At 70.9% G+C, this 55833-nt stretch carries 53 protein-coding genes and 1 pseudogene (2 of these 54 only partly in view); 21 read left to right on the top strand and 33 right to left on the bottom strand.

The window, feature by feature from the left end; genetic code table 11:
• Window positions 1–140: the 5' portion of a geranylgeranyl reductase family protein gene (locus ACZOOI_RS20605; protein ID WP_465277218.1), read on the bottom strand. The gene continues 1093 nt to the left of window position 1, outside the view; the window shows 140 of its 1233 coding nt (coding positions 1–140); it begins with the start codon at window positions 138–140; the stop codon falls past the left edge of the window.
• A gap of 104 nt (window positions 141–244) precedes the next feature.
• On the opposite strand from ACZOOI_RS20605, the gene ACZOOI_RS20600 reads away from it, so the two are divergent.
• Window positions 245–1444, top strand: a complete 1200-nt coding sequence (locus ACZOOI_RS20600; protein WP_465277217.1) for a cation:proton antiporter — start codon at window positions 245–247, stop codon at window positions 1442–1444.
• A gap of 78 nt (window positions 1445–1522) precedes the next feature.
• Here ACZOOI_RS20600 and ACZOOI_RS20595 read toward each other — a convergent pair whose 3' ends face one another.
• A complete protein-coding gene (locus ACZOOI_RS20595) occupies window positions 1523–2740 on the bottom strand; it encodes a polyamine ABC transporter substrate-binding protein (RefSeq protein ID WP_465277216.1) in 1218 nt (405 codons plus the stop codon).
• A gap of 194 nt (window positions 2741–2934) precedes the next feature.
• A complete protein-coding gene (locus ACZOOI_RS20590; protein WP_465277215.1) occupies window positions 2935–4365 on the bottom strand; it encodes a gamma-aminobutyraldehyde dehydrogenase in 1431 nt (476 codons plus the stop codon).
• Window positions 4366–4548: 183 nt separating this feature from the next.
• Here ACZOOI_RS20590 and ACZOOI_RS20585 point away from each other — a divergent pair, with 183 nt between their 5' ends.
• From ACZOOI_RS20585 to ACZOOI_RS20570, 4 genes are all read left to right on the top strand, one after another.
• Entirely contained in the window at window positions 4549–5040 is a 492-nt protein-coding gene (locus ACZOOI_RS20585; RefSeq protein ID WP_379989642.1) for an Lrp/AsnC family transcriptional regulator, read from the top strand.
• Window positions 5037–6422: an aspartate aminotransferase family protein gene (locus ACZOOI_RS20580; protein ID WP_355531524.1), complete on the top strand. Its 1386-nt coding sequence runs from the start codon at window positions 5037–5039 to the stop codon at window positions 6420–6422. The genes ACZOOI_RS20585 and ACZOOI_RS20580 overlap by 4 nt, the downstream gene beginning before the upstream one ends.
• A 208-nt stretch (window positions 6423–6630) precedes the next feature.
• Complete coding sequence (locus ACZOOI_RS20575) at window positions 6631–7287, top strand: pyridoxamine 5'-phosphate oxidase family protein (protein ID WP_465277214.1); 657 nt, start codon at window positions 6631–6633, stop codon at window positions 7285–7287.
• Window positions 7284–8663, top strand: coding sequence for an NAD(P)/FAD-dependent oxidoreductase (locus ACZOOI_RS20570; protein ID WP_465277213.1), 1380 nt, complete (start codon window positions 7284–7286; stop codon window positions 8661–8663). The genes ACZOOI_RS20575 and ACZOOI_RS20570 overlap by 4 nt, the downstream gene beginning before the upstream one ends.
• 120 nt (window positions 8664–8783) lie before the next feature.
• Here ACZOOI_RS20570 and ACZOOI_RS20565 read toward each other — a convergent pair whose 3' ends face one another.
• On the bottom strand, window positions 8784–9584 hold the full coding sequence (locus ACZOOI_RS20565) for a tyrosine-protein phosphatase (protein ID WP_465277212.1): 801 nt from the start codon (window positions 9582–9584) through the stop codon (window positions 8784–8786).
• Window positions 9585–9764: 180 nt separating this feature from the next.
• Between ACZOOI_RS20565 and ACZOOI_RS20560 the strand changes: the two genes are divergently transcribed.
• Window positions 9765–10517 carry an ABC transporter ATP-binding protein gene (locus ACZOOI_RS20560; protein WP_465277211.1) on the top strand — a complete coding sequence of 251 codons (753 nt, stop codon included), beginning with the start codon at window positions 9765–9767 and terminating at the stop codon, window positions 10515–10517.
• A 4-nt stretch (window positions 10518–10521) separates the two neighbouring features.
• Window positions 10522–11784, top strand: coding sequence for a hypothetical protein (locus ACZOOI_RS20555; protein WP_465277210.1), 1263 nt, complete (start codon window positions 10522–10524; stop codon window positions 11782–11784).
• Window positions 11785–12187: 403 nt separating this feature from the next.
• Here the strand turns inward: ACZOOI_RS20555 and rlmN are convergent, their stop codons facing one another.
• From rlmN to rpsB, 6 genes are all read right to left on the bottom strand, one after another.
• Window positions 12188–13294, bottom strand: coding sequence for a dual-specificity RNA methyltransferase RlmN (gene rlmN, locus ACZOOI_RS20550; RefSeq protein ID WP_465277209.1), 1107 nt, complete (start codon window positions 13292–13294; stop codon window positions 12188–12190).
• Between the two features lie 97 nt (window positions 13295–13391).
• The gene (locus ACZOOI_RS20545) at window positions 13392–14657 is read right to left on the bottom strand and encodes a phosphatidate cytidylyltransferase (protein ID WP_465277208.1); all 1266 of its coding nucleotides are present in this window, start codon (window positions 14655–14657) and stop codon (window positions 13392–13394) included.
• Window positions 14657–15214 carry a ribosome recycling factor gene (gene frr, locus ACZOOI_RS20540; RefSeq protein WP_391582826.1) on the bottom strand — a complete coding sequence of 186 codons (558 nt, stop codon included), beginning with the start codon at window positions 15212–15214 and terminating at the stop codon, window positions 14657–14659. Before frr ends, ACZOOI_RS20545 begins: the two co-directional genes overlap by 1 nt.
• Before the next feature lie 32 nt (window positions 15215–15246).
• Window positions 15247–16056 carry a UMP kinase gene (gene pyrH, locus ACZOOI_RS20535; protein WP_078977400.1) on the bottom strand — a complete coding sequence of 270 codons (810 nt, stop codon included), beginning with the start codon at window positions 16054–16056 and terminating at the stop codon, window positions 15247–15249.
• A gap of 81 nt (window positions 16057–16137) precedes the next feature.
• Window positions 16138–16971, bottom strand: a complete 834-nt coding sequence (tsf, locus tag ACZOOI_RS20530; protein WP_391582827.1) for a translation elongation factor Ts — start codon at window positions 16969–16971, stop codon at window positions 16138–16140.
• Between the two features lie 205 nt (window positions 16972–17176).
• Window positions 17177–18124 (bottom strand): 30S ribosomal protein S2, encoded by a 948-nt coding sequence (gene rpsB / locus ACZOOI_RS20525; RefSeq protein ID WP_465277207.1) that lies wholly within the window; start codon window positions 18122–18124, stop codon window positions 17177–17179.
• Window positions 18125–18451: 327 nt separating this feature from the next.
• On the opposite strand from rpsB, the pseudogene ACZOOI_RS20520 reads away from it, so the two are divergent.
• Window positions 18452–18988, top strand: a pseudogene (locus ACZOOI_RS20520) (peptidoglycan DD-metalloendopeptidase family protein); the annotation flags it as partial.
• 86 nt (window positions 18989–19074) lie between these two features.
• On the opposite strand, the gene ACZOOI_RS20515 reads toward ACZOOI_RS20520, so the two are convergent.
• Window positions 19075–19656: a TetR/AcrR family transcriptional regulator gene (locus ACZOOI_RS20515; protein WP_465277206.1), complete on the bottom strand. Its 582-nt coding sequence runs from the start codon at window positions 19654–19656 to the stop codon at window positions 19075–19077.
• A gap of 113 nt (window positions 19657–19769) precedes the next feature.
• Entirely contained in the window at window positions 19770–20966 is a 1197-nt protein-coding gene (gene dusB / locus ACZOOI_RS20510) for a tRNA dihydrouridine synthase DusB (protein ID WP_465277205.1), read from the bottom strand.
• Between the two features lie 148 nt (window positions 20967–21114).
• Between dusB and ACZOOI_RS20505 the strand changes: the two genes are divergently transcribed.
• Window positions 21115–21816 (top strand): NADAR family protein, encoded by a 702-nt coding sequence (locus tag ACZOOI_RS20505; RefSeq protein WP_465281248.1) that lies wholly within the window; start codon window positions 21115–21117, stop codon window positions 21814–21816.
• Between the two features lie 15 nt (window positions 21817–21831).
• On the top strand, window positions 21832–22839 hold the full coding sequence (locus ACZOOI_RS20500; protein WP_465277204.1) for a hypothetical protein: 1008 nt from the start codon (window positions 21832–21834) through the stop codon (window positions 22837–22839).
• Between the two features lie 94 nt (window positions 22840–22933).
• On the opposite strand, the gene ACZOOI_RS20495 is transcribed toward ACZOOI_RS20500, so the two are convergent.
• Window positions 22934–24316, bottom strand: coding sequence for a glycine--tRNA ligase (locus ACZOOI_RS20495; protein WP_391582832.1), 1383 nt, complete (start codon window positions 24314–24316; stop codon window positions 22934–22936).
• Window positions 24317–24479: 163 nt separating this feature from the next.
• On the opposite strand from ACZOOI_RS20495, the gene ACZOOI_RS20490 reads away from it, so the two are divergent.
• The 4 genes from ACZOOI_RS20490 (at window position 24480) to ACZOOI_RS20475 (ending at window position 27609) form a co-directional block, all read left to right on the top strand.
• Window positions 24480–25442, top strand: coding sequence for a metal ABC transporter substrate-binding protein (locus tag ACZOOI_RS20490; protein WP_465277203.1), 963 nt, complete (start codon window positions 24480–24482; stop codon window positions 25440–25442).
• Window positions 25439–26215, top strand: coding sequence for a metal ABC transporter ATP-binding protein (locus tag ACZOOI_RS20485; RefSeq protein WP_391582834.1), 777 nt, complete (start codon window positions 25439–25441; stop codon window positions 26213–26215). Before ACZOOI_RS20490 ends, ACZOOI_RS20485 begins: the two co-directional genes overlap by 4 nt.
• A complete protein-coding gene (locus ACZOOI_RS20480) occupies window positions 26212–27123 on the top strand; it encodes a metal ABC transporter permease (protein ID WP_465277202.1) in 912 nt (303 codons plus the stop codon). Before ACZOOI_RS20485 ends, ACZOOI_RS20480 begins: the two co-directional genes overlap by 4 nt.
• A 69-nt stretch (window positions 27124–27192) precedes the next feature.
• Window positions 27193–27609, top strand: coding sequence for a Fur family transcriptional regulator (locus ACZOOI_RS20475; RefSeq protein ID WP_391582836.1), 417 nt, complete (start codon window positions 27193–27195; stop codon window positions 27607–27609).
• Window positions 27610–27621: 12 nt separating this feature from the next.
• Here the strand turns inward: ACZOOI_RS20475 and ACZOOI_RS20470 are convergent, their stop codons facing one another.
• The 7 genes from ACZOOI_RS20470 to leuA all read right to left on the bottom strand — a co-directional run bounded on the left by ACZOOI_RS20470 (window position 27622) and on the right by leuA (window position 34700).
• Window positions 27622–28161, bottom strand: a complete 540-nt coding sequence (locus tag ACZOOI_RS20470; protein WP_465277201.1) for a hypothetical protein — start codon at window positions 28159–28161, stop codon at window positions 27622–27624.
• A 158-nt stretch (window positions 28162–28319) separates the two neighbouring features.
• Window positions 28320–29096, bottom strand: coding sequence for a TIGR03943 family putative permease subunit (locus ACZOOI_RS20465; protein ID WP_465277200.1), 777 nt, complete (start codon window positions 29094–29096; stop codon window positions 28320–28322).
• Window positions 29093–30178 (bottom strand): permease, encoded by a 1086-nt coding sequence (locus ACZOOI_RS20460; protein ID WP_391582839.1) that lies wholly within the window; start codon window positions 30176–30178, stop codon window positions 29093–29095. Before ACZOOI_RS20460 ends, ACZOOI_RS20465 begins: the two co-directional genes overlap by 4 nt.
• A gap of 120 nt (window positions 30179–30298) precedes the next feature.
• Window positions 30299–31210, bottom strand: a complete 912-nt coding sequence (locus ACZOOI_RS20455) for an isoprenyl transferase (RefSeq protein ID WP_465277199.1) — start codon at window positions 31208–31210, stop codon at window positions 30299–30301.
• The gene (gene recO / locus ACZOOI_RS20450; RefSeq protein ID WP_465277198.1) at window positions 31207–31959 is read right to left on the bottom strand and encodes a DNA repair protein RecO; all 753 of its coding nucleotides are present in this window, start codon (window positions 31957–31959) and stop codon (window positions 31207–31209) included. The genes ACZOOI_RS20455 and recO overlap by 4 nt, the downstream gene beginning before the upstream one ends.
• Window positions 31960–32029: 70 nt before the next feature.
• Window positions 32030–32638, bottom strand: a complete 609-nt coding sequence (locus ACZOOI_RS20445; RefSeq protein WP_465277197.1) for a TerB family tellurite resistance protein — start codon at window positions 32636–32638, stop codon at window positions 32030–32032.
• A 304-nt stretch (window positions 32639–32942) separates the two neighbouring features.
• Window positions 32943–34700, bottom strand: a complete 1758-nt coding sequence (gene leuA / locus ACZOOI_RS20440; RefSeq protein WP_465277196.1) for a 2-isopropylmalate synthase — start codon at window positions 34698–34700, stop codon at window positions 32943–32945.
• A gap of 309 nt (window positions 34701–35009) precedes the next feature.
• Here leuA and ACZOOI_RS20435 point away from each other — a divergent pair, with 309 nt between their 5' ends.
• Window positions 35010–35732: a hypothetical protein gene (locus tag ACZOOI_RS20435; protein WP_465277195.1), complete on the top strand. Its 723-nt coding sequence runs from the start codon at window positions 35010–35012 to the stop codon at window positions 35730–35732.
• Between the two features lie 15 nt (window positions 35733–35747).
• Here the strand turns inward: ACZOOI_RS20435 and era are convergent, their stop codons facing one another.
• From era to hrcA, 11 genes are all read right to left on the bottom strand, one after another.
• Window positions 35748–36698, bottom strand: a complete 951-nt coding sequence (era, locus tag ACZOOI_RS20430; protein ID WP_391582845.1) for a GTPase Era — start codon at window positions 36696–36698, stop codon at window positions 35748–35750.
• Window positions 36699–36779: 81 nt separating this feature from the next.
• The gene (locus ACZOOI_RS20425; RefSeq protein ID WP_465277194.1) at window positions 36780–37139 is read right to left on the bottom strand and encodes a cytidine deaminase; all 360 of its coding nucleotides are present in this window, start codon (window positions 37137–37139) and stop codon (window positions 36780–36782) included.
• 95 nt (window positions 37140–37234) lie between these two features.
• Entirely contained in the window at window positions 37235–38563 is a 1329-nt protein-coding gene (locus ACZOOI_RS20420) for a hemolysin family protein (RefSeq protein WP_391582847.1), read from the bottom strand.
• 51 nt (window positions 38564–38614) lie between these two features.
• Window positions 38615–39088: an rRNA maturation RNase YbeY gene (gene ybeY / locus ACZOOI_RS20415; RefSeq protein WP_360304623.1), complete on the bottom strand. Its 474-nt coding sequence runs from the start codon at window positions 39086–39088 to the stop codon at window positions 38615–38617.
• Window positions 39089–39093: 5 nt separating this feature from the next.
• Complete coding sequence (locus tag ACZOOI_RS20410; RefSeq protein WP_465277193.1) at window positions 39094–40263, bottom strand: PhoH family protein; 1170 nt, start codon at window positions 40261–40263, stop codon at window positions 39094–39096.
• Between the two features lie 97 nt (window positions 40264–40360).
• Window positions 40361–41272 (bottom strand): ribonuclease Z, encoded by a 912-nt coding sequence (locus ACZOOI_RS20405; RefSeq protein ID WP_465277192.1) that lies wholly within the window; start codon window positions 41270–41272, stop codon window positions 40361–40363.
• A 6-nt stretch (window positions 41273–41278) separates the two neighbouring features.
• Window positions 41279–41641: an HIT domain-containing protein gene (locus ACZOOI_RS20400; protein ID WP_465277191.1), complete on the bottom strand. Its 363-nt coding sequence runs from the start codon at window positions 41639–41641 to the stop codon at window positions 41279–41281.
• Window positions 41642–41713: 72 nt separating this feature from the next.
• Window positions 41714–42454 carry a 16S rRNA (uracil(1498)-N(3))-methyltransferase gene (locus ACZOOI_RS20395; RefSeq protein WP_465277190.1) on the bottom strand — a complete coding sequence of 247 codons (741 nt, stop codon included), beginning with the start codon at window positions 42452–42454 and terminating at the stop codon, window positions 41714–41716.
• Window positions 42451–43518 (bottom strand): NAD(P)H-dependent flavin oxidoreductase, encoded by a 1068-nt coding sequence (locus tag ACZOOI_RS20390; protein WP_465277189.1) that lies wholly within the window; start codon window positions 43516–43518, stop codon window positions 42451–42453. The genes ACZOOI_RS20395 and ACZOOI_RS20390 overlap by 4 nt, the downstream gene beginning before the upstream one ends.
• Before the next feature lie 196 nt (window positions 43519–43714).
• The gene (gene dnaJ, locus ACZOOI_RS20385; protein WP_391582851.1) at window positions 43715–44845 is read right to left on the bottom strand and encodes a molecular chaperone DnaJ; all 1131 of its coding nucleotides are present in this window, start codon (window positions 44843–44845) and stop codon (window positions 43715–43717) included.
• A 2-nt stretch (window positions 44846–44847) separates the two neighbouring features.
• A complete protein-coding gene (hrcA, locus tag ACZOOI_RS20380) occupies window positions 44848–45864 on the bottom strand; it encodes a heat-inducible transcriptional repressor HrcA (RefSeq protein ID WP_078979500.1) in 1017 nt (338 codons plus the stop codon).
• Between the two features lie 150 nt (window positions 45865–46014).
• On the opposite strand from hrcA, the gene ACZOOI_RS20375 reads away from it, so the two are divergent.
• From ACZOOI_RS20375 to ACZOOI_RS20365, 3 genes are all read left to right on the top strand, one after another.
• Window positions 46015–46770: an MBL fold metallo-hydrolase gene (locus ACZOOI_RS20375; protein ID WP_465277188.1), complete on the top strand. Its 756-nt coding sequence runs from the start codon at window positions 46015–46017 to the stop codon at window positions 46768–46770.
• 29 nt (window positions 46771–46799) lie between these two features.
• The gene (locus ACZOOI_RS20370) at window positions 46800–47630 is read left to right on the top strand and encodes a DUF3097 domain-containing protein (RefSeq protein WP_465277187.1); all 831 of its coding nucleotides are present in this window, start codon (window positions 46800–46802) and stop codon (window positions 47628–47630) included.
• A gap of 62 nt (window positions 47631–47692) precedes the next feature.
• Entirely contained in the window at window positions 47693–48898 is a 1206-nt protein-coding gene (locus tag ACZOOI_RS20365; protein ID WP_465277186.1) for a WD40 repeat domain-containing protein, read from the top strand.
• 1 nt (window position 48899) lies between these two features.
• Here the strand turns inward: ACZOOI_RS20365 and ACZOOI_RS20360 are convergent, their stop codons facing one another.
• Both ACZOOI_RS20360 and ACZOOI_RS20355 read right to left on the bottom strand, forming a co-directional pair.
• Window positions 48900–49076, bottom strand: a complete 177-nt coding sequence (locus ACZOOI_RS20360) for a hypothetical protein (RefSeq protein ID WP_465277185.1) — start codon at window positions 49074–49076, stop codon at window positions 48900–48902.
• 107 nt (window positions 49077–49183) lie between these two features.
• The gene (locus ACZOOI_RS20355; RefSeq protein WP_465277184.1) at window positions 49184–50077 is read right to left on the bottom strand and encodes a phenylalanine 4-monooxygenase; all 894 of its coding nucleotides are present in this window, start codon (window positions 50075–50077) and stop codon (window positions 49184–49186) included.
• A 315-nt stretch (window positions 50078–50392) separates the two neighbouring features.
• Here ACZOOI_RS20355 and ACZOOI_RS20350 point away from each other — a divergent pair, with 315 nt between their 5' ends.
• The 3 genes in view from ACZOOI_RS20350 to ACZOOI_RS20340 are tightly spaced (at most 43 nt apart) and all read left to right on the top strand, a layout consistent with a single transcriptional unit that may run on beyond the window.
• The gene (locus ACZOOI_RS20350; protein ID WP_465277183.1) at window positions 50393–52420 is read left to right on the top strand and encodes a dynamin family protein; all 2028 of its coding nucleotides are present in this window, start codon (window positions 50393–50395) and stop codon (window positions 52418–52420) included.
• Window positions 52417–53532 (top strand): cysteine peptidase family C39 domain-containing protein, encoded by a 1116-nt coding sequence (locus tag ACZOOI_RS20345; RefSeq protein WP_465277182.1) that lies wholly within the window; start codon window positions 52417–52419, stop codon window positions 53530–53532. Before ACZOOI_RS20350 ends, ACZOOI_RS20345 begins: the two co-directional genes overlap by 4 nt.
• A 43-nt stretch (window positions 53533–53575) precedes the next feature.
• Window positions 53576–55833 carry the 5' portion of a dynamin family protein gene (locus ACZOOI_RS20340; RefSeq protein ID WP_465277181.1) on the top strand. It continues 427 nt past the right edge of the window, so 2258 of the gene's 2685 nt are visible here — the first part of the coding sequence; its start codon is at window positions 53576–53578; the stop codon falls past the right edge of the window.

Here is a 55833-nt window from a genome sequence, read left to right as displayed (position 1 = left end):
AGGGCCGCGGACGCCCCGGCGGGGCCCGCTCCGATCACCACGACATCCCAGGTCACAGGCTCGGCACCGGGGTCGGTACCGGGGTCGGCGGGCAGTTCGACGGCGGGCACGGCGGCGGCCTCGGGAGAGCTGCTAGTCATGGATATCGACCCTAGTGCGTCCGTCCGGGCGCTCTTCCCGGGAGGTCCGCCGCCGACCTGCGCGTCTGCCCGAATGGCTGTCGAATGCGCATTATGCTCCGCCGATGTCCCACGACAGCGCGCCATTCCTGATCGTTCTGGCCCTGGCCTTCGCCGCACCGCTGGTGGCCGATCTGCTCGGACGCCGGGTCCCGGTGCCCACGGTCGTGGTCGAACTCCTGCTCGGCGTCCTGGTGGGTCCGTCCGTCCTGGACTGGGTGCACGAGGGTGACGTGCTGACCTACGTGGCCAACTTCGGGCTCGCGTTCCTGATGTTCCTGGCCGGCTTCGAGATCGATCCGGGCCGACTCAGCGGCCGACCGCTGCGCCGGGCCACGCTGGGTTGGGCGCTGTCCCTGGTGGTCGGCCTGCTGCTCGGGTTGCTGCTGGTGTGGTCGGGCTCGACGATGTCCCGCCTGGTGGTCGGACTCGCCCTGACCACCACCGCGCTCGGCACGCTGCTGCCGATCCTGCGCGATGCGGGTGCGCTGCCGACCCGGTTCGGCGCGCAGGTGATGGCGATCGGCACGCTCGGCGAGTTCGGCCCGATCGTGGCCGTGTCGCTGCTGCTGAGCGGGCGCAACGCGGGTGCCTCGGCGGTCGCACTGGCCTGCTTCGCCGCGGTGACCGTGGTGGTGTTCGCGTTCGCCCGCCGGCCGTTGCCCGGGGCGCTGGACCGGGTGGTCCGGGCCACGCTGCACTCCAGCGGCCAACTCGCCATCCGGCTGGCGGTGCTCGTGCTCGCGCTGTTGGTCTGGGCCGCGGACGAACTCGGCCTGGACGCCCTGCTCGGCGCGTTCGCCGCGGGGCTGGTCATCCGGCTGCTGCTGTCCGACATGCCCGCCGAGTCGCGCGAGACGGTCGCGGGCAAGCTGGACGGGATCGGCTTCGGGCTGTTCGTCCCGGTCTTCTTCGTGATCAGCGGCGTGCGCTTCGACGGTCGTGCGCTGTTCTCCGACCTCGGCACGCTCGCCCTGCTGCCGCTGTTCCTGGCGCTGTTGCTCGCGGTGCGCGGGGTGCCGACGTATCTGATGGAGCGTGGTTCACCGGCGGGGGTGCGGCTGGGCCTGGCCCTGTTCGCCTCGGCCGGCCTGCCGCTGATCGTGGTGATCACCGGGATCGGCGTGGACGAGGGCGAACTGCGCGCGGGCACCGCCGCCGCGATGGTCGGCGCCGGCATGGTCTCGGTACTGGTGTTCCCGCTGCTCGGCATGCGCGCCTATCGCGGCGCCGTCACCGCCGACCCGGCCCTGGCCGAGCGCTGATTCCGCCGACCCCACCGGCCTCGACCCCGGCTTCGACACCGCCGTCGATCGCGCACCGCCGCCGGCGCGGCCCGTGGCTCACAGGCCGATGATGTTCCCCCATGCCTTCTCCCAGCGCCGTTCCTCGTCCTCGGTGGTCTCGCGCATCCCGTGCAGCTTCGCGGTCATCTCGGCGTCCGGGAAGATCAGCGGGTTGCTCGCCGAGTCGCGCATCTCCTGGTCCGAGGACTCGGCCAGCACCTGCTGCGCGGCCGGGACCGGACACACGTACGCCACGTAGTTCGCCAACTCGGCGGCGACCTCCGGGTCGTAGTAGAAGTCCATCAGCTTCTCGGCGTTGGTCTTGTGCGCGGCCTTGTTCGGCACCATCAGGTTCTCCGACCACAGCTCGGCGCCCTCCTCGGGCACGACGAACTCGATGTCGGGGTTGTCCAGCTTGAGCTGGCCAACGTCGCCGGAGTACGCCTGGCAGGCCAGGATGTCGCCACTGGCCAGGCCCGAGGTGTAGTCGTTGCCGGTGAAGCTGCGGATGTGGTCCTTGTCCACCAGCTTCTGCATCCGCTCCATCACCTTGTCCACGTCCGCGTCCGTGAAGGTCCTGATGTCCGTGCCCTCACCGAGCATCAGCAGCGCGACGGCCTCCATGAAGCCCGCGAACACGGTGACCCGGCCCTTGAGCTCGGGCCGCCACAGGTCGTTCACCGACCGGATCTCGCGACCCACCAGCTTCTTGTTGTACGCGATGCCGGTCATCCCGCTCTGCCACGGCACCGTGTACTCGCGCTTGGGGTCGTAGCCCGGGCTGCGCAGCGATTCGGCGAGATTGGCGTCCACCTGCGGCAGGTTGGCCTTGTTCAGCTTCTGGACCCAGCCCAGCCGGACGAAGCGGGTGCACATCCAGTCCGAGATGACGATCGCGTCGCGGCCGGGCTCCTTGCCCGCCTGGATGGCCGGGTGGATCTTGCCGAAGAACTCGTCGTTGTCGTTGATCTCCTCCGAGTACCGGACCTTGATGCCGGTCTTCTCGGTGAAGGCGTCGAGCGTGGGGTGCCGCTGCTCGTCGTTCTCGTCGATGTCGATGTAGAGCGCCCAGTTGGAGAAGCGCACCACCTTCTCCTGCTCCGACCGGTCCCGGCCGCCGCGCTTGCTCTCCTGGACGTACGCGGAGGGCACACCGCACGCGGCCAGGGTGCCCACGGCCGCCGCCGCACCGGTGCCGCGCAGGAACATCCGCCGATCCACCCGGTGCCCGGCGATCCGCAGCGGGGACTGGGCGCGAGTGCGGGCGCGGGTCATCGGCGACTCCTTGGCGAAATGCGGGGGTGGGGCCTGCTCCATGGGCGGGGGACCGCACGGTGGCGTACAAAATGGCCCACCGCATCGTGGCGCCCACCCGCCCCGAACGGCAACACGCACCCTGTCAACCCTCGCGGAGCGGAGTTGACAGGGTGCGTGTGGGTCGTGCCGACGCCGCGGGCAGGCGGGGTGGATCAGGCGTCGTAGTTGGTCATCACGTGCTTGATCCGGGTGTAGTCCTCGAAGCCGTAGCCGGAGAGGTCCTTGCCGTAGCCGGAGTGCTTGAAGCCGCCGTGCGGCATCTCGGCGACCAGCGGGATGTGCGTGTTGATCCACACGCAGCCGAAGTCGAGCCGCTTGGCCATCCGCATCGCCCGGCCGTGGTCCTTGGTCCACACCGAGGAGGCGAGCGCGTACTGCACGCCGTTGGCGTTGCTCAGCGCCTCCGCCTCGTCCTCGAACGACTGCACGGTGATGACCGGGCCGAACACCTCGTTCTGGATGATCTCGTCGTCCTGCTTGAGCCCGGAGACCACGGTCGGGGCGTAGAAGAAGCCCTTGTCGCCGACCTGGTGCCCGCCGGTCTCGACCTTCGCGTGCGCGGGGAGGCGCTCGATGAAGCCGCTGACCTGCTTGAGCTGGTTGACGTTGTTGACCGGGCCGAAGTACGCGTCCTCGTGCGAGCCGGTCGAGAGGTCGCCGGCGGCGGCGGCCAGCGCGGCGACGAACTCGTCGCGGATCGAGGAGTGCACGAGCACCCGGGTGGCCGCGGTGCAGTCCTGGCCGGCGTTGAAGAAGCCCGCACCGGCGATGCCCTCGGCCGCGGCGGCGATGTCCGCGTCCTCGAAGACCACGACGGGCGCCTTGCCGCCGAGTTCGAGGTGCACCCGCTTGAGGTCCTTGGACGCGCTCTCGGCGACCGACATGCCGGCGCGTACCGAACCGGTGATCGAGGCCATCGCCGGGGTCTTGTGCTCGACCATCAGCCGGCCGGTGTCGCGGTCGCCGCAGATCACGTTGAACACGCCGGCGGGCAGGATCTCCCCGATGATCTCGGCGAGCAGCACGGTGGACGCGGGGGTGGTGTCCGACGGCTTGAGCACCACGGTGTTGCCCGCGGCGATGGCCGGCGCGAACTTCCACACGGCCATCATCATCGGGTAGTTCCACGGCGCCACCTGGGCACAGACACCGACCGGCTCACGGCGCACCATGGAGGTGTGCCCCGCCATGTACTCTCCGGCAGACTTGCCTTCGAGCATGCGCGCGGCGCCCGCGAAGAAGCGGATCTGGTCCACCATCGGCGGGATTTCCTCGGACGCGGTGAGCGCGCGCGGCTTGCCGGTGTCGAGACACTCGGCGTCGATCAGCTCGTCGGCACGCTTCTCCACCGCGTCGGCGATCCGCAGCAGCGCGAGCTGCCGCTCGGCGGGGGTCGTCTCGCTCCAGGTCTCGAACGCCGTGGCCGCCGCGCGCATCGCCGCGTCGACATCCCGCTCGCGGGAGAGCGGGGACGTCGCGTAGACCTCGCCCGTGGCGGGGTCGACGATGTCGAGCGTGCCGCCGTCCGCGGCGTCGGTGAACGTGCCGTCGATGTAGTTGCGCAGAGTACGCAGGTCGCTCATGTCCCAAGTCTCCTTCGAAAACGGGGCGGCGCCGGCAGGACGGTGAGGGTCGATCCCGGGCTGGGCCGCGTTCCCAGCCTAACCGGATTGCTGTCGGTATCCGCATCCCCATCACGCACCAACAACTGAATCAGTTGTCTCATTGAGCAAAGTCAACGGATTCCCTTGCGAAAGGCCCATCTGATGAGGCAGAGTGACCACGTGGCCGGTCGAGACAGAAACCCGAACGCTCCGGCCGACGCCGTGTCGAAGGCGATCATCGAGCAGCTCCAGGAGGACGGACGCCGCTCGTACGCCGCGATCGGCAAGGCCGTCGGTCTCTCGGAGGCCGCCGTGCGTCAACGCGTACAGCGCCTGCTCGACCAGGGCGTGATGCAGATCGTCGCGGTGACCGATCCGCTGACCGTCGGCTTCCATCGCCAGGCCATGGTCGGGGTTCGTGTCGAAGGAGACATCGACCCCGTAGCGGACATACTGGCCACGATGAAGGAAGTGGACTACGTCGTCATCACGGCTGGTTCCTTCGACCTCATCGTGGAACTCGTATGCGAGAACGACGACCACTTGCTCGACATCATCAACAAGAGGATTCGAGCGATTCCGGGCGTACGGAGCACCGAGAGCTTCGTCTACCTGAAGCTTCGGAAGCAGACCTACCAGTGGGGTACTCGATGACACAGCAGTACGACAACGCGGCTCTCTCCAAGAGCGCCTACGACCACCTGTGGATGCACTTCACCCGCATGTCGTCCTACGAGAACGCTCCCGTGCCGACCATCGTGCGCGGTGAAGGCAGCTACATCTGGGACACCAACGGGCGCAAGTACATCGACGGCCTCGCCGGCCTGTTCGTCGTACAGGCCGGTCACGGCCGCACCGAGCTGGCCGAGGTGGCCCGCAAGCAGGCCGAGCAGCTCGCCTTCTTCCCGGTGTGGAGCTACGCCCACCCCAAGGCGATCGAGCTGGCCGAGCGGCTGGCGAACTACGCCCCGGGCGACCTGAACAAGGTCTTCTTCACCACCGGTGGCGGCGAGGCCGTCGAGTCCGCGTGGAAGCTGGCGAAGCACTACTTCAAGCTGACCGGCAAGCCGACCAAGCACAAGGTCATCTCCCGGGCCATCGCCTACCACGGCACCCCGCAGGGCGCGCTGTCGATCACCGGTCTGCCGGACTACAAGGCGCCGTACGAGCCGCTGGTGCCGAGCACCTTCCGGGTGCCGAACACCAACCAGTACCGCAAGCCGGAGTTCCTGGCCGACTCCTCACCCGAGGGCTTCGGCCGCTGGGCCGCCGACCAGATCGAGGTGGCGATCCTCAACGAGGGTCCGGACACCGTCGCCGCGGTCTTCCTGGAGCCGGTGCAGAACGCGGGTGGCTGCTTCCCGCCGCCGCCCGGGTACTTCCAGCGCGTGCGCGAGATCTGCGACCAGTACGACGTGCTGCTCGTCTCGGACGAGGTCATCTGCGCGTTCGGCCGGCTCGGCACGATGTTCGCGTGCGACAAGTTCGACTACGTGCCGGACATCATCACCTGCGCCAAGGGCATGACCTCGGGCTACTCGCCGATCGGCGCGATGCTCGTCTCGGACCGCATCGCCGAGCCGTTCTACAACGGCAGCGACAACGTCTTCATGCACGGCTACACGTTCGGCGGGCACCCGGTGTCCTCCGCCGTGGCACTGGCCAACCTGGACATCTTCGAGCGCGAGGGCCTGAACCAGCACGTGCTGGACAACGAGTCCAAGTTCCTGGCCACGCTGCAGAAGCTCCAGGACCTGCCGATCGTCGGCGACGTGCGCGGCAACGGGTACTTCTACGGCATCGAGATGGTCAAGGACAAGAGCACCAAGGAGACGTTCAACGAGGACGAGGCCGAGCGCCTGCTGCGCGGCTTCCTGTCCACCGCGCTCTACGACAACGGCCTGTACTGCCGCGCGGACGACCGCGGCGACCCGGTCATCCAGCTCTCCCCGCCGCTGGTCGCGGACCAGGGTGTGTTCGACGAGATCGAGCAGATCCTGCGCGGAGTGCTGACCGAGGCATGGACCAAGCTGTAGATCGAGCAGTGAACCCCGGCTATTCGACGAACCCTCAGTGAGTCTGCCGCCGTCGCGCACAAGCCAGTGCGCGACGGCGGCAGACTCATGTCCGGGGCGCCTGTCACGAAGTGCGAATCAGGGCCCCGAAGAACCGAGAATCACCGACACCGTCACATCGACTCGCCCGCGCCGACCGGCGCCGCGCTCGGATCACCGAAGAGGCCCGATGAGCCACCCCACGCCAGGCTCCACCCCCCGCACCCGGATACGCCGCCTGCCCCACCACGCCGTGCCGGACCGGACCGCACTGCACGCCGTGCTCGACGCCGGTCTGGTCGGACACCTCGCGGTCACCGGCGAGGACGGTCAGCCGTTCGTCCTCCCGGTCGCCTACGCCCGGGACGGCGAACGCGTGCTGATCCACGGCTCGACCGGCAGCCGACTCTTCCGCGGCCTGGCCGCAGGCGCGCCGACCTGCCTGACCGTGACCCTGCTCGACGGCCTGGTGGTGGCCCGCTCGGCGTTCGAATCGTCCATGCACTACCGCAGCGCGATGGTGCTCGGCTCGTGCGTCGTGCTGCCCGAGGACGAGAAGGTGGCCGCGCTGGACCTGCTCACCGACCGGCTGCTGCCCGGCCGCCGGGACGAGTTGCGCCCGCACCGGGCCAGGGAACTCGCCGCGACGCTGGTGCTCGCACTGTCCCTGGACGAGGCGTCGGTGAAGATCTCGGCCGGCCCGCCGGACGACGCGGACGAGGACCTGGACACCCCGATCTGGGCCGGCGTGGTGCCCATCACCGAGCACTTCGGCGAGCCCGTGCCCGCCCCCGACCTGCGCTTCGATCTGCCCGCGCCGGACTACCTGAGGAAGTGGCAACGATGACCACCGACTACCGCGACCTGTCGCTGTGGTTCGACACCCTCGGCGCGGACGTCACGCCACGACCGGCGCTCGCGGGCGACCTGGACGTGGACGTGGCCATCGTCGGCGCCGGCTACACCGGCCTGTGGACCGCCTACTACCTGGCCAAGGCGGACCCGTCCCTGCGCATCGTGGTCCTGGAGCGGGAGATCGCCGGATTCGGCGCCTCCGGCCGCAACGGCGGCTGGTGCTCGGCGCTGTTCCCCGCCTCGATCGCCAAGGTGGCCCGGAGCAGCACCCGCGAGCGGGCGATCGCCCAACAGCGGGCGATGAACGCGACCGTGGACGAGGTCGGCCGGGTGGTCGCCGAGGAGGGCATCGACTGCGACTTCGCCAAGGGCGGCACCGTGGTCCTGGCCCGCACCCCGGTCCAGCTGGCCCGAGCCCGGCAACTGGTCGCGGACGAACACGCCTGGGGCTTAGACGAGTCCGACGCCAGATTGCTGGACGCCGCCGAGGCCCGCGCGATGGTCGGCGCCACCGACGTGCTCGGCGGCACCTACACCCCACACTGCGCGGTCATCCACCCCGCCAAACTGGCCCGGGGTCTGGCCGACGCGGTGACCCGCCTGGGGGTGACCATCCACGAGCGCACCCCCGTCACCGCGATCAAGAACGGCGTCGCGCTCACCCCGCACGGCCGGGTCCGTGCCGACGTGGTGGTCCGGGCCACCGAGGGCTACACCCCCGAGTTGGCCGGCTTCCATCGCGAACTGGCCCCGGTGTACTCGCTGATGATCGCCACCGAGCCGCTGCCGCGGTCGTTCTGGGCCGAGGCGGGCCTGGCCCGCCGGGAGAGCTTCAGCGACATGCGGCACCTGATCATCTACGGCCAGCGCACCGCCGACGACCGGCTGGCCTTCGGCGGGCGCGGTGCGCCGTACCACTTCGGCTCCAGGGTGCGGCCCGAGTTCGACCGCGACGAGAACGTCTTCGCCGAGCTGCGTCGGGTGATCGCCGAGCTGTTCCCGGCGGTCGCCGACGCAGAGATCACCCACACCTGGGGCGGACCGCTGGGTGTGGCCCGCGACTGGTACGCGAGCTGCGGCCTGGACCGCGCCCGCGGACTCGCCTGGGCCGGCGGCTACGTCGGCGACGGCGTGGGCACCGCGAACCTGGCGGGCCGCACCCTCGCCGACCTGATCCGCGACGAGTACACCGACCTGACCCGGCTGCCCTGGGTCCGCCACCGCTCGCCCAAGTGGGAGCCGGAGCCGCTCCGCTGGATCGGCACCAACGTCGGCCTGCGGGTGATGGCGGGCGCGGACGCCGAGGAGCAGCGCACCGGCAATGAGTCCCGACTCGCACAGGCGTTCGGCCGATTCCTGGGCCACTGAGCCGGGCTCACCGCGCCCGGGCAACCGGGCGGCCCGGGCCGAGCCAACTACGCCCGCGCCCGGGCCACCGCGCCCGGGCCCGGACCGGCGAGCCGGCCGGTGCCCCGGCGACCGGCCGGGTCAGCGCCCCCGGATGGTGCGGCGCCAGGTCTCCAGGTGCTCCGGCGCCGCACCCGCCTTGAGCAGGAACTCCGCCGCCGAGCCGTGCCGCTCGGCGAGCACGCGCAGGAACGTGTCGATGGAGGCGCGGGCCGCACCGCGCATCGCCGGGGCCACCGGATGGGCCGGATCGATCCGCGGCTGCCTGGGCAACCGGTCGATCCGCTCGAACATCTCGACCAGGTGCACCTCGGTCTCGGTGTAGTCGGCGATGATCGCCTCCCGCTCCACCCCCGCGACCGACAACAGCAGCGCGACCAGGATCCCGGTCCGATCCTTGCCCGCCGTACAGTGCACCAGCGCCGGCACCCCGCCGTCGCCGGCCAGGATCTCCAGCGAACGCACGTACGACTCACCGCCGCGCTCGGCCATCCGCATGTACAACAGACCCGCGCCGTGCTCGTCCACGCTGCCCAGGTCGATGTCGTCGTCCAACCCCAGCCCCTGGGTCTGTCCCGCCGAGACGTCGCCGATCGCGGCCCGGTCGGCGGCCAGCGCCGAGCGTCGGCCCAGCAGCGGCAGCCGGTGTCGGGTCACCCCCGGCCACTGCTCCGGCGGCAGCCCCTCACCCTCCGACCGCAGGTCCAGCACGTGCCGCACACGGTAGGTGTGGATCAGTCGGTCGATTCCCTCGGGGGTCAACAGGTCCGGGGTCTCACAGCGCATGAGTACGCCCGTTCGAGTGACTCCCCCGTCGATCAGCGGTAGGTCCCCGACGTCGCGGGCATTGAGGAGATCCGGAAGATCGAGTCGGCGGTTCATGTGCACCCCGTTCGGAACGCGTTCGATACACCTGTTCGCCTCATCATGGTGCGCGCGAACTCCCGCCGCCGGCAGGGCTCCCCGAGTGAAGGGGTTTGTCGTCCCTGCCGCAACCAGGCGTCGCGATGCTCGTTGGAGGAGAACGGGTGGCAACCAACGTTTCTCTGCGGGAGGTGTGCCATGTCCCTGTCGTCCCGCGCGGCGAGACCGCATGAGCGGCGCGCCGTCGTCGCCGGAGTACCGACCGCCCCGCCCGACAACGACGTCCTGCGCGCTCGCGGGCTGACCCTGACCCGGGGTCGGGTCACCCTGCTGCGGGACGTCTCCGTGGCGGTCCGGGCCGAGGAGACGTTCGCGATCTCCGGTCCCGCCGGCGCCGGCAAGTCGGCGCTGCTCGCCTGCCTGTCCGGTATGGTCGCCCCGGATTCCGGTGAGGTGTGGTTCAACAGCGGCGCGATGCACGTGCTCGACGAGAAGGGGCGAACCGCGCTGCGGCGTCGGCACTTCGGGCTCGTCGACGGCCGTACCCGGCTGCTGCCGGAGCTGACCGTCGCGGAGAACGTCGCGCTGCCGCTGCTGCTCGACCGGATTCGCCGGGCCGATGCGTTCGCGATCGCCCGGCACTGGATGGAGCGGCTGGACGTGACCGAGCACGCCGAATCCCGGCCGACCGGCCTGGGCCCGGCCCTGCTGCGTCGGGCGGCGGTCGCCCGGGCGCTGGTCACCCGGCCGGCCGTGGTGTTCGCGGACGAACCGGCACACGACCTGGCCGGCGCCGAACTCGACCATCTGATGCGGATCCTGGTCTCCGCCGTGCGCTCGCACGGGACGACCCTGGTGCTGGCCACCGCCGACCGGCGGGTGGCCGCGCACGCGGACCACTGTCTGGTCCTGCGCGACGGTCGCCCCGACCCGCATACGGACGGGTGGTAGGGCGATGTCCCGGGCCGACCCGAGCCCGCTGCGCGACGCGTTGCGCATCGCGTCCCGGGTCGACGCCGTGCGTGTGCTGGCCGGTGCGGCGGTCGCGGGTACGGCCACGATCGTGCTGTTGTGCCTGCTGGCCTGGGCATCGCCGGTCGGACGCCCCGGACCGGCACTGATCCGGCCGGTGCTCGCGATGCTGCCGGTGCTGGGCGCCGTGGCCGTGTTGGTCACGGTCGGCATCCGCCTGACGTTCCCGGGCCGCATCGACCGACCGGGTGCCCCGTTCCGGGCCCACGGGAAGAACCGCCGGAGTCGGGAGGTGGTCGTGTCCGAGGCCGCCGTCACCGCTCTGGCCGGCACGTATGCCGGCGTTCAGGCGCACCTGGTGCTGCGCACGCTCCCGGCTTCGCCGCCCCCGGCGGTCCGGCACCTGCTGGCGATCGGCGCCTCGGCGCCCTGGCCGGCCGCGGTGGCGGTGCTCGCCACGGTGCCCAGCGTCGCCGTGCTCGCCGCCTGCTACGCCACGGCCCGACCGTCGTCGCGGCTGAAGCCCCGGGTCCCGCGCTACCTCGGACCGCTGGTGCTGCTCGCCGGACTGCTCGGGCAGTACCTGATCGCCGACCCGGGCCACCCGGACCGGTTGTCGCACGGCGCGGTGCCGGCGGCGGCGATCTGCTACGGCGCGGTGCCGGCAGGGGTGGCACTCACCGTGCCGTGGCTGTTGACCTGGCTGGGTTCCGGCTGGGCCGCCCGGGCGGGTCGGGTGTGGACGCTGTGCGCGGCACGCCGGATCGAGGCGAGCGCACGCGGCCTGGCACTGCCGCTGGGCCTGACCACGATCGCTCTCGCGATGGTCACCACCAGCGGCCTCGCGGACGACCGCACGCCGACCGGGATGGCCGACGCCCCCCTGTTCCTGACCACGACGACGGTGTCCTCGTGTGCGGCGGCGACGTTGTTCACGGTCGTCGTGGAGTACGGCTCCGCGCGCCGCGAGACCTCACACACGTTGCACTCGATCGGCGCCGGGGAGCGGATGGATCGCCGCGCGGCGCTGGCCGCTCTGGTGGTGCCGCTGCTGGTGTGCGTACCGGTCTCGGTCGCGGTCGGCGCGCTGCAGGCGTGGCCGGCGCGCGGCAACGGGGACTCGTTTCCGACCATGCCAGCACACGCGGCCCTGCTGGGCACGCTGTGGACGATCGGTCTGCTCGCCTTCGCGCTGATCGCGGCGACGGTGGTGATCCTGCGGGACGACCGGCCGGGCCGGATCTGAAGCCGCGGCCGGACCGACACCCGCGGCCGGGCCTGCGGGCGAACGCGATACCGGCGCGCAAGGCCGGCCGGACATGGGAAAGCACTTCGGGCCCGGCGCGGCGTCCCCTTCCGCAACGGGCCCGAAGTGCTTATCGTCTCGGGGGCCACGCGACCCCGAGCCGTGCGCCGGATCGTGTCCCTTCGACCGGCGGCTTGGGCGTGCCACCGCCGGAGCATTCGAACGGGGAGATCAAAGGATCCGACGGCTTGGCACTGAGATCAGTCTCCCCTGAGGCGCCTAAGGATCCGATAAGGATTCGTTACCCGTTCTATATCGCCGCGCCGCGCGCCCGTGACCTGCCCGGGATGTCCCACTTACGGACCGGCCGGCCCGGTCCGCTGCGGCGGACCGGGCCCTACGACTAGACCTCCGCGGCGGCGAGCTGACCGCACGCCCCGTCGATGTCCCGACCCCGGGTGTCCCGGACGGTGACCGGCACGCCGTGCTTGGTCAGCAGGCGGACGAACTCCTCCTGGCGTTCCGCCGTCGACGCGGTCCACTTCGACCCGGGGGTGGGGTTCAGCGGGATCAGGTTGACGTGTGCGTTGTGGTTCTTCAGCCGGCGCCCGAGCAGGTCGGCCCGCCAGCCGTGGTCGTTGATGTCCTTGATCAGCGCGTACTCGATGGACACCCGTCGGCCGGTGACGCCCTCGTAGTGCCATGCCGCGTCCAGCACCTCGCGCACGTCCCAGCGCGTGTTGACCGGCACGAGCGTGTTGCGCAGGTCGTCGTCCGGCGCGTGCAGGGACAGCGCGAGGGTGACCGGGACGCGTTCGTCGGCGAGCTTGTACATCGCCGGGACCAGACCGACCGTGGACATGGTCACCGAGCGGGCGGAGATGCCCAGCCCGTCCGGGGCCGGGTCGGTCAGCCGACGCACCGCGCCGACCACCGCCTTGTAGTTGGCGAGCGGCTCGCCCATGCCCATGAAGACGATGTTGCTGACCCGGCCGGGGCCGCCCGGCACCTCGCCGCGGGCGAGGGCCCGCGCGCCCGCGAGCACCTGCTCGACGATCTCGCCGGTGGACAGGTTGCGGGTCAGACCCGCCTGGCCGGTGGCGCAGAACGGGCAGTTCATTCCGCAGCCCGCCTGCGAGGACACACACATGGTGACCCGGTCGGGGTAGCGCATCAGCACGGCCTCGACGAGCGTGCCGTCGAAGAGCTTCCACAGCGACTTGCGGGTCGCGCCGTCGTCGCACGAGATGTCCCGCACGGACGTCATCAGCGTGGGCAGCAGCGCCTCGGCGAGCCTGGCCCGCGACGCGGCGGGCATGTCGGTCCACTGCCCGGGGTCGTCCGAGAGGTGACCGAAGTAGTGCTTGGACAGTTGGGCCGCGCGAAACGGCTTCTCGCCCAGCTCGGCCACGGCATCGCGGCGCTCGGCGAGGGTGAGGTCGGCAAGGTGGCGCGGCGGCTTCGAACGACGCGGCGGCGCGGTGAAGGTGAGTTCTCCTGGTTTGGGCATGGCTCGTCCAGTGTCGCAGGTGTACGGGCGGGGCCGAATCGGCCCCGCTCTCGTGCACACGCGGCCTGTCCGGTTTCTCTGCCGGATCAGGTCCGGGTCATACGAATGCGGCGAGCAGCAGCCACACCACGGGAGCGGCGGGCAGCAACGAGTCGAGCCGGTCCATCAGGCCACCGTGACCGGGCAGCAGACTGCCCATGTCCTTGACCTTGAGGTCGCGCTTGATCATCGATTCGGCCAGGTCCCCGAGCGCGGACACGGCGGCGGCGGCGACGCCCACCACGGCACCCTGCCACCACGCACCGTCGAGCATGGTCGTCACGCAGACCGCGCCCGCGCCGGCGGCCAGGAGCACTCCGCCGGCGAAGCCCTCCCAGCTCTTGCCGGGACTGATCTTCGGCGCCATCTTGTGCGGACCACCGGAGGTGACGCCCGCCGCATAGGCACCGGTGTCCGCACAGACCACCAGGATGATGAAGGTCAGCACCCGCCGGGCGCCGTCGTCGTCGGCGAGCATGAGCACCGCGAACCCGGCCAGGAACGGCAGGTAGAAGACGGTGAACACGCCGGCCGTCATGTCCCGCAGGAAGTCCTCGGGACCCTCGGTCATCCGCCAGATCATCACCGCGATCGCGGTCAGTGCGGTGGCGATCGCCAGCCCCTCGGCACCGCGCGCGTAGCCGGCGACGAGCATCGCCACCGAGCCGACTGCGAGCGGTACCACCGGAATCCGGATGCCGCGCCCGACCGTGGCGCCCTGTGCGGTTCGACCGGACGCGTCGGTGACCGCCTCGGCCCGACCGAACGCGCCCGCCAGCTCCCACAGTCCGACCAGGACCGCGAGCAGCACGACGCCGACGAACAGCACCGGCAGGGTCAACAGCGAGGCGACGATGACCCCGCCCAGCCCGGCCCCGACGCCGATCGCCTGCGGCAGGTTGCGACCGGCCTTGCCGACCCGTTTGGCAGGCGGCTCCTCGGTCACCACGAGCCCCTCACGCCGAGGTTCGGGCAGAGTCGCGTCCACACGAGCGGCCTCCTCGGACAACGACGCACCCGAGCGGAGCTCCGGTTCGTCGCCCGGGTCGTGACCCGCGATCGGTGACAGCACCTGCGTGTGGTCATCCTGTGTCCGTACCCCGACGCCGGCCGGAAAGTGTTGCTGCGCACGAGTGGCGCCGTCCCCATGGCCGCCGGACCGGGCCGCGTCGTAGTGGGCCTGATCCTGACCCGTCGGTGCGCCCGGGACCTGCTCCGGCCACGCGCCGTACGACCCGTACGGATCGTGGCCGGGCGGCAGATCGGGGTGCGCTCCCGCGGGCGGATCGGCCGGCGGCGTACCGCCCCAGGTCGAGTCGTTCATCAGACTTCGAGCAGCTCGGCTTCCTTGTGCTTGAGCAACTCGTCGATCTGCGCGACGTACTTGTGGGTCGTGTCGTCGAGTTCCTTCTCGGCGCGACGCACCTCGTCCTCGCCGCTCTCGCCGTCCTTGACCAGCTTGTCGAGCGTCTCCTTGGCCTTGCGGCGGATCGCCCGCAGCGAGATCTTCGCGTCCTCGCCCTTGCCCCGCGCCAGCTTGATGAACTCCTTGCGGCGTTCCTCGGTCAGCTGCGGGAAGACCACGCGGATGAGCTTGCCGTCGTCGGTCGGGTTGACCCCGAGGTCCGAGTCGCGGATCGCCTTGACGATCGCGTTCGTGGAGCCGCGGTCGAACGGGGTCACGATGACCATGCGCGGCTCGGGGGTGGTGAACGACGCGAGCTGGTTCACCGGAGTGGGCGAGCCGTAGTAGTCCACGAGGATCTTGTTGAACATGGCCGGGGTGGCCCGGCCCGTGCGGATCGCCGCGAAGTCTTCCTTGGCGACCACGACGGCCTTCTCCATCTTTTCCTCGGCCTCGAGGAGAATCTCGTCGATCATGTCGGCTCCTGTCCCGGTCCTGTCGCCGTCGATCAGCCGTCGGTACGGCTGACCAGGGTGCCGATCTTCTCACCCCGCACGGCGCGGGCGATGTTGCCCTCGACGAGCAGGTTGAAGACGACGATCGGCAGTTCGTTGTCCATGCACAGGCTGATCGCGGTGGCGTCCGCGACCTTGAGCCCGCGGGCGAGCACCTCGGCGTGATCCAGACGATCGAACATGACCGCGTCCGGGTTGGACTTCGGGTCGCAGTCGTACACGCCGTCGACACCCTTGGCCATGAGCAACGCGACCGCGTCGATCTCGAGGGCGCGCTGCGCGGCCGTGGTGTCGGTGGAGAAGTAGGGCATGCCCATGCCCGCACCGAAGATGACCACGCGACCCTTTTCCAGGTGTCGCACGGCTCGGCGCGGGATGTACGGCTCGGCGACCTGGCCCATCGTGATGGCGGTCTGCACACGGGTGTCGATGCCCTGCTTCTCCAGGAAGTCCTGAAGCGCGAGGCAGTTCATCACGGTGCCGAGCATGCCCATGTAGTCCGAGCGCGCGCGGTCCATGCCGCGGATCTGCAACTCGGCGCCGCGGAAGAAGTTGCCACCGCCGATGACGATGGCGACCTGCGTGCCGCGGCGGACCACGTCGGCGATCTGGAGCGCGATGGTCTGCACGGTGTCCGGGTCGACGCCCAGGGCACCGCCGCCCGCGAACGCCTCGCCGGAGAGCTTGAGCAGCACCCGACGTGCGTAGGGGTTCGGCTCGTCGCCCTCGGCGGACGACGAGGAGGCCGCCTTCGTTTCGGTTTCCTGCACGGTTCCCTCCACGCCTTGCGGCCTCCTCGCCATACTGCTTTTCACTGCGTTCATGCCTACTGCATGCCCCGACTGGATTGATGTCTGCATCGGGGCGGTGGTGCGAGGGGCGGATCAGACGCCGACGCGGAAGCGGGTGAAGCGCTTGACCTTGACGCCGGCCTCGTCCAGGACCTTGCCCACGGACTTCTTGCTGTCCTTGGCGAACGCCTGGTCGAGCAGCACGTTCTCCTTGAAGAAGCCGGTCACCCGGCCTTCGACGATCTTGCCGAGGGCAGCCTCGGGCTTGCCCTCCTCGCGCGCGGTGGCCTCGGCCACGCGACGCTCGTTCTCGACCGTCTCGGCCGGCACGTCCTCGCGGTTGAGCACGGTGGGCGAGAACGCGGCGATGTGCTGCGCGACGTCCTTGGCGACCTCGGCGTTGGCGCCGTCCAGCTCGATCAGCACGCCGATCTGCGCGGGCAGGTCGGGGCTGGTCTTGTGCAGGTACGCGGCGACGAAGCCGTCGGCGTACTGCGCGAAGCGGTCGAGCACGATCTTCTCGCCGAGCGTGACGTTGGCGTCGTCCACGTACTGCTGGACGGTCTTGCCGGCCTCGATCTCGCTCGCGAGCAGCGCGGCGATGTCGGCGGGCGAGGTCTTGGCGACGTGGGCGGCGATCGCCTCGGCGGCCTCGATGAACTTCGGGCTCTTGGCCACGAAGTCGGTCTCGCACTTGAGCTCGACCAGGACGCCGGACGCGTTGCCGTCGAGCAGCGCCACGACCGCGCCGTTGGAGGCCGAGCGGCCCTCGCGCTTGGTGACGCCCTTCTGGCCCTTGACGCGAAGGATCTCGACAGCCTTGTCGACGTCACCTTCGGCCTCTTCGAGGGCCTTCTTGCAGTCCATCATGCCTGCGGCGGTGAGCTCACGGAGCTTCTTCACGTCCGCGGCGGAGAAGTTCGCCATGTCCTGATTCTCTCGTCTCTCGGGTCAGCGGCCCGGTTGCGCCGAGCGACTGCGGGTGAGGCTGTCGTCCCACCCGATGAAGGTCAAGGGGCTGTGCGGTATTCCGACACATACGGGGACGTACGCAGTACGTACGCACCGTGATCGGGTCCCGGCACAGGGCGAGGGGTACGCCGGCTGGGCCGTCGTACCCCTCGATCCAGGGTCAGACCTGCGGGTCGGCCTCGGTGGCCGGCGCGTCGGTGGCCGGCGCCTCGGCGGCGACCTCGGCCGCCGGAGCGGACTCGGTGGCCTCGGCCTCGACATCGGCCTCGGTGACCGGGCCGGACTCGACGACCTCTTCGGCGGCGGGGGCGGCCTCGGCCGAAGCGGCCTCGTCCTTCTTGCCGGCCTCGAGCAGCTCGCGCTCCCAGTCGGCGAGGGGCTCGCCGACGGTGGCCTTGGTGTCGGCGGCGGCGCCACCGGCACGCGACATGAGACCGTCGGCGACCGCGTCGGCGATCACGCGGGTGAGCAGCGTGACCGAGCGGATCGCGTCGTCGTTGCCCGGGATCTTGTAGTCGACCTCGTCGGGGTCACAGTTGGTGTCGAGGATCGCGACGACCGGGATGTGCAGCTTCCGGGCCTCGCCGACGCCGATGTGCTCCTTCTTGGTGTCCACGATCCACACGGCCGAAGGCACGCGCTGCATGTCGCGGATGCCGCCGAGGGTCTTCGCCAGCTTGTCCTTCTCGCGCTTGAGGACGAGCAGTTCCTTCTTCGTCATGCCCGAGCCGGCCACGTCGTCGAAGTCGAGCTGCTCGAGCTCCTTCAGGCGCTGGAGGCGCTTGTAGACCGTCGAGAAGTTGGTCAGCATGCCGCCGAGCCAGCGCTGGTTGACGTAGGGCATGCCCACGCGCGTCGCCTGCTCGGCGATCGCTTCCTGCGCCTGCTTCTTGGTGCCGACGAAGAGGATCGTGCCACCGTGGGCGACGGTCTCCTTGACGAACTCGTAGGCGCGGTCGATGTACGACAGCGACTGGAGCAGGTCGATGATGTAGATGCCGTTGCGCTCCGTGAAGATGAAGCGCTTCATCTTCGGGTTCCAGCGGCGGGTCTGGTGACCGAAGTGGACGCCGCTTTCCAGCAGCTCCCGCATCGTGACGACGGCCATGGCCGTACGCTCCTTGGGCTCTCGTCCCGGCGATCGTGCCCGGGACTCTCGGTTGTGCCGTGGCGACGGGTCGCCGCCACGCCTGACGCCCGCGACACCACGCCGAGGTCCTTGCGGATTCCCGGACCGAGAGGTGTCCCCATCGAGTCCCGCTCTCTGGCGTCTCGCCATGCGGGACGTCGGCGGCTCGAAGGTGGGCGCGCGAAGTCGACCCGGAAAGCCGGGCCGCTCCGGGAAGTGTACGGGAACCGCGCGCGGCCGAGCGACTCGCCTTCCGGCCGGCATTTTTTGGCTCTTGGCGTGGAAAAAGTCGTCCACACGCGATAGATGGCCATTTATCCATACCGGTATCCACAACCGGGGGTCGTGTCCACAGGCGAGTTCGTGCCGGGCGGCCCGGCGCCCGCGGGTGGTCAACCTGAGTACATGAACGTATCGAAGCGGGGTCGAAGGCCGATCGTGCCGGTTCTGTTGTTGCTCACGGCCGCGTTGTCGACCGCCGGGCCGCCGGCCGCGCCCGCCGCGGTGCGCCCCGCCGCGTCGCCGCGGCGGTGGGTGTGGCCGCTGGATCCGCGCCCGATGGTGCTGCGCGGCTTCGAGCCACCACAGACGGCATGGTCACCGGGGCATCGCGGTGTGGATCTCGCGGCCCGGGTGGGACAGCCGGTGCTGGCGGCGGGCGCGGGGGTGGTGGTGTTCGCCGGTTCGGTGGCCGGACGAGGTGTGGTCAGCGTGCGGCACGGCGCCGTGCGCACGACCTACGAGCCGGTGCTCGCGTCGGTGTCGGCCGGGCGGGCGGTCGCGGCGGGTGAGCCGCTCGGGGAACTGGCCCCCGGGCCGTTCCATCTGGGCGAGCCGTGCCTGCACTGGGGGTTGCTGGTGCCCGGTTATCGGGATCCGCTCACGTTGTTGCGACGCGTGCGGGTGCGGTTGTATCCGAACGACGCCGGCTATCCGACCCGGGCTACGCCGCCGAGTACGAGGGCCAGCGTGGCCGCCTCGACCTCGGCGGGGTCGGCGCCGCACTCGATTCGGCGGACCGCCGCGTCGACCATGCCCTGGACCAGGGTCGCCACCAGCATCGGGTCCCGGTGGCCCAGCGCGGCCAGTGCGTCCACCACCAGTTCGACGATGCGCCCGTGGGCGGCCCGGATGCGTTCGCGGGCGTTCGCGTCCAGTTCGCCGGTGGAGATCGCGACCACCACACGATGACGGCGATCACCGACCAGTTCCAACTGGCGGGCCACGTAGGCCGCGATCTTCTGCGCCGGGTCCTCGGTCGCGCCCATCGCGTCCTCGACCTCGGCCACCCACGCGGGCAGGTCCACCGCACACAGTTCCTCGACCACGGCCGCGCGCGAGGCGAAGTACTCGTAGAGCGAGGAGCGGGCCAGGCCGGTGCGTTCGGCGAGCGCGGGGAAGGTCAGCGCGGCGAAACCGCCCTCGTCGAGCAGGCTCCGCGCGGCGTCGAGCAGCGCGGCGTGCTGCATCGCGCGGTGTTCGGCGACGGAGGACGCTCGAATCTTGGGCATCCACTCACTGTACGACGTCACTGTGGGTGGCATCGGGGCGCTTGTGAAATTCGCCGCCGGCCGCGCATCGCCGGCCGCCGACCGGTCCGGATCGACCGCCGGCCCGGTCGGGATCAGCCGCCCGAGTGGTCCAGTTCCGCATCGACCGGGGGCAGCGCGCACTCGGGGTCGTCGAGCCAGCCCTCGGGCAGGACGACCCGCTTGCCGCCCGCGGTGCGACCGCGCGGGCCGTCGGCGCCGATCGGCCAGGGCTGGTCCAGGTCGAGTTTCCCGAACCAGTCGTCGAGTTCGGCCAGGCTGCTCGCGGTGGCCAGGCCGCGTCGGATGGTGCCGCCGACCGCGAAGCCCTTCATGTACCACGCCACGTGCTTGCGCAGGTCGGTCACGCCGTGTGCCTCGTCGCCGATCCACTCGGCGAGCAGCACGGCGTGCCGGCGCATGATCGCGGTCGCCTCGCCCAGCGTCGGGCGGGCCCGGTCGGTGCTGCCCTCGAACGCGGACACCAGGTCGCGGAACAACCACGGGCGACCCAGGCAGCCGCGGCCGACCACGACGCCGTCGCAACCGGTCTCGCGCATCATCCGCAACGCGTCCTCGGCGTCCCAGATGTCGCCGTTGCCCAGCACCGGGATGTCGGTGACGACCTCCTTGAGCCGGGCGATCGCCGACCAGTCGGCGGTGCCCCCGTAGTGCTGCTCGGCGGTGCGGCCGTGCAGGGCGACCCATGTGATGCCCTCGTCCACGGCGATCCGGCCCGCGTCGAGGTAGGTCAGGTGGTCGTCGTCGATGCCCTTGCGCATCTTGATGGTGACCGGCACGCCGCGGGCGTTCTTGACCGCCGAACGCAGGATGTCGCGCAGCAGGTTGCGCTTGTAGGGCAGTGCCGAGCCGCCGCCCTTGCGGGTGACCTTGGGCACCGGGCAGCCGAAGTTGAGGTCGATGTGGTCGGCCAGGTCCTCGTCCACGATCATCGCCACGGCGCGGCCGACGATGTCCGGGTCCACGCCGTAGAGCTGGATGCTGCGCGGGCGCTCGGTCTCGGCGAAGCGGATCAGGCGCAACGTCTTGGCGTCCCGCTCCACCAGCGCGCGGGTGGTGATCATCTCGCTGACGTACAGCCCGGCGGGTCGTGCGGTGGTGGCCGCCTCGGCCTGTTCCTGGCACAACGTGCGGAACGGCGCGTTGGTGATACCGGCCATCGGGGCCAGCACCACCGGTGGCCAGATCTGCGCGCCGCCCGCGGCGCCCAGGCGCAGCGGCGCCCACGGGCTGCCGGTCGCGTCGGGGGTGGGTGCGTCGGCGGATGCCATGGACGGTGCTCCAGGAGGGTGCGGGGGGAGGGAACCGATCCATTGTCCCCCACCGGCGAAAGCGCCCTCGGGGAATACTCCCGGCAATATCCCGGGAATAAGCGGATGCCGGGAGTCGGCCGGTCCTGGCACCATCGCCGGCATGAGCATGGATTCCCCGGACACCTCGGATTCCCCGGATTCCCCGGATTCGCCGGATTCGCCGGATTCGCCGGGTTCGCGGACGACGACCGACGGGCCGGGTGGCCGGTTCGCCGCCGAGCCCCGCGACGTCGCGTCGCTCATCCTGCGGGCCCGGCGAGAGCCTCGGGTGAAGTACGTCTTCTTCTGGGGCCATCGGGAGCCGCGCGAGGGCGTCGATGCGAGCTGCCTGAGTCAGTGGTATCCGTCGCCGTTCACGGTGGACGGAGTGACCTATCGCACGGCCGAGCACTGGATGATGGCGGGCAAGGCGCGGATGTTCGGCGACGAGGACGCGGAGCGGCGGGTGGTGGCCGCGGCTCACCCCAAGACCGCCAAGACGATCGGTCGGCAGGTGCGCGGCTTCGACGAACGGCGTTGGGTGGACGAGCGGTTCGAGCTGATCGTGCGCGGCAACGTGGCCAAGTTCGGGCAACACCCGGCGATGGGCGCGTTCCTGCTGGGCACCGGGCAGCGGGTGCTGGTCGAGGCCAGTCCGCTGGACCGGATCTGGGGCATCGGACTGGCCGCGGACGACGAGCGGGCGGGCGACCCCGAACTCTGGCGCGGGTCGAATCTGCTGGGCTTCGCGTTGATGGAGGCCCGTGCGCGGTTGGCCGCCTCGACCGATGGGGCCGGCGGCTCGGGCCCTGCCGGATCTGCCCGATGAACTAACCTCCGCACCATGAGTGCCTTCCCGCCCCCGCAGCCCCCGAACGGGCCCGGCTACGGCCACGGGCAACAGCCGTACGGACAGCCGAACAACGGTCCGCAGCCCCATGGGCAGCAGCAGCCCTACGGGCAACCGGCCTACGGACAGCAGCAGCCGTACGGTCAGCCGTACCCGCAGCAGCAGTACGGCCAGGGGTATGGCGGGCCGCCGCCCGCGCCGCCGCGACGGCCGAAGTGGCTGGTGCCCGCGGCCGCGGTGGTCGCGCTCGCGGTGATCGGCGGCGGGGCGTTCTTCTTCGTGTCCCGCGACGACGGCGACGACAGGAAGCCGGCCGCCGACTCCTCGCAGAACCCGCCGAAGCCGGCCGACAACGGCGGCTCGCTGCCCGCACCGCAGGGCTCGAACCTCGCACCCGACGACGAGCCCAAGGGGTTCCAGTCCGCGCCGCCGCCGAACACGAGCGACATCGACGCGGTCTCCACCGACAAACTGGCCTTCACCACGGACTACTTCTTCACGGACAGCGCCGAGTTCGACGGGCGCAGCGGCGCCAAGTACCGGCAGTTGGCCGCCGACGGCAGCGCGGCCTCGGACTGCTCGAAGGCGGCCACCGCGACCGGTTCGGCGCTCGCCCAGAACGGCTGCGTGGGCGTGCTGCGCGGCTCGTACAAGGACTCCGCCGGCAAGTTCGTGGCGACGCTGTCGGTGATCTCGGTGCCGGACAAGCCCAAGGCGCAGGCGCTGCGCAAGGCGCTGGATCCGATTCCGTTCGCGACGTCGCCGACCGCGTGGCTCAAGCCGCCCGCGTCGAGCGGGATCACCTTCAAGGACGGCTCCGAGCACATCGCGGTCTCCACCACGACCGGGCACTACGTGCTGGTGATCGACATCGGCCGGGCCGACGGCGCACCGCTCAAGGGCCAGGGCGAGGAGGTGTCCAAGGCCGCGAGCACCGTCTTCGGCGACCTGAGCTACCGGATGACCGATCGCATCGTGGCGGGCATCTTCAAGACGGGCTGAAGGCCGGCCGCGAGAGGTTCGCGACGCACGTGAGGGGCGCCGTCCACGACGGCGCCCCTCACGGTTGGGTATCCGGCCTACGGCCGGCCCCGGGTCAGCAGCCCGGCAGCCGGGCCGCGAGATAGCCCACGACCTGGTCGAGCGAGACCCGCTCCTGCTGCATGGTGTCGCGCGAGCGCACGGTCACCGCGTCGTCCTCCAGCGTGTCGAAGTCGACGGTGATGCAGAACGGCGTGCCGATCTCGTCCTGGCGACGGTAGCGGCGACCGATCGCGCCGGCGTCGTCGAAGTCGCAGTTCCAGTACTGCCGCAGGTCCGCGGCCAGCCCGCGGGCCTTGGGCGACAGGTCGGTGTTGCGCGACAGCGGCAGGATGGCGGCCTTGACCGGCGCCAGGCGCGGGTCAAGGCGCAGCACGGTGCGCTTTTCCAGCTTGCCCTTGGCGTTGGGCGCCTCGTCCTCGAAGTACGCGTCGAGCAGGAACGCGAGCATCGCCCGGTTCAGGCCGGCGGCGGGCTCGATGACGTACGGGAACCAGCGCTCACCGGCGTCCTGGTCGAAGTACGACAGGTCGGTGCCGGACTTCTCCGAGTGGGTGCGCAGGTCGTAGTCCGTGCGGTTGGCGATGCCCTCCAGCTCGGAGAACTCGGTGCCGCCGAAGTTGAAGCGGTACTCGATGTCGACCGTGCGCTTGGAGTAGTGCGACAACTTCTCCTTCGGGTGCTCGAAGAAGCGCATGTTGTCGGGGCTGAGGCCGAGACCGACGTACCAGTCCCAGCGCTGCTGCATCCAGTATTCCTGCCAGGTCTCGTCCTCACCCGGCTTGACGAAGAACTCCATCTCCATCTGCTCGAACTCGCGCGTGCGGAAGATGAAGTTTCCGGGGGTGATCTCGTTGCGGAAGCTCTTGCCGGTCTGGGCGATGCCGAACGGCGGCTTCTTGCGCGAGGTCTGCTCGACGGCCTTGTAGTTGACGAAGATGCCCTGGGCGGTCTCCGGGCGCAGGTACGCGCGGCCGGACTCGTCCTGGGTGGGGCCCAGGAAGGTCTGGAGCAGCCCGTTGAACATCTTGGGCTCGGTGAAGGTGCCCTTGTTCCCGCAGTTGGGACACGTGATGTCGGCGAGGCCGTTCTCCGGCAGCCGGCCGCGCTTGGCCTCGTAGGCCTCTTCGAGGTGGTCGGCGCGGTAGCGCTTGTGGCACGAGGTGCACTCGGTCAGCGGGTCGACGAACGCCTCGACGTGACCGGACGCCTCCCACACCTCGCGGGCGAGGATGACCGAGGAGTCCAGACCGACGATGTCGTCACGCGAGGTGACCATCGTGCGCCACCACTGGCGCTTGATGTTCTCCTTGAGCTCCACGCCGAGGGGACCGTAGTCCCAGGCGGCCTTCTGGCCGCCGTAGATCTCACTACAGGGGTAAACGAAGCCTCGGCGCTTGCTCAGGCTGACGATGGTGTCGATCTTGTCGGCGGCCACAATGCTCTCTTCGGTGCGACGATGCGGGCAGTGACAGTGTCGGCACAGGCTACCGGCGCGCCGGTCGCCCCGGTAAATCCTTATGCCCGCACCCGACTGTGCCACGGTTGGCCCAACCCGCTATTATTGACAACGATTGTCATTCTAGTTGAGAATCATTGTCATGAAGATACGCCGCACCGCTCCGGCTGCCCTGCTCGCGGCCGCCGCCGCATCCGCCCTGCTGCTCTCCGGATGCGCGGGCACCGACGACGCGAAGGCGGATACCGGGGCGGGTGCGAAGCTGCGGGTGATCGCGGCCTTCTACCCGATGAAATTCGTTGCCCAGCAGGTCGGCGGGCCGCACGTGAAGGTGACGAACCTGACCAAGGCCGGCGCCGAGCCGCACGATCTGGAGTTGACCCCCAGGCAGGTCGGCGCGGTCTCGCAGGCCGATCTGGTCGTCTACCTCAAGGGCCTGCAGCCCGCGGTGGACAAGGCGATCTCGCAGAACAGGCCCAAGCACACGGTGGAGGCGAGCACGCTCGCGCCGCTGGAGGAGCACGGCACCGAGGTACACGGCACCGAGGAAGGCGGGCACGAGGGCCACGACCACGCGGACGCCGAGCACGGCGACCCGCACGTGTGGCTGGACCCGACCCGGCTCGCCGCGATCGCCGGCGGCGTGGGCGAATCGCTCGCCGCCGCGGACCCGGCCAACGCGCAGGACTACCGCGCCCGCGCCGCCGACCTGACCGCACGCCTGAACACGCTCGACGGCGAATTCACCGCCGGCCTGACCACGTGCGCCCGCCGGGACTTCGTGACCGCCCACGCGGCCTTCGGCTATCTCGCGGAGCGTTACCACCTGAACCAGATCGCGGTGAACGGCGTCAACCCGGAATCCGAGCCCTCCCCCGCCCGCCGGGCGGACATCCAGAAGCTGGCCCACGAGCGCGGGGTGACCACGATCTTCTTCGAGACGCTGGCCGAACCCAAGACCGCCAGGACGCTCGCCCAGGACCTGAACGTGCAGACCGCCGTGCTGGATCCGCTGGAGGGCATAAAGAACGAGGCCGAGAACGATTACCTCTCGGTGATGCGCGCCAACCTGGACGCGCTGCGGAAGGGACTCGGCTGCTCATGACACGACTTCAGGCGCCGGTCGCCCGGCTGACCGGCGGCACCGCGTCCCTGGGCGGCCGGCCGGTACTGCGCGGAGTGGACCTGAGCGTGCACCCCGGCGAGGTGGTCGCCCTGCTCGGTGCCAACGGCTCGGGCAAGTCCACGCTGGTGCGCACCCTGGTCGGGCTGGTCCCGTTGACCGGCGGCACGATCGAACTGTTCGACACGCCGTTCGCCCGATTCCGCGACTGGTCCCGGATCGGCTACGTGCCGCAGCGCACCACCGCCGCGGCCGGCGTGCCGGCCAGTGTGCGCGAAGTGGTCACCTCGGGCCTGCTCGACGGCCGCCGCGTGCTGGGCCCGGGTCGGCGCGGCCGGGCCGCCGTGGACGAGGCGCTGGCCGCGGTCGGCATGCTCGACCGGGCCCGTGACGGCATCGCCCACCTGTCCGGCGGCCAGCAGCAGCGGGTGCTGATCGCCCGCGCCCTGGCCCGCCGCCCCGACCTGCTGATCATGGACGAGCCGATGGCGGGCGTGGACCTGCGCAGTCAGGAGGTGCTCGCGGGCACCCTGCGCACGCAGCAGGAGCAGGGCCGGGCGGTCCTGCTCGTCCTGCACGAACTCGGCCCGCTGGAGCCGCTGATCGACCGCGCGGTGGTCCTGCGCGAGGGCTGCGTGTGTCACGACGGCCCGCCGCCGCGGGCGGTCGGCCAACATGCGCTGCCGGGCCACGACCACGTGCACCCGCACGACGATCACACCGCGCACCGCGCCGGGATGGGACTGCTCTCGTGACGATCCTGGACTTCCCCTTCATGCAGCGCGCGCTGCTCGCCGCCCTGCTCGTGGGCATGGCCGCGCCCGCCGTCGGCGTCTACCTGGTCCAGCGCCGGCAGGCGTTCATGGGCGACGGCATCGGACACGTCGCGCTGACCGGCGTGGGCCTGGGCTTCCTGCTCAGCACCTCCCCCGTCTGGACCGCGGTGCTCACCGCGTCCGTGGGCGCGGTGCTGATCGAGCTGATCCGCGAGCGCAACAAGGTCAGCGGCGACGTCGCGCTGTCCGTGCTCTTCTACGGCGGCATCGCGGGCGGCGTGATGCTGATCAACCTGGCCCCGGATGGCTCCAACGCCAATCTCCAGTCGTACCTGTTCGGTTCGCTGACCTCGGTCTCGCCACAGGACATCCGGATCATCACGATCCTGGCCGTCGCGGTGCTCGCGGTCACCCTCGGGCTGCGCCGGGCACTGTTCACGGTGTGCCAGGACGAGGAGTTCGCCCGGGTGACCGGCCTGCCGGTGCGCGCGCTGAACCTGCTGCTCGCGGTCACCGCCGCGGTCACCGTGACGGTGGCCATGCGGGTGGTCGGGTTGCTCCTGGTGAGCGCGCTGATGGTGGTCCCGGTCGCGGTCGCCCAGCAGGTCTCGCGCACGTTCGCGATGACCGCCGCGCTCGCGATCGTGGTCGGCGTACTGGTCTCGGTCTCCGGCACGGCCCTGACGTACTACGTCGACGCGCCGCCCGGGGCCACCATCGTGCTGCTCGCCATCGCGTTGTTCGTCCTGGTGGGCGTGCTCGCCACGCCGCTGAACCGGCGCCGGGCCCGGCGCGCGGAGGCCGCCGCGGCCGAGGCGGGTCCGGCTCGGGTCGACGACGTACATGTGGACGCGGAGGTGCCCGGCGCCGGCACAATGGCGACCTAGACATGGACACACCGCGCCGGCGCGAGGACAGCGCGCCGTCCGGCTCGTAGCGATCGAGGAGGCACCCAGGTGACCACCGCCCACGGCGCGAGCCCGGTTCGGGGTCGGTCCACCCGGCAGCGTGCCGCCGTTTCGGCGCTCCTCGACGAGATCGAGGACTTCCGCAGCGCCCAGGACCTGCACGACCTGCTCAAGCAGCGCGGCGAGGCGGTCGGGCTGACCACCGTCTACCGCACGCTCCAGGCCCTGGCGGACGCCGACGAGGTGGACGTGCTGCGCACCCAGGACGGCGAGTCGGTCTACCGTCGGTGCAGCCGTGGGCACCACCACCACCTCGTCTGCCGCTCCTGCGGTCGCACCGTCGAGGTCGAGGGCCCGGCGGTCGAGCGGTGGGCGAACCGGATCGCCGCCGAGCACGGTTTCGGCGATGTCTCGCACGAGTTGGAAATCTTCGGCACCTGCGCGCAGTGCGCGAACCCGGCCTGAGGCCGGGCCCGACTACCAGCCGCCCCCGCCGGTCGTGCCGGTCGTGCTGCCGCCCCACGTCCCGCCCTCGGTGCACGTGCCGGTGGGCCGCACCGTGGCCGAGCCGACCCGATTCGGCTTCAGCACGTTGAGCTGCCCGGCCGCGATCGAACCGCCGTAGAGGAACTCCGAGTAGGCGAACGTCTTGGTGATCGACTTCTTGCCCGCGGGCACGTCGATCTCCTCCTGCTTCATGCTGCCGGAGGACCCGCCGTAGCTGACCGTGATCCGCCCGCCCCGGTGTCCGTCGGCGAAGGTGATCGTGCCGATGAAGGTCTCCATGAACGCGGTCTTGCACCGGACGCCGGCCAACGTGCCGGGCGTGACGGTCAGGAACACGCCCTTGACCTCCAGGTCGCCGTCACCGGCCTTGCCGTCCTGGCCCGAGGTCTTCGGCGCCTCGGTGCTCGTGCCCTGCTGCCGGTCGGTGTCCGTGCCCTTGTCCTTTTGACACCCGGTCACGCCCGACCCGAGTACGCCCACGACGGCCGCCGCAACGACGGCACGACGCATTCCCCACCCCATGCTGATTCCCCCCGATCGACCGGCGGATCGTCCTCCCCAGGCGATCCGTCCGCGAACTCACGGTAGGAGAAGGGGTGTCGCGCCGCCGCCGCGCTCGCAGGACGCGAACGCGGCGGTGACGAGACCGTGACATCGTCACGACGTGCCTATTCGTACGGCTCGCGCGGCGTCGGGATGGGATCGACCCTGGTCGCGGTCAGGGCCGGCATCGCGTCGTCCGCCTGGGTCTGGCCGTTGGGCAGCCAGCGGCCGGTGACCGTCACCCACGAGTCGGTCGGCGGCGCCGCGATGCCGTGCACCTCGATCTTGCGGGCGAAGGCGTCGGCGGCACAGCAGCTGATCACCATCCGGGTGATGTACCACGTGCCGGCCGTCTTGCCGGGTGTGACGAAGCCGGTGAGCTGGACGTTGCGGTCCTTGAGCGGCGCGGTGGTGTCCCAGACCGAGCGGATCAGGAAGTCGGCCAGGGTCATCGGCAGCGGATCCCCCGGCGGCAGCGCGGGGAAGCCCGCGTCGTTCGAGGCGGCGGCCGGCTTGGCCACCACGTTGTCCGAGCGCGAGGCGGTGTACGAACCGAGTGCGGGCGGCGCGATCAGGAACAGCGCGAGCACCGGCAGACACAGCAGCCAGGCCGCACGCGGGCCGGCCGAGTGGTCGTGCCCGTGACCGTCCTCGCCCGCCGGCTCCACGGGCTGCCCGTCGGCATGGGCGACCGCGTGCTCGGTGGCCGGTTCCCGTGCCTGCCGCTGGATCCCGTCCCGCACCACCGAGATCAGGCCGACCACGAGCAGGATCGCGCCCGCCGCGAGCAGCGCGGGACGCAGCCCGTCCTTGACGTAGCGCAGGTACATGTCGGTCAGCGAGATCCGCAGCAGCGCGCCGCCGATCAGGATCAACAGCACCGCCTGGACGTCCCGCCTCACAACAACCACCATCCGACGCCGTAACTTGCCACGATCGCGACCACGAACGTGGCCGAGGAGAACCGGGCCGCGAAGCCGCGCCCGAAGGTGCCCGACTGGAGCGCGATCAGCTTCACGTCCACCATCGGGCCGACCACCATGAAGGCCAGTTTCGCCGTCGGCGAGAACCCGATCAGACTCGCCGCCACGAACGCGTCCGCCTCGGAGCAGACCGCCAGCACCACCGCCAGGAAGGCCAGCGCGAGCACCGCGAACCACGGCGACCCGGAGACCGCGTCGATCACGTGCTTGGGCACCGTCACGTTCAGCGTCGCGGCGGTGAGCGCGCCGATCACCAGGAAGCCGCCCGCGTGCAGGAAGTCGTGCTGGAGCGCGAGCCGGAAGTTCTCCCACTTGCCGCTGCCGCCGTGATCGTGCGGGCGGCGCATCGCCTTGATCCACTCGGGCCGGCCGAAGCGTGCCCACAACCAGCCCATCAGCACCGCCGTGCCGAGCGAGGCGACGAAGCGGGCGAGCACCATCTCGGGCTGCTTGGGAAAGGCCACCGCGGTCGCGGTCAGCACGATCGGGTTGATCGCGGGCGAGGACAGCAGGAACGCGAGCGCCGCGGCGGGCGCGACCCCGCGCGCCATCAACCCACTGGCCACCGGCACGGACGCGCACTCGCAGCCGGGCAGGATCGCCCCGGCAGCGCCCGCGACCGGCACCGCCAGGGACTGCCGCCGGGGCAGCACCTTGGTGAACACCGACGGCGGCACGAACGCGGTGATCGCCGCGGACAGCAGCGTGCCGAGCACCAGGAACGGCAGCGCCTGCACGGAGATCGCGACGAACACGGTGGCCCAGGTCTGCACCGCGGGCGTGCCGAGCCGATCCACGATCCACGGCTGCGCGAACAGCAGTCCGACCAGGGCGAGGACGAAGAATTCGAGTTGGCCCGGTCGCCATCGCTCGGCGGGTGGGCGACCGTGCGAAACGGGCCCGGCGGTCGCGGACGACTCGGCGCTGCGCGGTGGCGGTGGCGCCGTCCGCGCGGCGGCAGCGGGGCGCGGCGGCGCGCTCTTTTCGAACATGATGGTCATGTTCGCATTGATCGTGAGGCTGCCGCCGGGCGCACACCCCGCTTTACAAACCTTTCACCCATCGACCGTCGCCCACTCGGGCGAGCGACTCAGGTGCCGGCCGACCCCGTCGGGGGCCGATCAGGCCCCAGACGCGGCCGGCGAACCCGACGGCACCGGCTCCGACTCCGGCTCCGCGACCGCGTTCGGCAGGGCGCCGCCGTAGCGACGATCGCGCGAGGCGTACGTCTGGCACGCCTGCCACATGTGCCGCCGGTCGAAGTCCGGCCACAACACGTCGAGGAAGACCATCTCGGCGTACGCGGACTGCCACAGCAGGAAGTTGGACGTGCGCTGCTCACCGGAGGACCGGATGAACAGATCCACATCGGGCATGTCCGGCTCGTCCAGATACTTGGCGAACAACTTCTCGTCGACCTTCTTCGGGTCCAGCCGGCCCGCCTTGACGTCCGCCGCGATCAACGCCGCGGCGTCCGCGATCTCGGCCCGGCCGCCGTAGTTGATGCACATCGCCAGGGTGAGGTTGGTGTTGTCCTTGGTCCGCTCCTCGGCGATCTCCAGCTCCCTGATCACGCTCGCCCACAACCGGGGCCGCCGACCGCACCAGCGGATCCGTACGCCGAGTTCGTCCATCTCGTCGATCCGCCGGTGGATCGTGTCGATGTTGAAGCCCATCAGGAAGCGCACCTCCTCGGGCGAACGCTTCCAGTTCTCGGTGGAGAAGGCGTACGCGGAGACGTACTTGACGCCGATCTGCGCCGCGCCCTCGACCACGTCGAACAACGACGCCTCGCCCGCGGTGTGCCCGTCGGTGCGGGCCAGACCGCGCTCCTTGGCCCAGCGACCGTTGCCGTCCATCACCAGCGCCACGTGCCGGGGCACCAGGTCGGCCGGGATCTCCGGTGGCAGTGCGCCCTCGGCGTGCGGCTTCGGGTCGCGGTACTGCCGCTGCTCGCGAGCGGCCCGGGCGGGCGCCGACTCGGCCCGCCGACGGCGGGGGAACAGGCCGAAGCGGCCACGCGACTGACTCACGATCTCTCCACCAATCTCAACGAGCGGATACCCCGCTCCAGGTGCCATTGCAGATACGCGGCCACCAGGCCGCTGCCCTCGCGCCGGTGCCGCGGCTCGCTCGCGTCGGCTCGGCCCCAGTCGCCGGTCAACAGCGCACCGAGCAGGGAAAGGGTCTCGGGTGAGGGTACGACGGATCCGGCCGGCCGGCAGTCGCCGCACACCGTCCCACCACCCTGGACGGAGAAGAACCGGTTCGGTCCGTCCAGTCCGCAGCGCGCGCAGTCGACGAAACTGGGCGCGTATCCCGCCACTGCCAGCGAGCGGAGCAGGAACGCGTCCAGTACCAGGCCGGGCTCGTGGGCGCCCATCGCAAGGGTGCGCAGGGCGCCGATCAGCAGGAGGTACTGCTGGAGTGCCGGTTGGCCGCGCTCGTGGTCGGTGAGCCGCTCGGCGGTCTCCAGGATCGCCGTCCCGGAGGTGTACGCGGCGTAGTCCAGCGCGAGCCGACCGCCGTACGCGCCCAGAGTCTCCGCCTGCGTGATGATCGGCAGACCGCGGCCCGGGAAGTCGCTGCCCCGGGTGAAGAGCTGGATGTCGACGTGCGCGAACGGCTCGACCCGGGCGCCGAACTTCGACTTCGTCTTGCGCACCCCGCGTGCGACGGCGCGCACGATCCCGTGGTCGCGGGTCAGGAGGGTGATGATGCGATCGGCCTCACCCAACTTCTGGGCGCGCAGGACGACACCCTCGTCACGGAGGAGGCTCATGCTCCCATTGTGCCGCGCTCGGCCGACCCGCCGGGTCCGTGCTCACGGCTCGCGGCCGGCGGCGGACGGCTCAGGGGCCTGCGAGCACGTGATCGACGCGGGCCCGGCCGAGCCCGAGTCGGTCGCCCGCGTGGTAGAGGATCACCCGGTGCGCCGGGTCGTACGCCCCGCCGGCCAGTGCGACCCGGGCCGCGACGCCGACCAGGTGTTCGCGCCCGGCGACCGCGAGGTGCGGCGCGATCTCGGCGAGCGCCCATGCGGTGTCCTGCGCCATGTGCGCCCCGACGTCGGCGGCGAGCGTGCACGCGTCATAGCTCGGCATGCCCGCGGCCCGGACCGTCTCCACCGCCGCCGCGCGCACCGCCTCCGCCGCGTGCGGCTCGTCGTCCACGGCCGCCACGACGGCCACCACGAGGGCACGCACCGCCTCGCGCAGCAGCAGCGTCAGTGCACGCGCGGTCGGCGTCTCCAGCACCGAGACGTCGTGCCGCGTGCAGCACACCGCGCACTCGATGCCGGAGCCGGCCCGCCCGAGCGGGATCAGCGCGACGCCGAACACCACGAGCCGGCGCCGACCGCCGCCCTTGCGAAAGCGTCGGTCACCACCGCACGCCGGACAGTGGAATTCGCCGTCCCCGATCGCCGATCGAATGGTCCGGATGCCCACGACGAAGAACATGGTGCAGCCCCCTGCGTCCCGCGCGACGGAATGCAGTATTTCCGCCTGCTCCGATGCTGCCACGATTTTCACGAAGCGTCATCGAAAGCGGACAGATGGTTACTTTTGTTCGCGCGAGGCAGAGCGCACGGGCAGAACGCACGGGGCGGGGTGGGCAGCCGGGTTCGACGAAGTCCGTTTCGACGGAGCCCTGTTCGCGCACCGCGGGCTCGGCGCCGGCGGGTTCGACGAGAAGCGGGTTCGGCGAAAACGGAACGGCGGCCCCCGGCCGAGCCGGGAACCGCCGTTCGGGAAAGCTTCTCGATCACCCGCGCGCGGCGCGGTTGACCGCGCTCACGACCGCCTTGAGCGACGCGCGCACGATGTTCTCGTCCACGCCCACACCCCACAGCACCCGGCCGTCGACCGCGCACTCGACGTAGGCCGCGGCCCGCGCGTCCTCGCCGCCACTCATCGCGTGCTCGCTGTAGTCCAGCACCCGCGCATCGAAGCCCAGGCCGCCCAGCGCCCGGACGAACGCGTCGATCGGGCCGTTGCCGATCGCCTCCAGCGTCTGCACCGCGCCGTCCACGCTCATCTCGACGGTCAGCACGTCCTTGCCGTCCTCGCCGGAGACCGTGCGGTGACCGCGCAGTTCCAGCCGACCCCACGGGGCGTCCGGAGTGGGCAGGTACTCGTCCTGGAAGGTGGCCCAGATCTGAGCCGGCGTCACCTCGCCGCCCTCGGCGTCGGTCTTGGTCTGGATGATCCGGGAGAACTCGATCTGCGCCCGACGCGGCAGGTCCATCCGGTGGTCGGCCTTGAGCACGTACGCGACGCCGCCCTTGCCGGACTGGCTGTTGACCCGGATCACCGCTTCGTAGGTGCGGCCCACGTCCTTGGGGTCGATCGGCAGGTACGGCACCGCCCAGTCCAGTTCCTCGACCGGCTTGCCCGCCTCGGCCGCGTCCCGCTCCAGGACCTCCAGGCCCTTCTTGATCGCGTCCTGGTGCGAGCCGGAGAACGCGGTGTAGACCAGGTCGCCCGCGTACGGGTGGCGCGGGTGCACCGGCAGCTGGGTGCAGTACTCGACCGTGCGCCGGATCTCGTCGATCTCGGAGAAGTCGATCATCGGGTCCACGCCCTGGCTGAACAGGTTCATCCCCAGCGTGACCAGGTCCACGTTGCCGGTGCGCTCGCCGTGCCCGAACAGGCAGCCCTCGACCCGGTCGGCACCGGCCATCACGGCCAGCTCGGTCGCCGCCACCGCCGCGCCGCGGTCGTTGTGCGGGTGCACCGACAGCGCGATGAAGTCGCGGCGGGTCAGGTTGCGGCTCATCCACTCGATCTGATCCGCGTACACGTTCGGCGTCGAGCGCTCGATGGTGGCGGGCAGGTTCAGCACGATCTCGCGACCGGCCTCGGGCTGCCACACGTCCATCACCGCCTCGCAGACCTCCAGGGCGAAGTCCAGCTCGGTGTCGATGAAGATCTCGGGCGAGTACTCGTAGCCGAACGCGGTCTCGTCGCCCAGGTGCTTGTCCGCGAAGCGCATCACGTGCTCGGTGCCGGACACCGCGATCGCCTTGCACTGGTCGCGGTCGACGTTGAAGACGACCCGACGGAAGGCGGGCGCCGTCGCGTTGTACAGGTGGACCGTGGCCTTGGGCGCACCGATCAGCGACTCCACGGTGCGCTCGATCAGTTCCTCGCGGGCCTGGGTCAGCACCGAGATGGTGACGTCCTCCGGTACCGCGCCCTCTTCGATGATCGAGCGGATGAAGTCGAAGTCGGTCTGCGACGCGGCCGGGAAGCCGACCTCGATCTCCTTGTAGCCCATCCGCACCAGCAGGTCGAACATGGTCCGCTTGCGGGCCGGGCTCATCGGGTCGATCAGCGCCTGGTTGCCGTCCCGCAGGTCGGTGGACAGCCAGCGCGGTGCCACCGTGATCGTCTTCGACGGCCAGGTGCGGTCCGGCAGATCGACGCCCCGGAACGGCTGGTACTTGTGGATCGGCATCCCGGACGGCTGCTGCGTCACGGACGAGGCGGTGATCGGCGTGGGGCGATTCACGGAAGGCATGCGGCTGGTCTCCTGTATGCGAGGAACGGGCTGCAACGGCAGGTAGGCCGGCGACGGGAGGAAACGACATCCCGGAGGCTCCGACGTGCGGACATGCCTCTATCCCCGCGACGGGGGAGCCGGTCTGACCTCTGTCAGAGGGATGAGCCCCCGGCGCGGCGGCTAAGGAGAAGCAGCCACTGACGCATGATCTGGCAACCATACCCGACCGGTCGCAACCGTCGGGCCGGCATCCGGCATACGAACACATGCGATCTTTTCGGCCGAGCCCCTCGCCCGCCGGCCGAGATCCTCCTACGCTCACTGACCATGAGCTACGACAACCAGGGCCCATACGGACAACAGCCGGGTCAGGGCCAGCCCGGCGGATACCCCCAGCAGGGCGGCCCGGGCTACGGACAACCGCAACAGGGTGGATACGGACAGCAACCCCCGCAGTACGGCCAGCAGCCGCCGCCCGGGTACGGGCAGCAGTCCGGCCCGTACGGTCAGCAGCCGGGATACGGGCAGCAGTCCGGTGGATATCCGCCGCCCACGCCGAGCGGAGGCGGCATGGGCGGCGGGTTGGCGCCGTTCGCGCCGGCGGCGATCGGCGGGGCGATCGGTGCGCTCCTGGTCGTCATCGGATCGTGCCTGGTCTGGGTCAAGCTGGAGAATCGGGGCGGATCGCAGACCTACGGCGGGCTCGACGGAGACGGTGTCTTCACCCTGATCGCGGGCATCGTCGCGGTCGCGCTGTTCGCCGCGGGCGTCCTGCTTCGCAAGGCGCCGTTGGCCGCGGCCGCCGGGGTACCCGCACTCGTGGGCTTGGGCTTCGCCATCTGGAACGTGGCCGACAAGACCCGAGTGATCATGGACAAGGAGGACGTTTCGAGCAGCCAGAAGGATCAGGTGGAGAAGGTCGTCGACCAATTCGGCAGCACCGGAATCGGCCTGTGGCTGGTCCTCGCCGGTGCCGTGATCGCACTGGCCGCCGCCGCCTTCGTCCTGCTGACCGCAAAGCGGACCCAGCCGAGTCCTTACGGCCGCTGACCCACCCGCCCCACCTCAGAATCCGAGCTTGCGGAGCTGCTTGGGGTCGCGCTGCCAGTCCTTGGCCACCTTCACGTGAAGGTCCAGGTAAACGGGCGTCCCAAGCAGCGCCTCGATCTGCTTGCGGGCGCGCGTGCCCACATCCTTGAGCCGCGCGCCCTTGTGCCCGATCACGATCGCCTTCTGGCTCGGCCGCTCGACGTAGAGGTTCGCGTGCACGTCGAGCAGCGGCCGGTCCGCGGGGCGGTCCTCGCGCGGGATCATCTCCTCGATGACCACCGCGAGCGAGTGCGGGAGCTCGTCCCGCACACCCTCCAGCGCTGCCTCGCGGATCAGCTCGGCGGCCATCACCATCTCCGGCTCGTCGGTGAGCTCGCCGTCCGGGTACAGCGGCGGGCCCGCCGGCAGCAGCGGCACCAGCAGGTCGGCGACCAGGGTCACCTGGCTGTCGCCGACGGCGGAGACCGGGATGATCTCGGCCCACTCGATGCCGACGTCCTCGCCCATCTTCTGCACCGCGAGCAACTGCTGGACCAGCGTCTGCTGGTCCACCAGGTCGGTCTTGGTCACGATCGCGACCTTGGGCGTGCGCTTGGCCTCGGCCAACTCGGCCGCGATGAACTTGTCGCCGGGGCCGACCTTCTGGTCGGCCGGGATACAGAAGCCGATCACGTCGACCTCCGCCCAGGTGGCCCGGACCAGGTCGTTGAGCCGCTGGCCGAGCAGCGTACGCGGCTTGTGCAGGCCGGGGGTGTCCACCAGGACGAGCTGGCCGTCGGGCCGGTGCACGATGCCGCGCACCGTGTGGCGGGTGGTCTGGGGGCGGCCCGACGTGATCGCCACCTTCGTGCCCACCAGCGCGTTCGTCAGGGTGGACTTGCCGGCGTTGGGGCGGCCCACGAAGCACGCGAAGCCCGAGCGGTGGACGGGCGCGGAGGGGTTAGGGCGATCACTCATGGGTGACATTGTCGCTCAAGAAGCGAGCGTTCCTTGCGTCGCGGGTGCGCCGGACGCCTTTCGACCCCACCAGGATCCACCGGACAGGGCTTAGACGGCGACGATCGCGCGCACGACCGCGTCCGGGCCGGCCGACAGGATCGGCGTGCCGGCGCCGCCGAGATCGCGCACCGCGGCCAGATCCGCCTCGCTCACCGGGCCCGCCGCGCCGACGATCGCCGCCGCCTCCAGACCGCGTGCGCCGCCCGCGACCGCCATCGCGACGGCCGTGCGCAGCGCCGACAACTCCAGCGAGGGCAGCGCGACCGTGGACGCGGTGTAGGTGCGCCCGGTCTCGTCGCGCACGGCGGCACCCTCGCTCGCCCCGTTGCGGGCCCGGGTGGCCCGGGCCAGGGTGACCAGCTTGGCGTCCTCGGGATCGACGGCGAACTCGGGCGTCTCGGCGCTCACGGGGGCTCTCCTGTTCGGCGCGGTACGGGTGCCGGCACACCCTAACTCGCCCTCCTGTGGAGGTCGCACCCGAGGCGGCGGGCCGGCCGGGCCCGTCAGCGGTTCCGCTCGGACCCCGGCCGGGCGTCCGCGGTGGTCGACGGGTCGTCCCGGTCCGGCTCGACCCGGCCGACCACGATCGTGCCGACCCGGTTGCGCCGGCCCGAGGGGCTCTCCGCGATCAACCGCAGGCCCTCGACCACGGCCGTCGCGCCCGGGATGGGCACCCGACCGAGCGCCTTGGCGAGCAGGCCGCCGACGGTCTCCACGTCCTCGTCGTCGAGTTCGAGGCCGAACAGCTCGCCCAACTCGTCCACGGGCAGCCGGGCGGTGACCCGGAACGTGCCGTCGGGGAGTTGCTCCACCGGCGCGGTCTCGGTGTCGTACTCGTCGGTGATCTCGCCGACGATCTCCTCGAGGATGTCCTCGATGGTGACCAGCCCGGCGGTGCCGCCGTACTCGTCGACCACCACGACCATGTGCGTGCGATCGGCCTGCATCTCGCGCAACAGGTCGTCGGCCGGTTTGCTGTCCGGCACGAAGGTCGCGGCGCGCATGATCGAGTCGACGCTCTCCTTGGCCCAGCCGGGATCGCCCATGGTGCTGCGCCGGGCCAGGTCCTTGAGGAAGACGATGCCCACCACGTCGTCCTCGTTCTCGCCGATCACCGGGATCCGCGAGTAGCCGCTGCGCAGTGCCAGCGACATCGCCTGGCGCAGCGTCTTGTGCCGTTCGATGAAGACCATGTCCGGGCGGGGCACCATCACCTCGCGCACGATGGTGTCGCCCAGTTGCAGCACCGAGTGCAACATCTCGCGCTCGTCGTCCTCGATCAGCGAGTCCTTCTCGGCCAGGTCCACGAACGCGCGCAGTTCGGCCTCGGACGCGAACGGCCCCTCCCGAAAACCCTTGCCCGGCGTGAGCGCGTTGCCCAGCAGGATCAGCAGCTTCGGCAGCGGCCCGAGCACGCGGGCGAGGCCGAACAGCACGGGTGCGCCGATGGTGGCCACGGTGACCGGGTGCTGGCGGCCGACGGTGCGCGGGGACACCCCGACGGCGACGTAGGACACCACGACCATGATGCCGATGGTGACCAGCACCGCCTGCCAGGTCTCGGCGAAGTCGTCCATGCACACGACGGTGACCAGGACGGCCGCCGACAGCTCGCACGCGACCCGCACCAGCAGGGCCAGGTTGAGATATCGGGCGGGATCCTGAACCACCGTCAACAGGCGCTTGGCGCCCCGGCGTTCCTCGCGGACCAACTCCTCGGCGCGGACCCGGGAGATCCGCGCGAGAGCGGTCTCCAGGCAGGCGAAGAGGCCGGCCACGACGACCAGGACGATCGCACCGACCACGAGTTGCAGCACGCTGTCAGCGGGCACTGCCGCCCCAGGGCCGGTTCCGGCTCGGGGCGGATGTATCCGGTGGCGGGATCATCCGCGGTCTCCCGCGGCGCGACGGGCCTCCCGCCAGGATTCGAGCAACTCCTTCTGGAGCGCGAACATCTCGCGCTCCTCGTCCGGCTCGGCGTGGTCGTAGCCGAGCAGGTGCAGCACGCCGTGCACGGTGAGCAGGTGCAGTTCGTCGTCCATGGAGTGGCCGGCCGCCGCGCCCTGGCGCTGCGCGACGGTCGGGCACAGCACGACGTCACCGAGCAGCCCCTGCGGGGGGTCCTCGTCGGCCTTGCCGGGACGCAGTTCGTCCATCGGGAAGGACATCACGTCGGTCGGACCGGGCAGGTCCATCCATTGGATGTGCAGTTGTTCCATCGCGGGTTCGTCCACGATGACCACGGACAATTCCGCCAGTGGATGGATGCGCATACGGTCCAGCGTCCACCGGGCGACGTCCACGATCGCGTGTTCGTCCACCCCCGTGCCGGACTCGTTGGCGATGTCGATGGACATGGCCTTCAGTTCACTTCCCGTTCCACTGTTTGCATGTTCACGACGGTGTGCTTGCCCCGGCCGTTCCGGTCCGCCGCCCGCCGCCCGCGCGAGCCGGGCGCGTCACCGTTGCCGGTGTCGCCGTTCGCGCGACCGTCGGCCTCGACCAGGACGTCGTAGCGCGCGTATGCGTCCACGATCCGGCCGACGAGCTTGTGTCGCACCACATCCTCGCTGGTGAGGCTGCAGAATGCGATGTCGTTCACGCCACGCAGGATCTCCTGCACCACGCGCAGCCCCGACTGGGTGCCACCGGGCAGGTCGACCTGGGTCGTGTCGCCGGTGACCACCATGCGCGAGCCGAAGCCCAATCGGGTCAGGAACATCTTCATCTGCTCGGCCGAGGTGTTCTGCGCCTCGTCCAGGATGATGAACGCGTCGTTCAGCGTACGGCCGCGCATGTAGGCGAGCGGGGCCACCTCGATGGTGCCGGCGGCCATCAGGCGCGGGATCGAGTCGGGGTCGATCATGTCGTGCAGCGCGTCGTAGAGCGGGCGCAGGTACGGGTCGATCTTCTCGTAGAGCGTGCCGGGCAGGAAGCCGAGCCGCTCGCCCGCCTCGACCGCCGGGCGGGTCAGGATGATCCGGGTGACCTGCTTGGACTGCAGGGCCTGGACCGCCTTGGCCATCGCCAGGTAGGTCTTGCCGGTGCCCGCCGGGCCGAGCCCGAACACGATGGTGTGTTCGTCGATCGCGTCCACGTAGCTCTTCTGGTTGAGCGTCTTGGGACGGATCGTGCGGCCGCGGTTGGACAGGATGTTGAGGGTCATCACCTCGGCGGGACCGTGCCCGTCGTTGGAGCGGACCATCGCCACCGAGCGCTCGACCGCCTCCTCGTTGAGCGGCTGGCCGGTGCGCACGATGACCAGGAGCTCGTCGAAGAGCCTGCGGACCAGGGCCACGTCGGCCTCGGTACCGGAGACGGTGACCTCGTTGCCGCGGACGTGGATGTCGGTGTCGGGGAACCCCTGCTCGACCACTCGCAGGAACGAGTCGCCGGAACCGAGGAGCGCCACCATGGGGTGCTTGGCGGGGATCGTGATCTTCGCCTGGGCCTGCGCGGCCGGAGTTTCGCGCGTGCTCTCGCGCGCGGTGTTCTCGGAGCTCGCGCCTCGCGCGTTCGTCGTGGGAGCCATGGGCGGCCTTGGCGGCCTGATCACGCCTCATTTCCGTGCTCGGGAAGCGGTTCGATGCTGCTCAATGGTAACTCTCCGGACCCGGCGGGCCCGGGGATTATTCCGGCACCTGCCGCCGCCTGGGGACCTCGATCCGGTCCAGGTCGTGCGCCGCGACGGTGTCCGGGAAAACCTCCCGGGCCTGCTCCAGGAGCGGTGTCACGTCGGCATAGCGCTGCGAGAAGTGGGTCAACACCAGCCGGCGTGCGCCCGCCTCGGCCGCGATGCCCGCCGCCTCGCGGGCGGTGAGGTGGCCGACCTCACGGGCGAGGTCGGCATCGGCGTCGGCGAACGTGGACTCGCACACGAGCAGGTCCACGTCGCGGGCGAGCTCGACCGCGCCCGGACACATCCGGGTGTCCATCACGAACGCGAACTTCTGCCCGGGGCGAGGCGCGCTGACCTGTTCGAGGGTGACCTCGCCGATACGGCCCTCGCGCTGGATCCGGCCCACGTCGGGCCCGGATATGCCGTGTGCGGCGAGCAGGTCGGGCACCATCCGACGGCCGTCCGGCTCGACCACCCGGTAGCCGTACGACTCGACCGGGTGGGAGAGCAGGCGTGCCTCCAGGGTGAACGGCCCGGCGGGCAGTTCGACGTGCTCCCCCGCCAACGGGTGCTCGACCAGCACGGCGGTCTCGTGGAACGCGGTCGCGTGGTGCAGCCGGTCGAACCACCGCTGTCCGCTCGCCGGGTAGTGCGCGGTCACCGGGTGCGCGACCCGGTCCAGCGACATGCGTTGGATCACGCCGGGGAGGCCGAGGCAGTGGTCACCGTGGAAGTGCGTGACGCAGATCCGGGTGATGTCGTGCGCGGCCACCCCGGCGTGCAACATCTGCCGCTGGGTGCCCTCCCCGGGGTCGAACAGCAGCCCTTCGCCGTCCCACCGCAGCAGGTAGCCGTTGTGGTTGCGGTGCCGGGTCGGAGCCTGGCTCGCGGTGCCGAGGACGACGAATTCCCTGGTGGACACGTTCGACTAGCCGGGAGGCCAGCTCAGCCCGCGACCGCCGAGGAGGTGCGCGTGCACGTGGAAGACGGTCTGCCCGGCGCCGGTACCGGTGTTGAAGACTATCCGGTAACCCGCCTCGGCGAGGTCCTCGGCGGCTGCGACGACCGCCGCCTCGGCGAGCAGGGCGCCCGCCAGTTCGGGGGCCTCGGCGCCCAGTTCGCCCGCGTTGGCGTAGTGCGCGCGCGGGATGACCAGGATGTGTGTGGGTGCCTGCGGGTTGATGTCCCGGAAGGCCACCACGTCCTTGGTCTCGTGGACGATCGTGGCCGGGACGTCGCCGGCGAGGATCTTGCAGAACAGGCAGTCGGCCTGGGGTTCCCCCGCAGCCATGGGTGCCTCCATCGGGTCCGAGTCGATCACGGGCGGTCGCCTCGATCGTAGTCAGGTGTACCGCGCGACGCGTCAGCTCCAGCGGCCGGAGCGGGCCAACAACACGGACGCGGCCGAGACGCCGGCCGTGGAGGTGCGCAGTACGGTCGGGCCCAGACGGTACGCGCTCGCGCCTGCCGCGGCGAACGCGGCCAGTTCGTCCGGCGACACCCCGCCCTCGGGGCCGACCACCAGGACCAGGTCGCCCTCGGTCGGCGTGGCGGCGGTCGCGATCGGCGCGTCGGCCGACTCGTGCAGGACGCCCGCGAACGCGGCGGCGCCGAGCAGCGCGGCCACCTGGCGCGTGCTCATCTGCTCGGTGACCTCGGGCAGGTGCAGCCGGCGGGCCTGCTTGCCCGCCTCGCGGGCGGTCGAGCGCCACTTGGCCAGCGCCTTCGCGCCGCGCTCGCCCTTCCACTGGGTGATGCAGCGGGCGGCGGCCCAGGGCACGATCACATCGACGCCGACCTCGGTCATCGTCTCCACCGCGAGTTCGCCGCGGTCGCCCTTGGGCAGTGCCTGGACCACCACGATCCGGGGGGCGGGGGCGGGTTCCTCGGTGCGCGAGTCGACGTCGACGTAGAGCGTGTCCTTGCCCTCGGTGCGGTTGACCGTGCCGTGCACGGCCAGTCCGGCGCCGTCGGCCAGGACGATCGGCTCACCGGCGACGAGGCGGCGCACCGTGACGGCGTGTCGACCCTCGGCGCCGTCCAGGACGACCTGCCGGCCGTGCCGGATGGCGTCGCCGGGGGCGAGGAAGACGGGGGCGCTCAAGCACGTGCCTTTCGGGCGGCGGCCATCTCGTCGACGAGCCGGTTGATCACCTCGGCGGCGGGCTCCTCGCGGGCGAGGCGCCAGCCCTGACCGGCCCACAGGGCCAGGCCGTCGGCCTCGCCCCGGGCGGCGGCGGCCTTGCGGATCGGCGAGACCAGGTGGTGGACGTAGGGGTAGACCCCGGGGGCCTCGGCCTCGTGACGGGCCACGAAACCGTTGCGCAGTCCCCGGGCCCAGCGGCCGGAGAACGCGCGGGTGAGCACGCTGCGGTCGAAGGCCGGATCGGCCAGCGCGGCCTTGTGCGCGGCGGGCGCGACGGCTTCCGGGCAGCGCAGGAAGGCGGTGCCCAGCTGGGCGGCACTCGCGCCGGCGAGCCGCACCGCCTCGATCTGCCGGCCGGTCATCAGGCCGCCGGCGGCGATCAGCGGCAGTTCGGTCTCGGCGGCGATCAGCGTGAGCAGGGTGAGCAGGCCGTACGGGGCGGGGTGGTCCGGATTGGCGAAGCCGCCCTGGTGCCCGCCCGCCTCGGCGCCCTGTACGCACAGCGCGTCGACCCCGGCATCGGCGGCGACGCGGGCCTCCTCGGGCGTGGTGACGGTGGCCACGGTCAGCGTGCCGGCGGCCCGCAGCGCGGTGATCGCGGCGGGGTCGGGCAGGCCGAAGGTGAAGCTCACCACCGGGACCGGGTGGGCGAGCAGCAGCGCGAGCTTGGCGTCCCAGTCGTCGCGTTCCGAGCCGGGGGCGGGTGTGCCGACGGTGCCGCCGTAGTGCGCGGCGGCCCGGGCCAGCGACGCCGCGTAGCGCCGGGTGAGCTCGTCCTGGGCGCGGGTGGGAGCGGGGTGCGGCATGAACGCGTTGACCCCGAACGGCGCATCGCCGATCAGCGCGCGCAGTTCGTCGATCTCGGCGGCCAGCGCGTCGGCCGAGCGATACCCGGCGGCCAGGAAACCGAGCCCGCCCGAGTGGATGACCGCCGCCGCGAGGGCGAAGCCGGCCGCACCGGCCATCGGCGCCTGCACGATCGGCAGCGCGGTCAGCCGGGTGGGGTCGGTGGTCGTCGGCATCATGCTCCCCGTTCGCTCGGAGGACGGCTCGGTCGCCTCACCCGAGCAAGCCTAGGACGTGTCCGCGGCCGGAACTCGCGCCGCCGCGGATTCGTCCGCATGCGCCGGACGGGCCGATTTCGGCCCGTCCGGCGCATGCGGACATCACGACACACCCACCGAACACCCGTGCGCGCTGCGCATGCCGCGCATCGGTTCAGCGACCGTTGAACGCGTCCTTGAGGCGGGAGAACAGGCCCTGCTGGCCCGGCGTGAACTGGCCGGAGGGCCGTTCCTCGCCGCGCAGCTTGGCGAGCCGCCGCAGCAGCTCCTCCTGCTCGGGGTCGAGCTTGCTCGGCGTCTGCACCTCGACGTGCACGACCAGGTCGCCCCGGCCGCCGCCGCGCAGGTGGGTGATGCCACGGCCGTGCAGCGGGATCGACTGGCCCGACTGGGTGCCGGGGCGGATGTCGATCTCCTCGGTGCCGTCCAGCGTCTGCAACGGCACCTTGGTGCCCAACGACGCCGCCGTCATCGGGATGGTGACCGTGCAGTGCAGGTCGTCGCCGCGCCGCTGGAACGTGGTGTGCGGGACCTCGACGATCTCCACGTACAGGTCGCCGGCCGGTCCGCCGCCGGGGCCGACCTCGCCCTCGCCCGCGAGCTGGATCCGGGTGCCGCTGTCCACGCCCGCCGGGATCTTGACGGTGAGCGTGCGCCGCGCGCGGATCCGCCCGTCGCCCGCGCACTCGGGGCACGGGTGCGGGACCACGGTGCCGAAGCCCTGACACTGCGGACACGGCCGCGACGTCATGACCTGGCCCAGGAAGGACTTGGTGACCTGGCTGACCTCGCCGCGCCCGCGACACATGTCGCAGGTCTGCGCCGAGGTACCCGGGGCCGCGCCCTCGCCGTTGCAGGTATTGCACGTGACGGCGGTGTCCACCTGGATTTCCCGGGTGGTGCCGAACGCGGCCTCTTCGAGGGTGATCTCGATCCGGATCATCGCGTCCTGGCCGCGGCGCGTGCGCGAGCGCGGTCCGCGCTGGCTGGCCTGGCCGAAGAACGCGTCCATGATGTCGCTGAAGCCGAAGCCGGCCTGGCCGAAGCCACCGCCCGCGCCGCCCCCGGAGGACAGCGGGTCGCCGCCGAGGTCGTACATCTGTCGCTTCTGCGGGTCCGAGAGGACCTCGTAGGCGTTGTTGATCTCCTTGAACCGGTCCTGCGTCTTCGGGTCCGGATTGACGTCCGGGTGCAGCTCCCGAGCGAGCCGGCGGAAGGCCTTCTTGATTTCCTCCGGGGTGGCGTCCCGCCGCACCCCGAGGACCTCGTAGTAATCGGTAGCCAACTCTACGACTCCGCGAGGATCTGTCCGACGTACCGTGCCACGGCGCGCACCGCTCCCATCGTTCCGGGGTAGTCCATTCGGGTCGGCCCGAGCACCCCGAGCTTCGCCAGCGTTTCCTGCCCACTGCCGTATCCGACGGCGACCACCGAGGTCGCGGCCAGTCCTTCGTGCATGTTCTCGTGTCCGATCCGCACGACCATGCCCGGGTCGGTCGCCTCACCCAACAGGCGCAGCAGCACGACGTGTTCCTCGAGTGCTTCGAGGACCGGGCGGATCGTGTTCGGGAAATCCATGCCGAAACGGGTCAGGTTGGCCGTCCCGGCCAGGACGACCTTCTCTTCCTTGTGCTCGACCAGGGTGTCGAGCAGGGTGGCCAGGATGTCCGCCACGATCGGCCGTTCCTCGGCGGTGAACGGCTCGGCGAGATCCTGGACCAACAACGGCACATCGGCGAACCGCTTGCCGGTGATCCGACTGTTCAGTCGCGCGCGGACGTCGGCCAGCAGGTTCTCGCCGACCGGGCCCGGCGTGTCCATCACCCGCTGCTCGACCCGACCCGTGCTGGTGATCAGCACGAGCATCACGCGCGTGGGCGCCAGGGTGAGCAACTCGACGTGCCGGATCGTCGAGCGGGTCAGCGAGGGGTACTGCACGACGGCGACCTGATGGGTCAGCTGCGCCAGCAGCCGCACCGTCCGGCCCACCACGTCGTCCAGGTCCACCGCGCCGGCCAGGAAGGTCTGGATCGCCCGGCGCTCGGCGCCCGACAGCGGCTTGACGCCCGCGAGCCGGTCGACGAACAGCCGGTAGCCCTTGTCCGTGGGCACGCGGCCGGCGCTGGTGTGGGGCTGCGTGATGTAGCCCTCCTCCTCCAGCGCGGCCATGTCGTTGCGAATGGTGGCCGGGGAGACCCCGAGGTTGTGTCGGTCCGCGAGCGCCTTGGAACCCACCGGCTCCTGGGTCGCCACATAGTCCTGCACGATGGCACGCAGCACGTCCTGCTTGCGATCGTCGAGCATGGTGCGCACCTCCCTGACCCGTTCTTCCACCCGTTGCCGCGTCCCGTCGGCGGTGGTTCGTCCCACTGGTTGGCACTCCGTCCCGCCGAGTGCCAGTGTACGGGTCACCCGATCCGGACCGTACCCCCGAGTCCGTGCCAAGGTTGACGCATGCTACGCGCCGAACAGCCGAAACACGCCACCTGGGAGCCGATCGCACCGGGCGTCCTGCGCCGCCGGCTGCCCGGCTTGGAACTGAATGTGGCGGTCGTCACTGGTCGCGACGGGATCCTGCTCGTGGACACAGGTTCGCACGACCACGAGGCCGCCGACCTGCTGGCCTCGCTGGCCCGCGAGCTGCCCGCGCACGGATTGCCCGACCGGGTGGTCGCGGTGGTGAACACACACGGTCACTTCGACCACTGCTACGGCAACGACGAGGTGCTGCGCGCCTTCCCCGACGCCGAGGTCTGGGGCCACGCGGATCTGCCGGCCTATCTGGAGCGGTACGCCGACGCCGGCCGGGCGAGCGGCATCTCGCACGGCTTCGACCCGGAGCTGATGAACGCCGCGCGGATCGTGCCGCCGACCCGCACGGTGACCCGCGAGCAGCCGGTGACCCTGGACCTGGGCGGGCGCGAGGTGGTGCTGTACGCGCCGGGCCGCGGACACACCGACCACGATGTGGTCGTGCACGTGCCCGACTGCGGCGTGCTGATCGCCGGCGACATGGTGGAGGAGAGCGGGCCGCCGGTGTTCGGCTCGGACGCGTTCGCCGCCGAGTGGAGCGATTCGCTGGCCCGGGTCCGGGCGCTGGACGCGAGTGTCTGGCTGCCCGGACACGGTGCGGTGGTGGACGAGGAGTTCGTGGTCCGCCAGAACCGTCTGCTGGCCGAGATCGCCGCCGGGCGCGTCGTACCGGACTGACGCACCGTCACCCGGCTAGCGTCACTCTCATGCGCAGCTATGGACCCGAGTCGCTGATCCCGGGATGGAAGAAGGACAAGCCCGTCCCCGAGGTCGAGGCCGAACGCGATCTGGTGGTGGAGGAGGCGTCCACCGGCTTCTGTGGTGCGGTGGTCCGGGTGGAGAAGACCCCGGAGGGGTTCACCGTCACCCTGGAGGATCGGCACGGCCGGCTCCGGGTCTTCCCGCTGGATCCGCGCGGGTTCCTGATCGACGGCGAGGTCGTCACCCTGGTCCGACCGCGTACGCCCGGACCCGCGCGCACTCCCGGGCGGACCGCGTCGGGTTCGGTGGCGGTCCGGGGCGCCCGGGCCAGGGTGGCGCGGGCCGGCCGGATCTATGTGGAGGGCCGGCACGACGCGGAGTTGGTCGAGCGGGTGTGGGGCGACGACCTGCGGATCGAGGGCGTGGTCGTGGAGTATCTGGAGGGCGTCGACGATCTTCCGGCGCTGGTGCGCGAGTTCGCGCCGGGCCCGGGTCGCCGGCTGGGCGTGCTGGTGGACCACCTGGTGCCCGGCTCGAAGGAGAGCCGGATCGCGGCGCAGGTGACCGGCGATCAGGTGCTCGTGGTGGGACACCCCTATATCGACGTGTGGCAGGCGGTCCGGCCGGCGTCGGTGGGCATCGCGGCGTGGCCGGACGTACCGCGCGGCGTGCCGTGGAAGGAAGGGGTCTGCGCGGCGCTCGGCTGGCCGGTGGATCCGCCGCAGGCATGGCGTCGCATCCTCGCGGCGGTGGATTCGTACCGCGATCTGGAGCCGGCGCTGCTGGGGAAGGTGGAGGAACTGATCGATTTCGTGACTTCCCCGTCCGAGGCGTGAGACGCGTCGGCCGCCCGGTGCCCGTTTCCCGGCCGCGGTGTTCGCCGCGCTAGCGTGCTCCGATGCGACAGGAACAGGTCACGCTCGTGCTGCCGGACTCGGCCGGCCCCAAGTACCGGAGATTCGGCGTGTCCGGCGCCGAGTTCGTCCGGGCCGCGTGGTCTGGGAACGGGACGGCCCGGGAGACGCGCAAGGAGTTCGCGGACCCGGCCGCCGCCGTGGTCGCGCTGCGGCGGGAGGCGGGCAAGGCGCTGCGGGCCGGGTTCGTCCGGCTGGGCGGGGCGGAGGATCCGGTGGCGCTGGAGTTCATGCCGCCGGGCAAGACCTCGTCGCGGGCGCTGGATCTGCATCCGGACGGGCACACGGTGCTGATCGCCTACGACGGTGCGATCCGTCTCGTGGACGTGGCCACCGGGGTTCGGCGCACGGTGCACGCGGTGCCGACGGCCGAGCGGCTGACCGGCATCGACAGCGTGTTGTTCGACGCGACGGGAACGGCCGTGGTCTACACGGTCGGCGGCGCCACGCGTCGGCTCGACCTGACCACCCTGCGCGAGGAACAGCTCGCCTGTTACCGGCAGTTCGAGGATGCGCTGTTCAATCCGTACACCGTGCAGCCGTCCTGGGACGCGGCCCGCCGACGACTCGTGGTGTTCGACGCCGGCGACCGGGTGCGCGTCCTGGACGCGGCCGGCACGCAGGTGTTCGAGATTTCGACGCAGTCGGCGACCACCGAGTGCCGGGGGGCCGCGCTGTCGCCTTCGGGCCGGTTGTTGGCGGTGTGGCGGGTCAGCCGCGGGGTGGTCTACGGGCACCGGGACGCGACCGACGATCCGACCAACGAGGTCGAGGTGTGGGACGTGGAGACCGGTCGCCCGACCGCTCGGGTGCCGCTCGCCTGGGAGATCGGCAACCTCGGCTTCGATCCGAGCGAGACCCTGCTCCTGGTCAACCAGAGGCGGGTGAACGGGCCGTTCGCCCTCTCGATCGACACCGGCGAGCCGGCCTGGCACTTCACCAACCCGCACCACCCGAACGGCTGGGCCACGTGCTACGCGTGGGCCTACTCGCCGGACGGCCGGCGGATTGCGATCGGCGGCCACCGCACGGGCGCGCTGCACGTGTACGACGCGAACCTGCGCGAGGCGTCCGGCCGCCCGCTCCCCGGCTACGACGACCAACGCGTACGCCGCCTGGCCTTCTCCACCGACGGCACCCTCCTGGCCACGGGCGGCGACTTCGGCCGGGTATTCGTACGGCGGGTGTGAATCAGGCGAACCTCGCGGTGCTCAGCGCCATCGAAAACGGCTCGGGCAGATCGAGCGGGCGCCCGAACGGTCTGACCTGGATCCCGTCGACCAATTCGGGCCGCAGGTCGGGTGGGGTGTCCAGTTCGTGGAACACCTCCAGGAGGATGACTGCCTGGGTATCGAGCCCTTGTGTCATCACGCGCCTCCCGGGGTGTCGACCCGAGATTACGAGCAGTTCGGTCGGGTGATCGAAGAGTTGATCTTCGATCACCCGACCGAGTGAACGACCGCGTGAGGAGGGGCCTACGGCGTCTTCGCCGACGCCGTCAGGGCGGCGATCGAGTCGTCGGTGCACGTGGCCCAGAAGGCGCCGACGAGGTCCTCCAGGTGGGTCATCGAGCGGGCCGCGTACAGGATGTCCTGGTAGTGGGTGATGTCGTACTGCATCGTGCCCATCGCCACCAGGTCCAGTTCGCGGATGTCGACGGTGCGGAACTCGCGGATCTCGCCGTAGGACGACAGGATGCCCGCGCCGTAGGCCTTGAGGGCGCCCCCCTCGTGCATGACGCCGAACTCCAGGGTGAACCAGAAGACCTTCGAGACGAACTCCAGCGCCTCGCGGCTCTCCACCCGCCGGGCCGCCTCGCCGGCCACCCGGTACAGCGCGGCGAACCGGTCCGAGGCGAGCATGTTGGCGTGCCCGATCACCTCGTGGACGACGTCCGGCTCGGGTGTGTACAGCGGCACGCTGTGGTGGCGGATGTACTGGGTCGAGTGGAAATACGAGTCGGCCAGTGATCCGTAGAAGTCGCGCAGCGGGACCAGACCGGCCGCGGGCAGGTAACGGAAGCCGGTGAGCGGTTGCAGTGCGCCGCTGACCTCCTCCAACTGGGGGATCCGGTCGGTCGGCAGTTTCAGCCGCGCGGCGCCCTCCAGGTAGTCCGAGACCGCGTACTCGGCGTGGGAGAGGGACAACTCGTGCGAGACGAGGCGCCAGACCTCGTGCTCCTCCTCGGTGTACCCGACCTCCGGGATCGGGTCGCCGCGCCGGTGGTCCAGGGCCAGCTCCGCGATCCGATTGCGGCGCTCGCGGTACACCGCGTCCGCGAACCCCGGGTGGCTGCGGGACAGCTCGACCTCGACGCCGCCGTCGGCCCTACGGGTGACCGGGGCCAGATACTGGGCCTCCTCGAACATGCCATCTCCTGATCGCATCGGAATCGACTCGCCGGACGAGCCGAGGCACCCACACGCAACCAGTATGCGTCGAATTCGCACCATTCGTACCGATCGGGCCGGATGGGACGACGACGTGGATCAGGTGCGAGGGATCGCCTCGGCGCCTATATCGCACCATTCCGACGGCCGTCTCACAAGGGCCACAGAGGTTCCACGGATCGGTCCGGCCGGCATGCCGATCAACCGAGACGGGATTCCGGACCTCGTGACAGGATCGCCCGTACATCGGGGAGGGCACCGTCGGGAGGGGGCGCGGTGGTGGATTCTCGCGGCATGGCCGGGGATCGTTCGAAGCGACGCGATGTGGTCGAGGCGCTCACCGAGACCTCCGACCACCTCGACTTCGCACTCGCCATGGTCCGCCGCATCGTCGGCGATCAGGAGCGACTGACCCAACTGACCGAGCGCATCCGCGAGATCGAGACGCGCCTGCGCGACGACCGGTACTACCTCGCCGTGATCGGCGAGTTCTCGGCCGGCAAGAGCACCTTCATCAACGCGCTGCTGGCCGAGGACCTGCTGCCCACCTCGGCGCTGCCCACCACGGGCGCCGCGACCAGGATCACCTACGGTGACGAATTCTCCGTCGAGGTGCGCTTCAACGGCGACGGCATCCGCTACGTCTACCCCTCCGGGCGGTACACCGGCGCGGCCAGTCCGCTCGGCCGGATGCTCGCGCATCTCGCCCCGGACGTGCCCGTTCCCGACGACACGGCCGGCATCCTGCGGCTGCTCACCGCCGACGACACGATCGCGCCACGGGTACAGAGCCTGGAGGTCCGCCACCCCGCCGACGCACTGCGCGACGGGTTGGTGATCATCGACACGCCCGGCACCAACGCCCGTGTCGGACACACCGAGATCACCCGCGCGGTGATGCGCGACATCGCCGACGTCGCGGCGGTGCTCACCGCGTCCACGTCGCCCTCGCCGGTGTCGCTGGCCGAGTTCCTGACCGACGCGCTCGACCCCGGGCAACTGCGCCGCTGCATCGTCCTGGTCACCAAGATGGATCACATCGACGAGGACGAACGCGAGGACCTGCTCGCGCACGTCCGGCAGCGGTTCGCCCGGATGCTGGGTACGGCCGACCCGGTGGTCGAACCGGTCGCCGCCGAGCCGGTGGTCCGGCTCGCCTCCGGACGACCGCTGCGTGGGCCGGAACAGGCCTATTGGGCCGAGGAGTTCCCGCGCACGGTGGCCCGACTCCGGGACCTGATGCAGCGTCAGCGCATCGTCGCGGTGTCCGACCACCTGCTGCGGCTCCTGGAGGACCTGCTCGACGAACTGCGCCGCGAGGTGACCCTGGCCGAGCAGCGGCTGGACGCGGAGGAGGCCGAACTCGCGGACGCCCGCATCGCCGACATGGCCGCGTTCGTCCGAGCCCAACACGGCGAGACCGCGCGCCTGCTCGGGGCCGGCGCCCAGCGTGCCCAACAGGCGGTCGGCGGCATGGCCCCGCAGTGGTGGCGCTACACCCAGGCCGAGATCGACCACGCGCTCGACCGCGCGGAAACCCCGGACGAACTGCGCGCGGTGATCGCGGTCCGCGCGCCGGAACTGATCCGGCAGGGCCTGCCCCGGATCGGCGACATCGTGCAGCAGGCCGTCACCGGCGCGCTGGCCACCGCCGCCGAGAGCGCCCGGTCGGCCGCCGACGCCGCGTTCGAGGCGGCGTACCGCAAGCTCGGCGCGATCCACCGACCGGCCGGACCGGACCCGGTCACCGTGCTGACCGGGCATCAACTCGCGGACGCGGCGATGCGCGCCTATCAAGACTCGGTCACCGGGGTCACCCAGCAGATCCGCGCCGTGCGACTGGACCCGGCCACCCCGCGCACCCCCGGCGCGCGGATCGGCGGCGCCCTGGACCAGTGGTTCGGCGGCGCCCGAAACGGCGACCCGGGCGCGCCCTCCGGCCGGGCCGGCTTCGGCGGATTCATGGCCAAAGTGGCCGATTCGCTGTCATCCACGGACATGACGGCTCTGCGGAACCGCGCACGCGCCGAAATGCATCAGACACTGCGAACCGTCGCCGACGGTTTGTCCCGACAGATCGACGAGGCCGTCGGCACGGCCACGACGCACTACTCGCTGGACGTCTCACAACACGTGGACCGCTACCGGGCCAGGTACGAGGCGACGGTCGCCGAACTGGTGACCGAGCATCACCGCCGTGAGGATATTCTCGCGGCTCGCAGAAGCCTGTTGCAGGACGCGGACAGGCAGACGGAACGGCGCCGCGACACGGTGAACAACCAACGCGAGCGCCTCACACGCCGGGGGGAATTCGGCAGATGAGCGACTACACGCACGACGACGACCTGTTCGCGGTGGTCTCCGACGACACCGTCGACACACTGGACACCGCCGACGGGGGCACTGCGGCGGCACCACTGTGGGAGACCGACGCGGGCGGCGAGAGCAACGGCGGTACCTACCCCGACTCCACTCTGCCGTACACGGACCCGAACTTCGATCCGCTCAACGACCCGAACTACGACCCGTTCCGCGCGGACAGCGACGGCGACGGCAGGATCGACGCGTACGACCCGCACATGTTCGACCCCAACGACAACAACGAGCCCGCCCCCACGCCCAGTCGGCAGTGGTACGACGACCAGGTCGCCAACGACCCGTACGCCGATCCCTACGGCGACCCGTACGCGGACCCCTACGGCGACCCGTACGGCATGGATCCCTACGGCGAGCCGCAGGGCAACGACCCGTACGCGGATCCGGCGAGCTACCCGGGCACGGGCAACACCGAGCCCGGCGTGCCCGCCGCGTGGGGCGCGGTCTCCGACGAGCAGGGCAACTGGGAGTACCACGCGCCGAACAACTGGACGCCGGCACAGTTCGACGGCTTCGGCGACCCGGTCGGCGACGCGCAGTACTGGCAGCAGCAGGTCAGCCCGACCAGCTGCGCGGTGGTCTCCCAGGGGATGATCCTGGAGAAGCTCACCGGCCTGCCGCTGGACGAGAACGCGCTGATGACCGAGGCCCAGCAGGCCGGCATCTACGACCCCGAGAACGGCACCAGAACCGACGACATCGGCAAGCTGCTCGAAATGCACGGTGTGGACACCGACATGGTGCCGGGCGCCGACATGCGGCAGATGCTCGACGCGCTGGAGAAGGGCGACCAGGTCATCGTCGCCCTGGACGCGCAGGAGATCTGGTCCCCGATGCAGGACCCGGCCACCGGTGCGCCGCTGGAGCAGGACCCCACGATGGGACACGCCGTGTGGGTCACCGGCATCGACACCCAGCCCGACGGCTCGGTCTACGTCCTGCTCAACGACCCGGGTGCGCCGTTCGGCCAGACCGAGCCGATTCCGCTGGCGGACTTCGTCAACGCGTGGCAGGACCGGGACACCACGATGATCGTCGCCCACCCGACGCACGCCTGATCGTTCGACATCACAACGGATTCGATGGGAGTAGGGACAACACATGTCGTTCGATCGTGAACACGTGCTGCGCCAGGCCGCGCAGGTACAGCCGCGCCGCCGCCCGGGCGTCGCGGGCCTGTTGAGCGGGATCCACCGCAGCGACGAGCTGCGCGGCTGGGTCACCATGGAATCGGTGGCACTGCCGCCGGTGCCCGAACGGATCGCGAACGGCTGGACGTTGTGGAGCCTGATCGGGGTCGGCAAGGCCGTCCCCGGGCGCCGCGAACTGCCGATCCACCCGGTGTGGGGCGCGGTCCAGTGGGGCTGGCCGTCCGAGGACGTGCTGCGGCACGTCAAGCTGACCGAGTTGCCCGAGGTCGCCGCGTCGGTGGAAGCCACCATCGGGGACGAGGCCGCCTGGGCGCTGTCCATGCAGCCGGAGGCGCTGGCCGAGCGGGCCCGCTTCTTCCAGTCGCTGGGCCGTTTCCTGGCCGACCCCGACGCGGACGCGAAGGGCGGCCCGAAGATCCTCGCCGGGCTCTACGCGCGGGTGATGCCCGCCGGTGCGGTGGCCGCGTACCACCGACTCGTGCCGAGCACGGCCTCGTGGCTGCGTGCCGGTGCACCGCGTGAGGCGGCCGCGCGGCGCGACTCGGGCGACTCGCCCACCGGCCGACCCGGCCCGTCGGGGCAGACGGCGGACCGGAGGCAGGCCCCGGCTCCGGGTCCGCGCCCGGCGGGCGATGCTTCGACTGCTCCGGGGCCGAACCCGGGCTGGGCGGGTCGCCTCGCGGGTGGCCCGTCCGGCGCGGGTGGGTCGTCCGGCGCGGGTGGGTCGGCGGCACCGGCCGCGGCGCCGGCTGCCGCTCGGATTGCCCCGGCGGCTCAGGTCGCGCCCGTGATGCCGGCTCCGCGTACGCCCGCGCCGGCCGCCGCCGTGCCCGCCGGGTCGGTGACCAGTCTGGTCAAGCAGGCGCCGTCGGCCACCACGCTCGGCCGGCGGATCAACGACGCGCAGGCGATCGCCGGCGACTTCGGCCTGGACGCCATCGCCGCCGAACTCGACCGGTTGCGGGCCCGGATGCGCCGGCCAGGTCTGCGGATCGCGGTGGTGGGCGAATTCGGCCGCGGCAAGTCCTCGCTGATCAACCGGCTGCTCGGCGCCCCGGTGCTGCCCGAGGGTCGGCACACCCCGGTCCCGCTGGTGATCGCCGCCGGACCGGAACCGCGGCTGGAATTGCAGTTCGCCGACGGGCGGGCCGAAGCCAGGCCGGCGGTGTCCGCGTCGTGGGACGAGGTGCACCGGCTGAGTGAGCCCCAGGATCCGGACCAGGCCCGACTGGTCGGCGTGCGCGTGCTCGTCACCGAACCGGAACTGGCCCGACTGGACGTCGAGTTGGTGGACACGCCGGGCGTCAACGCCGGGCGCGGCAAGGGCACGGACGCCGAGGAGCACGACCGCCGGACCGAGGACCTGGTCCGGCGCACCGTCGCGGCCAGCGACGCGGTGCTGATGGTGGTCTCCGCGAGCGCGCCGCTCGGCCTGTCCGAGACCGCGTTCCTGGAGGAGGAGGTGATCGCCCGGCATGTGCCGCGGATCACCGTGGTGGTGTCCAAGCTGGACACCGTCGACGAGGACGAGCGCGAGGACATCGTCGACTACCTCGGCGGCCGGGTGCGCCGTATCTCGCCGACCCTGCAGGTGCTCGCCGGCCCGCATCGCGAGGACGTCTCGCCGGTGGCCGGCGTGATCGAGCGGATCACCGAGTACACCACCTCCGGCGGCCGGCGCAGCATGCGCTCGCGGCAGACCGCGGGCCAACTGCTCGCGCTGCTGGAGGAGATGGCCCAGGTGGGCCGGGACGGCCTGGCCGCGGCCGAGCTCGGTGCGGCCGAACGACAGCGCGCCGTCGAGCAGTCCGAGGTGGAGATCGACCGGATGTCCGCCGAGTGGGGCAAGGTCCGGGTCGAACTCCAGCAGCGGCGCACGCAGACCGCGGAGAAGTTCCGCGAGCACCTCCAACTCTCGCGCGGCGACCTGTTGGACACGCTGCGCTACGAAATGGAGCGTGCGCCCGACCCGCGGACCTGGTGGGAGCGCGACCTGCCGTTCCGACTGCGCCGCGAACTCACCGCGCTGGCCAAGAAATTCGAGGCCCAGCTGCATTCCAGCGTGCAGGCCGACGTGCAGTGGCTGGACGCGAAGATGAAGCTGCACTTCGGACGCGGCAGCGGATACCGGCTGGAGAAGGTCGAGCAGCTGTCCACCGAGTTCGAACTCGGCGAGGCGGAGGCGCTGGGCCTGAAGGACCTCAAGAG

It is taken from the genome of Embleya sp. L77 (genome assembly GCF_055557415.1).
The sequence above is the reverse complement of the archived record's forward strand: the minus strand, read 5'-3'. Positions and strand labels throughout refer to the sequence as shown.

Excerpts from the sequence above, each read along its gene's own strand:
- ACZOOI_RS20565 (WP_465277212.1), bottom strand. The coding sequence starts at position 9,584 with ATGAACCGCCGACTCGATCTTCCGGATCTCCTCAATGCCCGCGACGTC.
- ACZOOI_RS20595 (WP_465277216.1), bottom strand. The coding sequence starts at position 2,740 with ATGACCCGCGCCCGCACTCGCGCCCAGTCCCCGCTGCGGATCGCCGGG.
- ACZOOI_RS20515 (WP_465277206.1), bottom strand. The coding sequence starts at position 19,656 with ATGCCCAAGATTCGAGCGTCCTCCGTCGCCGAACACCGCGCGATGCAG.
- ACZOOI_RS20500 (WP_465277204.1), top strand. The coding sequence starts at position 21,832 with ATGAGTGCCTTCCCGCCCCCGCAGCCCCCGAACGGGCCCGGCTACGGC.
- hrcA (WP_078979500.1), bottom strand. The coding sequence starts at position 45,864 with ATGCTCGACGATCGCAAGCAGGACGTGCTGCGTGCCATCGTGCAGGAC.
- ACZOOI_RS20360 (WP_465277185.1), bottom strand. The coding sequence starts at position 49,076 with ATGACACAAGGGCTCGATACCCAGGCAGTCATCCTCCTGGAGGTGTTC.
- ACZOOI_RS20370 (WP_465277187.1), top strand. The coding sequence starts at position 46,800 with ATGCGCAGCTATGGACCCGAGTCGCTGATCCCGGGATGGAAGAAGGAC.
- ACZOOI_RS20555 (WP_465277210.1), top strand. The coding sequence starts at position 10,522 with ATGTCCCGGGCCGACCCGAGCCCGCTGCGCGACGCGTTGCGCATCGCG.
- tsf (WP_391582827.1), bottom strand. The coding sequence starts at position 16,971 with ATGGCGAACTTCTCCGCCGCGGACGTGAAGAAGCTCCGTGAGCTCACC.
- pyrH (WP_078977400.1), bottom strand. The coding sequence starts at position 16,056 with ATGGCGAGGAGGCCGCAAGGCGTGGAGGGAACCGTGCAGGAAACCGAA.
- ACZOOI_RS20490 (WP_465277203.1), top strand. The coding sequence starts at position 24,480 with ATGAAGATACGCCGCACCGCTCCGGCTGCCCTGCTCGCGGCCGCCGCC.
- ACZOOI_RS20570 (WP_465277213.1), top strand. The coding sequence starts at position 7,284 with ATGACCACCGACTACCGCGACCTGTCGCTGTGGTTCGACACCCTCGGC.
- frr (WP_391582826.1), bottom strand. The coding sequence starts at position 15,214 with ATGATCGACGAGATTCTCCTCGAGGCCGAGGAAAAGATGGAGAAGGCC.
- ACZOOI_RS20600 (WP_465277217.1), top strand. The coding sequence starts at position 245 with ATGTCCCACGACAGCGCGCCATTCCTGATCGTTCTGGCCCTGGCCTTC.
- ACZOOI_RS20355 (WP_465277184.1), bottom strand. The coding sequence starts at position 50,077 with ATGTTCGAGGAGGCCCAGTATCTGGCCCCGGTCACCCGTAGGGCCGAC.
- ACZOOI_RS20390 (WP_465277189.1), bottom strand. The coding sequence starts at position 43,518 with ATGCCGACGACCACCGACCCCACCCGGCTGACCGCGCTGCCGATCGTG.
- rlmN (WP_465277209.1), bottom strand. The coding sequence starts at position 13,294 with ATGCCCAAACCAGGAGAACTCACCTTCACCGCGCCGCCGCGTCGTTCG.
- ACZOOI_RS20505 (WP_465281248.1), top strand. The coding sequence starts at position 21,115 with ATGGATTCCCCGGACACCTCGGATTCCCCGGATTCCCCGGATTCGCCG.
- ACZOOI_RS20445 (WP_465277197.1), bottom strand. The coding sequence starts at position 32,638 with ATGTTCTTCGTCGTGGGCATCCGGACCATTCGATCGGCGATCGGGGAC.
- leuA (WP_465277196.1), bottom strand. The coding sequence starts at position 34,700 with ATGCCTTCCGTGAATCGCCCCACGCCGATCACCGCCTCGTCCGTGACG.
- ACZOOI_RS20435 (WP_465277195.1), top strand. The coding sequence starts at position 35,010 with ATGAGCTACGACAACCAGGGCCCATACGGACAACAGCCGGGTCAGGGC.
- ACZOOI_RS20400 (WP_465277191.1), bottom strand. The coding sequence starts at position 41,641 with ATGGCTGCGGGGGAACCCCAGGCCGACTGCCTGTTCTGCAAGATCCTC.
- recO (WP_465277198.1), bottom strand. The coding sequence starts at position 31,959 with ATGAGCCTCCTCCGTGACGAGGGTGTCGTCCTGCGCGCCCAGAAGTTG.
- ybeY (WP_360304623.1), bottom strand. The coding sequence starts at position 39,088 with ATGTCCATCGACATCGCCAACGAGTCCGGCACGGGGGTGGACGAACAC.
- era (WP_391582845.1), bottom strand. The coding sequence starts at position 36,698 with ATGTCACCCATGAGTGATCGCCCTAACCCCTCCGCGCCCGTCCACCGC.
- dusB (WP_465277205.1), bottom strand. The coding sequence starts at position 20,966 with ATGGCATCCGCCGACGCACCCACCCCCGACGCGACCGGCAGCCCGTGG.
- ACZOOI_RS20580 (WP_355531524.1), top strand. The coding sequence starts at position 5,037 with ATGACACAGCAGTACGACAACGCGGCTCTCTCCAAGAGCGCCTACGAC.
- ACZOOI_RS20345 (WP_465277182.1), top strand. The coding sequence starts at position 52,417 with ATGAGCGACTACACGCACGACGACGACCTGTTCGCGGTGGTCTCCGAC.
- rpsB (WP_465277207.1), bottom strand. The coding sequence starts at position 18,124 with ATGGCCGTCGTCACGATGCGGGAGCTGCTGGAAAGCGGCGTCCACTTC.
- ACZOOI_RS20350 (WP_465277183.1), top strand. The coding sequence starts at position 50,393 with ATGGCCGGGGATCGTTCGAAGCGACGCGATGTGGTCGAGGCGCTCACC.
- ACZOOI_RS20545 (WP_465277208.1), bottom strand. The coding sequence starts at position 14,657 with ATGAACGACTCGACCTGGGGCGGTACGCCGCCGGCCGATCCGCCCGCG.
- ACZOOI_RS20375 (WP_465277188.1), top strand. The coding sequence starts at position 46,015 with ATGCTACGCGCCGAACAGCCGAAACACGCCACCTGGGAGCCGATCGCA.
- ACZOOI_RS20575 (WP_465277214.1), top strand. The coding sequence starts at position 6,631 with ATGAGCCACCCCACGCCAGGCTCCACCCCCCGCACCCGGATACGCCGC.
- ACZOOI_RS20560 (WP_465277211.1), top strand. The coding sequence starts at position 9,765 with ATGTCCCTGTCGTCCCGCGCGGCGAGACCGCATGAGCGGCGCGCCGTC.
- ACZOOI_RS20590 (WP_465277215.1), bottom strand. The coding sequence starts at position 4,365 with ATGAGCGACCTGCGTACTCTGCGCAACTACATCGACGGCACGTTCACC.
- ACZOOI_RS20460 (WP_391582839.1), bottom strand. The coding sequence starts at position 30,178 with ATGACCATCATGTTCGAAAAGAGCGCGCCGCCGCGCCCCGCTGCCGCC.
- ACZOOI_RS20410 (WP_465277193.1), bottom strand. The coding sequence starts at position 40,263 with ATGGCTCCCACGACGAACGCGCGAGGCGCGAGCTCCGAGAACACCGCG.
- ACZOOI_RS20365 (WP_465277186.1), top strand. The coding sequence starts at position 47,693 with ATGCGACAGGAACAGGTCACGCTCGTGCTGCCGGACTCGGCCGGCCCC.
- ACZOOI_RS20470 (WP_465277201.1), bottom strand. The coding sequence starts at position 28,161 with ATGCGTCGTGCCGTCGTTGCGGCGGCCGTCGTGGGCGTACTCGGGTCG.
- ACZOOI_RS20585 (WP_379989642.1), top strand. The coding sequence starts at position 4,549 with ATGAGGCAGAGTGACCACGTGGCCGGTCGAGACAGAAACCCGAACGCT.
- ACZOOI_RS20485 (WP_391582834.1), top strand. The coding sequence starts at position 25,439 with ATGACACGACTTCAGGCGCCGGTCGCCCGGCTGACCGGCGGCACCGCG.